Below are 56,940 nucleotides of genomic sequence, written 5' to 3'. Positions count from 1 at the left end.
GGCCGCGACTGCGCGAGATCGAAGGCGAATTTCAGGATACGATCGACGCCAACGCGCGTCATCACCGTCTGTTGCGTCACGAACTCGCGGTCGGTATCGGGGAACATGCGGCCGCCGACCGAGGAATATTCGCCCTCCGTATTCTCGCGCACCACCCAGAAATCGATATCGCCGGGCTTGCGGTTGGCGAGCGGCGACGGCACGCCGGGCATCAGCCGCACCGGGCGCAGATTGACGTATTGGTCGAACTCGCGGCGGAATTTTATGAGCGAGCCCCATAGAGAAATATGATCCGGGATCTTGGCGGGCCAGCCGACCGCGCCGAAATAGATCGCGTCGTGCTTGCCGATCTTCGCCTTCCAGTCCTCCGGCATCATCTCGCCATGCTTCTCGTAATAGTCGTAGGAGGCGAAGTCGAAATGGTCGAACTGCACGCTGACGCCGTGCTTCTTGGCCGCCGCCTCGATGACGCGCAGGCCCTCCGGCATCACTTCCTTGCCGATACCGTCGCCGGGAATGACCGCGATCCGATACTGCTTCTTTGCGCTGCTCATCGAGAACACCCTTGTGATTTTGCCCGGTTGGCGAAGCCGCCTATGCTGATCGTCCTGCAATGAACCAAACTTCGCGCGCGTGCAACGCTGCAGTGCAGTGTTGACCGCGACGCGACCCTGCCCCACCCAATTCGCGGGACTTCCCGCCTCCTTTGAACAGCGAGTACCCCCATGGATCTGCATCTGCGCGGCAAGCGCGTCCTGATCACCGGCGCCTCCAAGGGCATTGGCGCGGCCGCCGCCGAAGCCTTCGCCGAGGAAGGCGCCCATCTCCTGCTGGCCGCCCGCAATGGCGAGCAGTTGAAGGCGTTGGCCGAGCGGTTGCGCGCGGCGCATCAGATCGATGCGGCGATCAGCGTCGTCGATTTGCGCAAGCCGGAGGATCTGGCGCGGCTGGCGAAGGAGGCTGCCGACATCGACATCCTCGTCAACAATGCCGGCGACATTCCCGGCGGCTCGATCGACAAGATCGACGAAGCGACCTGGCGTCACGCCTGGGAGCTGAAGGTGTTCGGATACGTCAACCTGACGCGGGCGATCTACGCCCAGATGAAGGCGCGCGGCGGCGGCGTGATCGTCAACGACATCGGCGCGGCCGGCGAGAAGTTCGACGCCAACTATGTCTGCGGCAGCGCCGGCAATGCCGCGCTGATGGCCTTCACCCGCGCGCTCGGCGGCAAAAGTCTCGCCGACAACATCCGCGTGGTCGGCATCAATCCCGGCCCCGTCGGCACCGACCGCCACGTCACGCTGCTGAAAACCCGCGCCAAGCATCAGTTCGACGACGAAAACCGCTACAAGGAATTCCAGAAGGGCATGCCGCTCGGCCGCCCCGCCCATGCGCGCGAGATCGGTGACCTCATGGCGTTCCTGGCGTCGGATCGCGCAGGGTATACGTCGGGGGTGATTTATACGGTGGACGGTGGGCTCACGGCGGGCTGGGGTTAAGCGCGGCGTTGCGTCCTTCCGTGAAAATGCTCTACAGCTGCAAGACGAGATGCGGAGACAAGAAACGTGGCTGATCAGAGCTTGGTACGGGACACAGCGTGCGCAGTCGTCGATAAACTGAAAGCCGGCGACGTCACGCCGCTCGATTTGCTCGACGTGCTGGAGCAACGCATCGCCGAGGTCGACGGCAAGGTCAACGCGCTGCCGACACTGTGCTTCGATCGCGCCCGCAGCCACGCCAAAGCGCTGATGGCGAAGCCGGCCGCGGAGCGCGGCCTGCTCGCCGGCCTGCCGGTGCCGATCAAGGATCTCACCAATGTCGCCGGTGTGCTGACCACGCAGGGCTCGCCGATCTACAGGGATAACGTCCCCGCCAAATCGGACATCCTGGTCGAGACGCTCGAACGCAATGGCGGCGTGATCTACGCCAAGTCGAACACGCCGGAATTCGGCGCCGGCGCCAACACTTTCAACGAGGTGTTCGGCCCGACGCGCAATCCCTGGGACATTTCGCGCTCGGCGGCCGGCTCGTCCGGCGGCGCGGCCGCGGCACTGGCCAGCGGCACGGCCTGGCTCGCGCACGGCTCCGACATGGGCGGCAGCCTGCGCAATCCCGCGAGCTTCTGCGGCGTCGTGGGCTTGCGGCCGAGCATCGGCCGCGTCGCGCATACGCCGAAGTTCGGCGTCGATCGCACGCTCGGCGTTCAGGGCCCGATGGCGCGCAATGTCGAGGACCTCGCGCTGCTGCTCGACGCGATGAGCGGCGAGCATCCGGCCGACCCGCTGTCGTTGCCGGCGCTGCCGACATCCTTCCTGTCCGCCGCCCGTTCCGGCAGCAAGCCGAAGCGCATCGCCTATTCCCCCGATCTCGGCATCACGCCGGTCGATCCCGAAGTGAAGGCCGTCACGCGGAAGGCCGCCGAGCGCTTTGCCGCGGCTGGCGCGATCGTCGAGGAGGCGCATCCCGATTTGCGCGAGGCTCATGAATGCTTCCACGTGCTGCGCGCCTTCGATTTTGCGATCAGCAAGGCGGCGCTGCTGCGCTCCAAGCGCGACCTGCTCAAGCCGGAGGTGATCTGGAACATCGAGGAAGGCCTGAAGCTCTCCGTCGAGAACCTCGAGCGCGCCGAGGCGCAGCGCGTGGCGATGGCCGCGCGCACGCTCGAGTTCTTCGACACCTACGATCTGCTGCTGTGCCCCGCGACGATCGTGGCGCCGTTCCCGGTCGAGAACCGCTATGTCGCCGAATGCGACGGCAAAAAGTTCGACAATTACGTCGAATGGCTCGGCATCGTCTATGCGATCACGCTGGCCTGCTGCCCGGCGCTGTCGCTGCCCTGCGGCTTCACCGCATCGGGCCTGCCAGTCGGATTGCAGATGGTGGCGAAGCCCCGCGCGGAGGCGCAGCTGCTGGCGGGCGCGAAGGTGCTGGAGGACATTTTGGGCGTACGCGGCACGACGCCGATCGATCCGCGGGCACCGAGGTAAGATAAACCCTCATGGTGAGGAGCGCGGAACGCGCGTCTCTGGACGATGCTGGCATCGCCAGGCGAACCATGAGGCCCGCCCAGTGGCCTCGTCCTTCGAGACGCTTGCTTCGCAAGCTCCTCAGGATGAGGGGATAGATTCGAATGCGCCGCCGTCGACTGGCGCCTACGCCTTCTCTTCCGCCGCCTTCAGCGCCACGGTGAGCGCGAGCTTGGTCTGCTCGACGAACTCATCCATCAGCTGCTCGCGGCTGATTTGCGCGGATTCGCCGGTGAGCAGCCCCTGCTCGGCCAGCATCACGACGCCGTGCAACCCGGCCCAGATCATCAGCGCCTGGCGTTCGCGCAGGAGGCCGACGGCCGGTGCCTCGAATGCATCGACCAGCAACGCGAGCGTTTCCATCGCGGCCGTATGCAACTCGCTGCCCTTTGGTGCGCAGGCCATGGTGCGGGAGGCGAACATCAGGCGATAGATGCCATGGCGCTGCAGCCCGAACGCAAGTGCAGCTTGCGCGAAGCGCGACAGTTTCGAATGCTTCGACGGCTGCTCGACCGCCTCGCGCATGATGTCGTTGAACTGGCGGAACGCCTCCGCCGTCACAGCCTCCAGCAGCGCATCGCGATCGGCAAAATGCCGGTACGGCGCCGGCTGCGAAACGCCGAGCTTCTTCGCCAGCGCCTTGATGCTTACGGCTTCGGGCCCGCCGAGTTCGACCTCCTGCAGGGCAGCCTGAATCAGGGCGTCGCGGAGGTCGCCATGGTGGTAGGTCTTGAACGGCTTGCGAACGATTTGTCCCATCGCCGACGACATCACTGAATTTTCGCTTGACGCGCAAGCGCTTCGATAATGTAATATACTATAACTTGATGGCCCGGTTAAGAAGCCGTCGAACGACAAAAAACTGCAGAGAAACCAGAGGAAACCGCTGCACGCCGCGATTGCGCGCAAGCCGAGGGAGAGCGCCTGCATGGCCAAGCTCAGGATTCGCGTCGACCAGGACAAGTGCCAGGGTCACGCCCGCTGCAAATCACTCGCCCCGGAACTGTTCGAGCTCGACGAATACGGCAACGCCCACGAGGCCGGCGACGGTTCCGTGCCTGAAGGCCTCGAGGACAAGGCGTGGCTTGCCCAGACCAATTGCCCGGAAATCGCAATTGAAGTGACCGAGGAATAGCTCCTCGAACTTTCACCGATCCGCGTTTGAACGAACGAGCAGAAGGAATGACCTGATGTCCGATTCCGCTTCCGCACGCTTTTTGCCCGAACATCCTCCGGTCAAGGACTGGATCCACGATTTCGACCACACCGATCCGGTCTGGACCGAGGATCCGTTCCCGATCTGGGAGGAGCTGCGCGCGGCTTCGCCGGTGGTACACACCAACCGTTTCCTCGGCTGCTACATGCCGACCACCTATCAGGCGGTGAAGGAAATCGCCTACGACACCGAGCATTTCTCCTCGCGCCGCGTCATCGTGCGCGATGTCCGTCCGGAAATCACCGCGCGGGCGCCGCCGATCACATCAGATCCGCCGGAGCACAAGCCGGCCAAGCAGGTGCTGCTGCCGCCGTTCACGCCGGATGCGATGAAGAAGCTGGAGCCGCGGGTGCGCGCGATCTGCAACGAGCTGATCGACGAGTTCATCGATGACGGCGGCTGCGACGCCGCGGCGCGCTACACCAAGAACGTTCCGGTGCGCGCCATCGCGCACATGCTCGGCATTCCCGAGCAGGACGGCGACCTCTTCATCAAATGGATCCACGGCATCCTCGAGCTCGGCATCAAGAGCGAAGACGCGCTCATGAATGCGGTGCGCGAGATGACCGGCTATTTCATGGTGCATCTGGAGGAGCGCAAAAAGGCGCCGGGCGACGACCTGATCTCGAAGCTGATGCAGGCCAAGCTGCCGAACGGCGCGCCGCTGTCGGACGAGCACGTGCTCGGCTCGCTCCGCCTGCTCCTGATCGCGGGCATCGACACCACCTGGAGCGCGATCGGCTCCTCGCTCTGGCACCTCGCGCGGACGCCTGCCGACCGCGAGCGCCTGGTCGCCGAGCCGGAGCTGATGCCATCGGCGATCGAGGAATTCCTGCGCGCCTTTTCACCGGTGACGATGGCCCGCGAGGTGATGAAGGAGACGACGGTCAGCGGCTGCCCGGTGAAGTCGGGCAACATGGTGCTGCTGTCGTTCCCCGCTGCCAACCGCGACCCCGCGATGTTTCCGGATGCGGACAAGGTGGTGATCGACCGCAAGGAGAACCGCCACGCCGCCTTCGGCCTCGGCATTCATCGCTGCGTCGGCTCCAATCTGGCGCGGATGGAGATGACGGTCGCGATCGAGGAATGGCTGAAGCGGATTCCGGATTTCCGGCTTGATCCGGCCGGCAAGGTCACCTGGTCGGAAGGCACCGTGCGCGGGCCGCGTCAACTGCCGGTGCTGTTCGGCAAGAAGGCCTGAGGTCCTGCGCAACGGCAGTTACATCGCGCGACCGAAATGAGGTAGTCTGGCCGCTCAACAAACGGCCGAACCGATGAGCGACGACACCGAACCGCCCGGCAACAGCAAGCTGACGCAAAGCAAGCAACGCTGGGCGCGTGAAGGAAAATTCCTCACCGGCAAGGTCGTCCTCCCCGAGGACCAGCGGTTGCCCCCCGGCCAGCATCTGACGAAAGATTGGCCGACGCTCGACCTCGGGCTGACGCCAAAGGTCGACCGTGTGCGCTGGCGGCTCGACGTCCATGGCGCGGTGGAGCAGCCGATCTTCTGGACCTTTGCGGATTTCATGGCGCAGAAGCAGACGAAATTCGTCTCCGACATCCACTGCGTCACCACCTGGTCGCGCTACGACAATGCGTGGGAGGGCCTTGCCGTGCGCGATCTGCTTGCCGCCTGCCGGCCGCGCGCGGATGCACGCTTCGTGGTGCTGCAATCCTGTGACGGCTACACGACCAACCTCACGCTGGAGGATTTTGCCGCCGAGGACGCCCTGCTCGCGCACAGCTGGTCCGGCGAACCTTTGGAGCTCGAGCATGGCGGCCCGGTGCGGGTCGTGGTGCCGCATCTCTATTTCTGGAAGAGCGCGAAATGGCTGCAGCGCATCGAGTTCCGCGAGCACGACGCGCCCGGCTATTGGGAGGTCCGCGGCTATCACAACCGCGGCGATCCCTGGGCCGAAGAGCGTTATTCCTGATCAATCGTAGAGCCGCAGCGCCTCCAGCTCCGGCGGCAGCTTTGGCGGGCATGCGACCGGTGCCGGCCGTGCAACCGGTCGCGCGGTTTGCATCACCGGACCTGCTGCGCTCCGCGGCACATGTTCAGAAGCAGCGACAGCGACCATCGCCGCCAGAACCCAGGCCACCACGACCAGCGCGCGATTGAGCCAGACCAGCAGATTGTTGAATCGAACAAGCCAGATCGGAGCCATTCCCGATCGTCACGCGTTCGCAAAGCCGGCGCAATCTGGAATGCATGAACCGAGCCTTCGGTGACGACGAAGGCTCGGCTGGAATCTCTTAGTAGCCCGCCGCCAGGCCGGTGTTGCGACGCGGATCGTTCGCGCCATAGTAACGGTTGTTGCCGACCGGCTTGCCTCCGATCGACGGCGCGCCGACGATGATCACCGCGAGATGATTGGCCGGCTGCGGCGGACCGAAAATGTGGCCCTTGGCTTCCAGCAGCTTGCGGGTGTCGGGCGACAGCGCGTAATCCTCGACATTGGTCAGGTCCGGCAACCATTGCTGGTGAATGCGCGGCATGTCGACGGCTTCCTGCGCGTTCATGCCGTAGTCGATGGCGTTGATCATGGTCTGCAGCACCGCCGTGATGATGCGGCTGCCGCCGGGCGTGCCGACCACCATCACCGTCTTGCCGTCCTTGGTGACAACAGTCGGGCTCATCGAGGACAGCGGACGTTTTCCCGGCGCGATCGCGTTAGCCTCGCCCTGCACCAGGCCGTACAGATTCGGCACGCCGATCTTGGCGGTGAAATCGTCCATCTCGTCATTGAGCAGCACACCGGTCTTGGCCGCGGTCACCTTGGCGCCGAACCAATCGTTCAGCGTGTAGGTGACTGACACCGCGTTGCCGTCCTTGTCGGCAACCGAATAATGCGTGGTGTTGCTGCCTTCATGCGGCGCGACGCCCGGCTTGATGTCCTTGGAGACGCCGGCCTTGTTCGGGTCGATCACGGCACGGATTCTTGCGGCATAGGCCTTGTCGAGCAGCCGGTCGAGCGGGTTCTTCACGAAATCGGGATCGCCGAGATAGGAATTGCGGTCGACATAGGCATGCCGCATCGCCTCGATCTGGTAGTGCACGGCTTCCGCAGAGTGGTAGCCGAGCTCCTTCAGCTGGTAGCCCTCGAGGATATTGAGGATCTCGCAGATGACGACGCCGCCCGAGCTCGGCGGCGGCGCCGAGATCACGTGGTAACCGCGATAGTCGCATTCGACCGGCGCCAGCTCGCGGACCTTGTAGTTTTCGAGGTCCTCCTGCGTGATCAGGCCCTTGCCGGCCTGGCTCGAGGCCACGATGGCAGCACCAACCCAGCCCTTGTAGAAGCCATCGGTGCCGCGCTTGCTGATCTCGCGCAAGGTTTCGCCGAGCTCACGCTGCAGCAGCCTGTCGCCGACCTGGTACGGCTTGCCGTCCTTGAGAAAAATCGTCGCCGTGGCGGGATCATCCTTGAAATCGTCGGTGGCTGTCAGCAGCAGGTCGATGTCGCCCTGCTCGAGCGCAAAACCGTCGTCGGCGATCTGAATGGCCGGCGCGATCAAATCGGCGCGCTTCATGGTACCGTATTTCTCGCGCGCGTATTCCATGCCGGCGACGGAACCGGGCACGCCGACGGCGAGATGTCCCTTGGTAGACGCGCCCTTGATGACGGTGCCGTCCTTGTCGAGATACATGTTCGCGGTGGCGGCCTTCGGCGCCGTCTCGCGGAAATCGAGGAAAGTCTTGCGGCCATCGGCGAGCTGAATGGTCATGAAGCCGCCGCCACCGAGATTGCCGGCCGCAGGATAAGCCACGGCCAGCGCATAACCGACGGCGACAGCCGCATCGACCGCATTGCCGCCGCGCTTGAGAACTTCGACGCCGACTTTGGTGGCCAGATGCTGGGCGGAGACCACCATGCCGTTTTCGGCGGCGACCGGCGCAACGGACGCGGCGTAACAGGAACTGGAAGCCGTGATGCCGATCGATACGACCGCGGCGACCATCCACCGCAAACGTGGGTTCGCTGCATGCATGGAAATTCCTCCCAACCATCCGGCGCTGTAGCATAGACTGCTATCTCAACGCGTATCCTTATCAGAGCGTGCGAATGCGCGCCATGGGGTTGCGCTGACAACCGCGAGATCAGGTGGGCAAGAGGGAGAAGCGCCATGTCGCATGAACGTTTTCAGTTCACGAGTTCCGAAGGTCATCAGCTCGCCGCCGCGCTCGACACACCCGATGGTCCAATCCGCGCCTACGCGCTGTTCGCGCATTGCTTCACCTGCGGCAAGGATGTGCTCGCGGCCAGGCGCATCGCGGTCGCGCTCGCGGCTGAGGGCATCGCCGTGCTGCGCTTCGACTTCACCGGGCTCGGCTCCAGCGAAGGCGATTTCGCCAATGCGACATTTTCATCGAATGTCGCCGATCTCGTTCGCGCCGCCGACCACTTGCGCGAAACGCGTCAGGCGCCGGCGATCCTGATCGGCCACAGCCTCGGCGGCGCCGCCATTCTCGCCGCCGCCGGCGCGATTCCGGAAGCCAAAGCGGTGGTGACCATCGCAGCACCCTCCGATCCCAATCATGTGACACAGCTGTTCAAGGACAAGGTCGAGGACATCCGCCGGGAGGGCGAAGTCGAGGTCTCGCTCGCCGGGCGCCCCTTCCGCATCAGGCGCGAATTCCTCGACGACGTCGCCGAGCAAGGCCTGACCGAGAAGATCAGGACGATGCACAAGGCGCTGCTGGTGATGCATTCGCCGACCGACGACACGGTTGGCATCGACAATGCCACGCACATCTTCGTGGCGGCCAAACATCCGAAGAGCTTCGTCTCGCTCTCGGGCGCCGATCATCTGCTCAGCGGCAAGCAGGACGCCGCCTATGTCGCCGACATGATCGCCGCCTGGGCGACCCGCTATGTCGACATCGCCACGGCCCCGCAGCCCGCGCTCGAGGCTGCACCGCGCAATGTCGTGGTGCAGGAGACCCGCAACAGCAAATTCCAGCAGATCGTCACCACAGGCCCGCACCGCCTGCTGGCCGACGAACCAGCGAGCGCCGGCGGCACGGATACCGGTCCGGGTCCCTACGATTTCCTGCTCACCGGGCTCGGCGCCTGCACCTCGATGACGATGCGGATGTATGCCGACCGCAAGGCGCTGCCGCTCGACCGCATCACGGTGACGCTGGCCCACAAGAAGATCCACGCCGAGGATTGCGAGGAGTGCGAGACGCGCGAGGGCATGCTCGACCAGATCGACCGCGTCATCAGGATCGAGGGCGCGCTCGACACCGAGCAGCGCAAGCGGCTGATGGAAATCGCCGACAAGTGCCCGGTGCATCGCACGCTGACGTCGGAGATCAGGATCGTGACGAGGGCTGCGGACTAGGTGGCAGCGAGTGGCCTGACCCGCAGCGCGCCGCGCAGGCCGGCACCGGTGCCGAGCACGATGCCGGCGATTGCGATGAAGGACGACAGCGACAGCGTCGACAGTCCCGTCAGCCCCTGCCCGACCGAACAGCCGAACGCCATCACGCCGCCCGTGCCCATCAGCGCGGCGCCACCGGCCGAGCGCAGCATATGGGCCGGCGACTGGTAGCCTTCCAGATGGAAGCGGCCGGTGGCGAGCGCCGTGACGAGACTGCCGGCGAACACCGCGAACACGGTGACGATGCCGAAATTCAGCGTCGAGCCCGTCGAGAGCATGATGTATTGCAGCGCGTCCGCGATCGGCGCGATGAAGGTCAGCGACGTCACCGGCACCGGATTGAAATCATCGGCGCCGAGATAGCCGGTCGCGTACCAGCCGGCGGCAACCAGCAGGCCGACGATCAGGCCGGCGGCGATCTGGCCGGGCGATTTGCGGAACGGCCCATGCGCGAAAGCAAAGATGATCAGGACGGCGGCGAGCATTGACGCTGCCACCATCCGCGACGGCACCGCGCCGAGGCCTGCGAGCAGCCCCGGCAACGAGTTGGTGGCGACGGTCGCCTGCGAGGCCTGCACCATCGCGATCCGCGCCGGCGCGATCAGGCCCTTCAGCGTCATCTCGGCGAAGATGCCGAGTACGATCACGACCACGAAGGAGCGCAAATTGCCGCGCCCGAGCAGCACCAGCGCGCGCGAGCCGCAGCCGTTCGACAGCACCATGCCGTAGCCGAACAGGAGGCCGCCGAGGAACATCACGGGCGCCGAGAACGACGGCTGCAGATAGATCGACTTGCCGAGATCGACGAGGCCGGCCGCGGCGAGAATTTGCGAGGCCGCGATGCCGACGCCCATCGCCAGCGCGTAGGCGCGCACCAGCCGTCCGTCGCCCTCGGCCCACCAGCCGCGCAGGCTGCTCATCATGCAGAAGCCGCTGAGCAGCCCGACCGAGCCGTAGATCAGGCCGATGACCAGGGCGGCGAGGATGACTGTTGTGGTCGAGTCCATGCTGAGTCTCTCGGCTTATTCCGTCATTGCGAGGAGCGAAGCGACGAAGCAATCCATACCTCCGTTTGCGGCGCGATGGATTGCTTCGCTTCGCTCGCAATGACGGTTGATCATGGGCGCAGGATCACGCGATCGCGGGACGAGCCGGCGACAGCGACGAAGGCGGTCTTAGCCTGCTCGAGCGGGTACACCGCACTCGGCTTGATCGGAAACGGTTTTAGATGCCCGCTCGCAAAGCCGGGCGCAAGCTCGCGCAGCACCTCACCGGTTGCGACCGAGGATAGTGCCAGCGTATCGATCCCGACATAGGTGTGCTGCCCGCGGTAGAATTCGAGGATGTTGAACTGCACGATGCGATCGACCGCGGCGATCAGGATCTGCCGTCCCCGCAGCGCCAGCGATTTGTGCGCGGCCTGGAAATAGGGATCGCCGACGGTGTTGTAGACGAGGTCCGCGCCCTTGCCGCCGGTCAGCTCGCGCACGCGCGTCGCGACATCGTTTGCAGAAGCGTCGATCACCTCGACCGGTGAATTGGTGTGGCCCTCATAGGCCTCGCTCTTTCGCACCACGCCGATCGCGCGCGCACCGTGCCAGGTCGCGATCTGCACCGCGGCCTGACCGACCTTGCCGTTGACGCCCATGACAAGAACTGTCTCGCCGCTCTTCGGCAGCCCGGCGCGTCGCAGGCCCTCCATCGCGGTGACGAAGGGCACGCCGATCCCGGCCGCCTCCTCCCAGGAAATGCTGCCGGGCTTCTCGACCACCGCATCGGCCTCGACCACGAGATGGCTGGCATGGGTGCCGTCGCGGCGGATGCCGAGATCGCCGGAGGAGCCGAACACCTCGCGCCCGATCCAGCCCGCGGGACCGTCGATCACGACGCCGGCGTAGTCGCGGCCGGAGGTGCGCGGGAACACGGCATAGGGCATCAGCCCGGTACCGGCCTTCACATCGGACGGATTGACGGCGGCGGCCTTCACCTCGATCAGCAGGTCGTTGTCGCCGCGGGACAGCGTGTGCGTCTCGACCACCGGCGCCAACGCATCCGCATTCTCCGCCTTTGCCAGCAGACGGACGCAACGCGCTTCGACCGAGATGGGACGAGCGTCAGGCTTGGGGACGACGGGCATTCGGGCAGTCCTGCTTCTGTTGGAAGCAGGAGTTACCCTTTCGGCCGCTTGTCGTAAACACGTTTTGCCTTGCCGAGCGAGCGTTCTAGGGTCTCGGGGGCGACGGCTTTGACGATGGCGGAGATGCCGATCGTGTTCTTGATAAAGGCGACAACCTTGTCGGCGTGGACGACGAGACCGTTGCCGTCCCACGCTTCGGGGCGCGCCTCAGCCAGCACGGTCATCTCGTCCATGCGGCCTTCCCGCGTGAGCTCGATGATGAAATGGCCGCCGCACCAGTCGGTCGCGAGCAGCGCCTCCTCGATCTGGGTCGGGAACACGTTGACGCCGCGCAGGATGATCATGTCGTCGGAGCGGCCGGTCACCTTCTCCATGCGTCGCATGCCCGGCCGCGCAGTGCCCGGCAGCAGCCGCGTCAGGTCGCGGGTACGGTAACGGATGATCGGAAAGCCTTCCTTGGTCAGCGAGGTGAAGACCAGCTCGCCCTTCTCGCCGTCCGGCAGCACCTTGCCGGTTTCAGGATCGATCACCTCGGGGTAGAAATGATCCTCCCAGATGTGCAGGCCGTCCTTGGTCTCCACGCATTCCTGCGCGACGCCGGGGCCGATCACCTCCGACAGGCCATAGATGTCGGTGGCATCCATGTCGAAGGCCTGCTCGATCTCGACGCGCATCGCGTTGGTCCATGGCTCGGCGCCGAAGATGCCGAATTTCAGCGACGACTTTCGGGGATCGAGGCCCTGCTTCTTGAATTCGTCGAGGATCGCCAGCATGTAGCTCGGCGTCACCGTGATGATGTCGGGCTTGAAGTCGTTGATCAGCTGCACCTGCCGCTCGGTCATGCCGCCGGAGACCGGCACTACCGTGCAGCCGAGTTTTTCCGCGCCGTAGTGCGCTCCTAAGCCGCCGGTGAACAGGCCGTAGCCATAGGCATTGTGCATCAGCATGCCGGTGCGCCCGCCGGCGGCGCGGATCGAGCGCGCCATCACGTTCGCCCAGGTGTCGATATCGCCCCTGGTGTAGCCGACCACGATCGGCTTGCCCGTCGTGCCCGAAGACGCATGCACGCGCACCAGCTGTTCACGTGGCACCGCGAACATGTTGAAGGGATAATTGTCGCGCAGATCCGTCTTCACCGTGAACGGGAATTTCGCGAGATCAGACAGCTGCCTGAAATCGGACGGATGCACGCCGGCCTTGTCGAACGATGTCTTGTAGTGCGCGACATTGTCGTAGGCGTGCTTCAGCGACCACGCCAGACGTTTGGTCTGCAGCGCCATGATCTCGTCGCGCGAGGCGCGCTCGGCATCGTCGAGCTCTGCGCGATAGCCGCTCTCTTTCAACCTTGCCGTCGCCATCGCGTGATCCTCTCAGCTCTTGATGTCGGTGTCGGGCAGCCACGTGCCGCCGATAGCGCGCGAATGGCCGCGGAACTCGGCGATCACGGTGTCGTCCACCGCGACGCGCACGTCATAGATGCCGGAGCGGCCGCTGCGCGAGATCTCGCGCGCGGTCGCGACCAGCCGGTCGCCGAGCTTGCCCGGGCGAATGAAGGTGATGTTGCCCTGGGCTGCCACCACGCGCTCGTTGTGGCTGTTGCAGGCAAAGGCGAAGGCGGAATCGGCGAGCGTGAAGATGTAGCCGCCATGGCAGATGCGCTGGCCGTTGACCATGTGCGGCTGCACGGTCATCGCCATCACCGCCTGCCCCGGCTTGACCTCGACGATCTCCATGCCGAGGCCCTTGCTGGCGTCGTCCTCCGCCCACATCGCATCCGCGCAAGCGCGCGCCATATCCTCGGGCGAGAGCGTAGCCTTGACGTTCACATCGAACTCCCTGTCACCGGGCGCATTGCAACGCGCCTCTTGGCTTCGATAGTTTCAGCGCGACACGTTTGGTGTCAACGCGCCCAAAGTTCAGACGTGGTCGTAATCGACCACGACCTTGTCCGAGCACGGCTTGGCCTGGCAGGTCAGCACAAATCCCGCCTTCAGCTCCCACGGCTCCAGCGAATAGTTCAGCTCCATCGGCGCCTCGCCCTCGACCAGCTTGGCGCGGCAGGTCGAGCACATGCCGCCCTTGCAGGCGAACGGCAGGTCCATCCCGGCGCGCAAGGCGGCATCGAGGATCGACTCGCCGTCGGCGACCGGCACCTCGCGGCGCTTGCCGTCGATGATCAGCGCGGCCACAGCCTTCGGCGGCGCGCCGGCAGGCACGACCGTCTTCGGCCGCGGCTTGCCGCCAAATTCGGAAACGAAACGCTCGACATGGATGCGCTCGTCGGCGATGCCGATCTCGCGGCAGGTCGCCTCGATGGTCTCGCTCATCCCGGTCGGGCCGCAGATGAAGACGTGATCGACGCTGGCCGCCGGCACCAGCGAGCGCAGCAGCACGCGCACCTTCTCGCCGTCGAGCCTTCCGTGCAGGATCGGAATGTCCTGCTCCTCGCCGGAGATGACGTGGAAGAGCGAAAGCCGCTGCATGAAGCGGTCCTTCAATTCTTCCAGCTCTTCAAGGAACAGCATGCCCTCCGTGAAGCGGTTGCCATAGAACAGGAAGAAGCGGCTGTTGGGCTCGCGCGCCAGCACGCCCTTGACGATCGACAGGATCGGCGTGATGCCGCTGCCGGCGGCAAAGCCGACATAGAGCCGCGCCTGATCCGGCGCATGCGCGATGCCGAAGCGGCCGGTCGGCGTCATCACGTCGAGCTCGTCGCCGGCCTTCAGCTCGTCCGCCGCCCAGCTCGAGAACGCGCCGCCGTCGACCTTCTTCACGGCGATGCGGAGCTCGCCGTCATCGGGGCCGGAGCAGATCGAATAGGAGCGACGGACTTCCTCGCCGTCCATCGTGGTGCGCAAGGTCAGATACTGGCCCGGCGTAAAACTGTAATCGCAAGCGAGATCGCCGGGGATCGCAAAGGTCATGGAAACCGCATCCGGCGCCTCGCGGCGCAGATCGCTGACAGACAAACGGTGGAATCGAGGTGTCGACATGGTCAATGACACTTGAAGTAATCGAAGGGTTCACGGCAGCTCCTGCAACGCCACAGCGCCTTGCAGGAGGTCGAGCCGAATTCGGACAGCAGCTCGGTGTCGACGGAGCCGCACTGCGGGCACGCGACCTCTTGCTCGCCGAACAACGCGCGGCGCGCGGAGCCCGGCAGCGGCGGCGCGATGCCGTACTCTTTCAGCTTGCGGCGGCCGTCCTCGCTCATCCAGTCGGTGGTCCAGGCCGGCGACAGCACGGTGCGAACCTTCGGATCGCGAATGCCGGCGCGCTCCAGCGCCAGCTCGATCTCGAGCGCGATCATATTCATGGCGGGGCAGCCGGAATAGGTCGGCGTGATCGCGATCTCGACATGGCCATCGCTGACCACGACATCGCGCAGCACGCCGAGATCAGCGATCGTCAGCACGGGGATCTCGGGGTCGACCACCTCGGCGGCGGCGCTCCAGGCGCGCCGGCGCAGATCGGCGTCGCTGATATCAGCCGTTACCATGTCGCCCCCGGGAAGGTCCGCTGCAGCGACTGCAATTCGCTGAGGAGATGGCCGAGATGCTCGCTGTGCCGGCCGCTGCGGCCACCCTGCTGCATCCAGTCGCTCTTCGGCAGCGCCAGCGTCGCCTCGTTGACCACGCTTGTCATGGTCTTCTGCCATTGCGCTTTCAGCGTCCCCGGATCGATCGCAATGCCCGCGTCGATCAGGCCGCGCTCGCTGTCGTCGACGGCGAACATCTCGCCGGTATAGGCCCAGAGATCGTCGATCGCGAGCTGCGCGCGGCGATGGCTCTCTTCGGTGCCGTCGCCGAGGCGGACGATCCATTCCGACGAATGGCGGATATGATAGGCGCTTTCCTTCTCCGACTTCGCCGCGATTGCAGCGAGCGTCGGGTCCGATGACTTCATCATCGCGCGCCAGTAGAGATCGGCGAACGCCGCATAGAAGAACTGCCGCACCATGGTGCGGGCGAAATCGCCGTTCGGCTGCTCCAGCAGCAGGAGATTGCGATACTGGCGGACGTCGCGAAGATACGCGAACTTGTCCTCGTCATTGTCACGGCCTTCGACCTTGGCGGCATAGGCGTAGAGCTCGCGCGCCTGGCCGAGCAGATCGAGGCCCATATTGGCGAGCGCCATGTCCTCTTCCATCGCAGGCGCATGGCCGCACCATTCGGACAGGCGGTGGCCGAGGATCAGTGCATCGTCGGCACGGCGCAGTGCGTACAGCACCAGCGGGGTCTCGGAGACTTTGATGTTGGCAGCGGTCATTTTGCTAATTCACCTGCATCCACTTGCTCTGCCTTCATCCTGAGGAGCGCCGAAGGCGCGTCTCGAAGGATGGGCCGCGGAAACTGCGGGGGCCTCATGGTTCGCCTGGCGATGCACAGCATCGTCCAGACCTCACCATGAGGGTTTACATATGCCCAACTTCATCAGGCACGTCGTAAAACGTCGGATGCCGGTAGATCTTCGATTCCGCCGGCTCGAACATCATGCCCTTCTCGGACGGGTCGGACGCGGTGATCGCGTTCGACGGCACCACCCAGATCGAAAGGCCCTCGCCGCGGCGGGTGTAGATGTCGCGGGCGGCCTGCAGCGCCAGCGTCGCGTCGGATGCGTGCAGCGAGCCGACATGCTTGTGCGCGAGGCCGTTGCGGCTGCGGATGAAGACTTCCCAGAGCGGCGTATTCGGCGTGGGCATGATGCGCTCCTTACTCTGCGGCCTGCGCGAGCAGGCGCGCCTTGCGCTTCTCGGCATAGGCGGCCGCCGCCTCGCGCACCCAGGCGCCGTCGTCATGCGCCTTGCGGCGCGCGGCGAGACGTTCGCGGTTGCACGGGCCGTTGCCGGCCAGCACCTGATTGAACTCGGCCCAGTCGATCTCGCTGTAGACCCAATTGCCGCTTTCGTTCTGCGTCATGCCGGGATCGGGGATCGTCAGCCCCAGGAACTGCGCCTGCGGCACGGTCGCGTCGACGAATTTCTGGCGCAGCTCGTCATTGGAGAAGCGCTTGATCTTCCACTTGGTCGAGGTGTCCGAGTGCTGGCTGACCTTGTCCGGCGGGCCGAACATCATCAGCACCGGCCACCACCAGCGATTCAGCGCATCCTGCGCCATCGCCTTCTGCTCCTCGGTGCCGCGGCACAGCGTCACCATGATCTCAAAGCCCTGGCGCTGGTGGAACGACTCTTCCTTGCAGACGCGGATCATCGCGCGCGCATAGGGACCGTAGGAGCAGCGGCATAGCGGGATCTGGTTCATGATCGCAGCGCCGTCGACCAGCCAGCCGATGGTGCCGATGTCGGCCCAGGTCAGCGTCGGATAGTTGAAGATCGAGGAATATTTTGCCTTGCCTGAGAGCATGAGGTCGACGAGCTCTTCGCGCGAGGTGCCGAGCGTCTCGGCGGCGGCGTAGAGATAGAGCCCATGGCCGCACTCGTCCTGCACCTTGGCGAGCAGCGCGGCCTTGCGGCGCAGCGACGGCGCACGCGTGATCCAGTTGCCCTCGGGCAGCATGCCGACGATTTCGGAATGGGCATGCTGGGAAATCTGCCGCGTCAGCGTCTTGCGGTACGCCGCGGGCATCCAGTCGTTCGGCTCGATGCGCTCGTCGTCATCGATGCGTGCCTGAAATGCGGCCGCGCGTGCGGCATCCTCGATCCCGCGATCGTCGCCGTCGGAACTGTTGAGCGCCTGAGTGTACATGGCCGACCTCCCCGGTTGTTGTTGAGGCGAAATATATTACATAAATTCCACTTTGCAAGTTGTTTTTGTAACATATCAGACACCCTCGAAGCGCCGCGCCACGGCGCCGTTGGGCTTCGGCAGCGGCCCGTCCTCGTTGGTGGCGTGAGCATCAAGCCATTGTTCCGACGGCGAAAGCAGCCCGCGATAGATTTCGCCGCAGAGCTGCCGCGCCGCCCTTCCCGGCCAATCCTTCGGCAGCAGCTGCGCCGGCAGCAGCGGATCGCGCAGCACCACGCGGCGATAATAGTGGATCAGGAGAATGCGCGCGGTGAAGGCGTCGGCCTCGCTGAGATCCTGGCCGCGGCCGATCCAGCCGCGCAGCGGCTCGAACGTCTTCATGAATTTCAGATAGGCATCCGCGGTGCGATCGAGCGGCCAGCTCTCGCTGAGCAGGCGCCGGCCGCTGTCATCCTCCGCGGAGACTTCAAGCCTGATCGCGCCCGCAGCCTCATCGGGAATCGGCGCGCCCGACGGCGCGACGAACACGCCGGGCAGCGGACTGCCGAAGCCGGCATTCTTCAGGGCCTCGCGCGCGGCATCGCGATCGTCGGCATTGCCGATCAGCAAGAGCTCGAAGCGGCCGGTCCAGTCCGACGGCGGCGGATCGTAGATGTGCTTCGTCGCGGTATCGAAGGTGTGACGGCCCTTGGCGTTCAGCCGATAGAAGCTGTTGCGGCCGACCTTGCTGCGCTCGAGCCAGCCGTCGGCGGCAAGGCGCGACATCGCGGTGCGCACCACATTGCCGTCGATGTCGAGGGAGGCAAAGAATTCCAGCAGCGTGCCGAGCCACACCGAGCCGCCGCGCGGCACGATGGCGTCGCCGAACACGGTGATCACGATCGATCCCGTGCGCGACGGCTCGCGCTTCAATTGGTCGATGATCCGGTCAAGCGGCTGCGGCATGCGTCAAGGCATACCGCGATTTGTCGGATGGCGACAATGCGGGCGGTCTTACTTCACCTCTCCCCGTTCTTCACGGGGAGAGGTCGGATCGCCCTCGGGCGATCCGGGTGAGGGGCCATGCACGGCCACGCCATACGAGAGGCCGCTCCGACTCCGCGAGCGACCATTCGGCAAACTGCGAGCTTGAGGTCGTAGCCTGCCACGCCCCTCACCCGAAACTCGCTGCGCGAATTTCGACCTCTCCCCGCAGAAGGGCGGGGAGAGGTGAAGGAAGAGCGTCGCGCCTCAGCGATTCGGATCCGGATACACGATGCTGCGCCAGCCGCCGCGGTCGAAGGGGGACCACTCGCCTTCCTTCTGTGCGAGGCGATCGGCGACTGCGTAGACCGCGGCGGGGTGATGGCCCATGCCGCAATGGCTGCTCTCGACTTCGATGCTCTCGGACATCGAGGAGGTCTGCTCGCGACAGCCCTGCCAGGCGCAGATGCCGTCGGTGCGGCTGAAGATCGCGGTGGTCGGCACCGGCGGCGCGCCGGCGAGCGAGCCGCCGAACCGGGCATCCTCTTCGTCGGCGCGACGGCCGCTGGCCATCTCGTAGACGCGCCAGGCGTTGGTCGCCTTGGGACCGGCGGCAAACGGACTGCCGAGCGTGATCACCTGGCGCACGCGCTCCGGCATCATCTTGGCGAGCTGGCGCGCATAGAGGCCGCCGAGGCTCCAGCCGACGAGGGAGACCTTGCGGCCATGGGTGTCGTTCAATTCCTGCAGCAGATCGACCATGGCGTTCTGCACACCGTGACGCAGACCGAGATTGCGCCCCTGCCGCCAGCCGCTGACGACATAGCCCTTGCTTCTCAGGAAACTGCGCAGCGGGCGCGTCGACATGTCGGAGGCGACCAGACCCGGCAGCACCAGCACCGGGTGGCCATCGCCACGCGGGGCGAGGCTCAACAGCGGCAGTGCGCCAAGGAAGGCACCGAGTTCGTGGATCGCGCGACCTTCCAGAAACATCAGCGTCCTGGAGGGCGGGGCAAGGGTCTGCGCAGCTACGGACATTCCAGCTCCTGTTCTGACCGGCCCCTGACGTCGCGGCAGCCGGCCATATCCAACCCAAGATCGGGTCAACCAGATCGACGCCAGCGATGTGGAATCGTTCCGCAGCGCAACAATCTGTCGTAAAAAGCTAGGGAACCGTTTTGTTTATTGCAACCCGCAAAAGTCTTACTTGTCACAGGTAAGATCATAGTCGTGCTTTATCGGTCACAGCAGCCGCAGCGCATATTCCAGCGTGTAAAGTGCGAGCCCGGCAAGCCCACCGATCAGCGAGCCGTTGAAGCGGATGTATTGCAGGTCCTTGCCGACATTGATCTCGAGCAGCTGTAGCAACTGCTCCATGTCCCAGGCCTTCATCTGATCGGCGATGAACGTCGAGACGCCGCTCTTCTGCTCGGCGACCACGGTGCGCAGGATCGCGACCAGGCCGCGGTTGATCTCGCCGCGCAACTCGGCATCTCCCGCGATCGCCTCGCCCGCCTCGACGAACATCCGCGACAGCTGCTGCATCAACACCTGCGACTCGCCCGTGGCGCTGCGTTCGATGAAGTCCTTTGCGTTGGCCCAGATGGTGCGGCCGAGATTGGCGACCTCCGGCCGCGCGATCAGGTCGCGCTTCAGGCCGTCGATGCGTTCGGCAAACGCCTTGTCGCTGCCGAGCCGCTCGACGAACGACAGCAGCATGCGATCGAACTCGCCGCGGAACGGATGGTTGGGATCGCCCTGCACCTCCTCGAAGAATTTCGTGGCAGACGCGATGATGCGGTTCACCACAAAACGATCGGCGCGATAGAGCTTCAACAGCGTCGGCATCTCCGCGCGCACCTTGTCGCGGATTACGGCCATGGTCTCTTCCTGCGTCAGCGTGCGATGCATGACGCGCAGGATGTCGTCGAGCAGGCCCTCGTGCTTGCCCTCCTGGACGAAGCCGCGCAGCGCGCCGGCCGCAAGCGGCGCCAGGTCGATCGAGAGCAGCTGCGTGGTGACGCGGCGGGTGATGAACTGCATCAGTCCCGACGTCTCCGTTGCCGAGAAGGCCTCCGGCAACAGCCGCAGCACGAAGCGCGCGAGATCCTCCGCGCGTTTGCGGTCGCGCAGCCAGTCCGCGATGAAGGTGCCGAAATCGATCTGGCGCAGCTTGGCCTCGACCGGGCCGGATTCCAGAAAATTCTGCTCGATGAATTCGCCGAGCTTTTCGGCGATGCGCTGCTGGTTGCTCTGGATGATCGCCGTGTGCGGGATCGGCAGGCCCAGCGGCCGCTTGAACAGCGCGACGACGGCGTACCAGTCGGCGAGCCCGCCGATGGTCGCGGCTTCGGCAAAGGCTGCGATGAAGCCGAACACGGGATGCACCGGCAGCAGCGTCCTGGCCGCGATGAAGACCGCAAAGGTCGCGGCCAGCAGGCCGGTCGCCAGCCACTTCACCCGACGAAGCTCCGCCGCGCGTTCGACGTCGGCAGGCGTTGCGATGAAGGTGGCGGGAAGGGTCATGAAGGCTTTCGAGGACAAACCCTCATCCTCAAGGAGCGGCGCCTTCGCCGCGTCTCGAAGGATGAGGCCCGGATCGTGGCCTCGTGGTTCGAGATGGCGCTGAAGCGCCTCCTCACCATGAGGGGCAGGCACCCCTGATGTGGGGCAGCAGGCCACAAAAAGAAGGCCCGCCTAAGCGGGCCTTCGAATTGGGCAGTTGGTCGGATCAACGCGATCAGGCGGTCTTGCCGTAGACCTTGGCAAAGTTGTCCTGGGCGTTCTTGGCACCGTCGGCGACGAGCTTGCCGAGATACTCAGAGGTGGCCTTGGCGCGCGAGACGAGCACTTCGCCGCGTGCACGGACCAGCTCCGACTGGATCTGGGCGGCTTCGCTGAACGACTTGGCGGACGCGAGCTTGTCGATGCCCGAGAAGAACGCCTCGGCGTCCTGGTAGATCGCCTGCTGGATGTTGCGGCTGATCTTGGCGGTCTCGGTCACCGAACCGGCAACAGCGGACTCGATCGCGGCGGTCAGCTTCTCGGAGCCGGCATAGGCATCGGCAGCGCGGGTCTTGGCGGTCTCGGCCTGCTTCTTCACGAACTCACGGGCGGCTTCCGGAACTTCCATGTTCTGGAGCTTGGTGAACGCCTCGGTGACGGGGGCGAAGGCTTGCTTGACGCTGTCGAGCACGGGGTTGGTTTCGGTGGTCATTGGGGTCTCTCCATCCTCAGGGTTTGAGCTATGGGCTCACCCCGTCCGGATTGGCCCGGGGCAAAAGTGTTGTGCCACAATTGATTGTGCGCCGCAACATTCATGTTGCGTCGCAAAGTCACAAATCTGTGATGAGCGTAAATTTCCAGCAGATTGCCCACGGAACGGGCAAAAAGCAGTATTATATGACTATTGAACGGCGCCCGGCAGCCCGTAGGCCTCCATCTGTGCCGCAACCAGCGCCACATTGTGCCCGAGCACGACGATGTCGTGCTTCTTGCCGCCGACGTCCCGGACGTGGTCGCGCAGCAGGGCCTCGGCCTTGAAGCCGAGGCTCTCGAACAGCGCGATCGCCGCCTGCTGGTCGACCGTCATCTGCACCGACAGCTTCTCCAGCCCCGCCCCGAGGGCAATGGCGAAGGTCTCCTGCGACAGCGCCCGGCCGACGCCCTGCCCGCGCACGTCCTGCGACACCACCATCCGGATCTCGCCGACATGGGTGGACCAGGAGTGGGGATCGCGCACCAGCGTGCCGCAGCCGACCACCTTGCCACCCTTCACGGCCAGAAGGCTCGTGATGTCGCCGCGCTCGATCTCGTGGATCCAGGCCGACAGCACCTTGGGCTGGCTGATGTTGCGCGGCAGGAACAGCAGGTCGTGGGTCGGCAGCTTTTGCGCGAACTCCAGCACGGCCGCTTCGTCGGCGCGCGACATCAGGCGGAATTCGATGTCGCCGGCGTCCGTCTTGACGTGACGCGGATAGGAACGTTGTTCGGTCATGTCACTCTCTTGATCCCGATCGACTAGGTCGATCTCTTGCCCAACCAGGTATCCAGTTTCGGCCACAGCCGCTTGATCGCATTGGCGCCGGCGACGAGGGAGACGTGACCGCCCTTGAGCATCACCTCTTCCTTGTCTTCAGAGCCGATCTTGGTGATCAGGTGCTTGGCCGCATCATAGGGCACGATGTGATCGTGCTCGGCGACCGCGTGCAGCAACGGCACCTTGATGTTCTCGAGCTTCGCCTCGTGCCCGCCGACCGTCATGGTGTCGTTGTAGAGCTTGTTGTCCCACATCAGGTCCTTGGTGATGGTGCGGAAATATTCGCCCGCCAGCGGCAGGATGTCGGACGCCCAACGGTCGAACATCCGGTAGGATTTGACGAACTCGTCGTTCCAGATGTTGTCCCAGAGCTGGATCTGGCCGGCGGCGCGCGAGGCCGGCCGCAGCATGTCGAACGACTGCAGGATAAGCTCGGGCGGCATGTTGCCGGTACTGTCGATCAGGCGATCGACGTCGAAATAGCGGCGGTCGGAGAAGTTCGAGAACAGCTTCATCTCGCGGAAGTCGATCGGCGTGGTGAAGCAGATCAGGTTCTTCATCGGCCCGTCGTGGAAGATCGAGCCATACAGCAGCGACAGCACGCCGCCGAAGCAATAGCCGATGACCGAGACCTCCTTCTCGCCGGAATCCTGCTGCACGCGGCGGATCGAGTCCGGGATGAAGTCGAGGACATAGTCCTCCATGCGAAGCGACTTCTCCTCCGGCTTCGGCGCGGTCCAGTCCAGCATGTAGACGTCGTAGCCGCGCTTGAGCATGAACTCGATGAAGCTCATGCCGGGCACCATGTCGAGGATATAGCCGCGATTGGTGGTGGCCATCACGATCAGCACCGGCACGCGATAGACTTCGCTGGCCTGCGACCGGTAGTGATAGAGGTTCATGGTGCCGCGCGAATGCAGCACGTCCTTCGGCGTCGAGCCGAGCGTGGGTCCCGAGGTCGAGAAATACTCGACGCCCTTGATGCTGCGCTGGATCGCGCGCTGCACCTCGGTCTGCACCCGCTCCGAGATCGAGGCGAAATCGAATCCTGTGGGAGCGTTCATTTCTTCTCTCCCTCCGGCGGCGGCTGCCTGGTGCGCGGCGGACGCGGCGTCATGCCGTAACCGCCTTCCGGCGCCAGCGAATTGTGGTGCACCTGCTGCAGCAACGATTTGATCTCGTTGAGCTGGCCCTCGATCGCCTGAATGCGCTCGGCCATGCCGACGAGTTGCGCCCGGCTCGGCAGGTTCATGGAAAGGAGGTACTTCTCCATCATCTCGCCGAACTGCTTCTGTGCGCCAGCCGCGGCACCGCCGGCCTGGTTCATGATTTTGGAAAATTCCGGCGACGCCATCGCCTGGTTGGCAAAGGAGTTGAATCCCTTCTCCATCTCGCCAATCATTGTCTGCCAGATCACGGCAGGGTCGTTGCCCTTGTCGGCCATTGCGGCGCTCCTCCAAAATCAAAGTCGAGCGCTTGTCACGCTTCCTCAGTCTTTGCACCATACGACACCGTTGCCGTGGATCGGTCAACAGCGCGCAGTGGACGCAGGCATCCCATAGCGTTTTCAAGCGAAGTGGATTCCGGTTCGCGTGAAGAAAACGCGTCAAAACAAGAGCCTTTCCCTTCTGCACCGCGTCAAAGCGTGCCATACAGGCTGACCGCGATACCATCAGGGGATGTCCGTGACCTCGCTTGCCCATCAGCCGCCGCAGATCGCCAAAGCCAATGGCATCGAGATCTGCTACGAGATCTTTGGCGACGCCAATGCGGAACCGCTGCTCTTGATCATGGGCCTCGGCGCCCAGATGATCCATTGGGACGACGACTTCTGTCGACAGCTCGCCGCGCGCGGTTTTCGCGTGATCCGCTTCGACAACCGCGACATCGGCAAATCCCAACGCATGACCGGCGGCAAGCGCCTGACGCCGGTCGAGCTGCTGAAGCTGCGCTTCCTGAGGATTCCGGTCGCGGCTCCCTACAAGCTGATCGACATGGCCCGCGACACCGTCGGGCTGATGGACACGCTCGGCATCCGCTCGGCGCATCTGGTCGGCGCCTCCATGGGCGGCATGATCGCCCAGGAGGTCGCGATCAGCTTCCCCGAGCGCGTGCGCTCGCTGACCTCGATCATGTCGACCACGGGCAATCCCAAGGTGCCGCCGCCGACCCGCGAGGCCGCCGCGATGCTGATGGCGCCGCCGCCGGCAACCAAGGAAGAGTATTTCGAGCGTTTTGCAAAAACCTGGAAAATCCTGCGCGTCGGCTCGTTCCCCGAGGACGAGGCTGCCGATCGCGGCCGCGCCGAGCGGACCTATGAGCGCGGGCTCAATCCGGCCGGCGTCGGCCGCCAGCTCCGTGCCGTGCTCGCCTCCGGCAGCCGCAAGGAGCGCCTGCGCAACGTGAAGGTGCCGACGCTGGTGATCCACGGCACCGTCGATCCGCTGGTCCGCCCCGAAGGCGGCAAGGACACCGCGGCCTCGATCCCGGGAGCCAAGCTTCTGATGATCGACGGCATGGGCCACGCGTTGCCGATCCCGATGTGGCCGCAGATCATCGACGCCATCGACAAGCACGCGCATGGCGCGGCCGCGAAGGCGGCGTAAGCTTCGTAGCTTCGTAGCCCGGATGGAGCGCAGCGCAATCCGGGAAAGTCGATCCGCGGATGGTCCGGCCCCGGATTACGCTGCGCTCCATCCGGGCTACGATCTTGTTGCAATCCAGATCACATGCCGTGAGCCGCCGCCGCGGCCGGTGGCACGCACCGCGACTTCACTCGCATCGAAGCCGGCACTGCGCAGCCGCTTCGTAAAATTCGGATGCGGGCCCGACGACCAGACCGCCAGCACGCCGTGCGGTCGCAGCGCATCATGCGCCGCCCGCAATCCAGCCGGACCATAGAGCGCGTCATTGGCCTTGCGGGTCAGCCCTTCCGGCCCGTTGTCGACGTCGAGCAGGATCGCATCGAAGCCGGCCGGATGCCGATCGATCACAGCAGCGACATCGACCTCCTCGATGCGCACGCGGGGATCGCTCAGGCTGTCGCCATGGATCTCCGCCATGGGCCCTTTGGCCCAAGCGACCACTTCGGGCACCAGTTCGGAAACCGTGATCCTGGCCTTGGCTCCGAGCACGGCGAGCGCGGCGCGCAACGTGAAGCCCATGCCGAGGCCGCCGATCAGGACCTTGGGTGCTGCGACCTTCTCGATGCGTTTGGCCGCAAGCGTCGCGAGTGCGGCTTCCGAGCCCGACAGGCGGCTGTTCATCAGCTCGTTGGTGCCGAGCTTGATCGAGAACTCCTTGCCGCGGCGCATCAGGCGGAGTTCGTCCGTGGTGCCAGGGATGCGGGCGGTGTCGATCTTTTCCCAGGGAATCATGGGACGGCTTGTAGCATGGCCGCCTCGCAAGCGCGCGACGCCGGTGTCCGTTTGGTAACCTTGTCACCTCCCGGTACGTTCTTCCGGCCGTCAGGCGCGGCTTCTATACAGGCGACGACGCGAGAGACGCGATCGGTCACCACGGAGTTTCAGATGACGAACAAGTTCGCACTACGGGCAGGCCTGTCGGCGGCGATCCTGCTGGCGCTCGCTTCGACCGGCGCCATGGCCGCTGCCAACGAGGCCCAGCAGGAAGCCAACCGCAAGGCCGTGCTGGCGTTCTATGAAAAGGGCCTGAATCAGAAGGATGCCGACGCCGCGCTGGCCTATGTCGGCGACCGCTACGTGCAGCACAATCCGAATGCCGCCGACGGCCCCGAGGGCTTCAAGAAGTTCATCGGCTTCCTGCGCGAAAAGTTTCCGAACTCACACAGCGAGATCAAGCGCTCCTTCGTCGACGGCGACTACGTGATCCTGCACGTCCATGCCGTCCGCGAACCCGGCACGCGCGGCAACGCCATCGTCGACATCTTCAAGCTGGAGAACGGCAAGATCGTCGAGCACTGGGACGTCGTGCAGCCGGTCCCGGAGAACCCGGCGAACAACAATACGATGTTCTGAGCGACCCTTGCCTGTAGCCCGTCGTTCCGGGCCTCTCGGATGATCGCCGTGTGACTTATATCACGGCGCCCGACTGAATAAGTGACCATACGACGATGGCCTGCCAGGCTTGTGGTCGTTTTCGCAGGTCACTGTTCCAGATGAGAGGCGCGTCGGGAAATGTCGACACCTGGTGGGAAGATGCCGCTTGGTCGGCGTGTTCTGAGGTTCATGCTGGGGACTGACCAACCCCGTTTTGCTGTCGCGGCTACGGTGGTCTGCATCGTGCTCGGGAATATCCTTGTATTCAACATCATTACGATCAGCGACCGTGCGACGCCGCCGTTATGGCAGGCCTTGGCTGCGGGCCTGGCGCTATCACTCTTCCTGATGCCCTTCTTCTTCATCAGCGTGGAACGAATATTGGTGGTCATGTCTCCCTGGGAAGGCCTCGCGACCATGACGGCGGCGTTTCTCGCTCCCGTGATCATGCAGCGCCTGGCGGCCGAAGGGATCACGAATCCATTTCTTATGTCCGCACCGATCGGACTTATCCTGGTGACCTTCCTGGTCACGCGATGGATCGTGAAAGGGCGCGCGGATGATGCGGGAAAGTGAATAAGCAGGTTTAGCGCGTGGACCGGATGGAGCGAAGCGCAATCCGGGCCACAAAGATGTAGGGTGGGCAAAGGCGCGTTTGCGCCTTGCCCACCATCCACGGTGTGCTCGCGATGGTGGGCACGCTGCGCTTTGCCCACCCTACAACGCTAGGATTGGCGGCTACCCGCCCGCCCAGACGTCGAGCACGTAGCGGTTCTTGGCGCCCATCTCCTCGATCCAGCGTGACGCTGCGGCCTCATCGGTGCCCTTGCGCTCGCGATAGATCGCCATCAGTGCGGCCTTGACGTCGGGCTCCATCTTGCCGCCGTCGCCGCAGACATAGATCACGGCGCCCTGCTCGATCAGCTGCCAGACCCGATCCTTCTGCGCGGCGAGCACGTGCTGCACATAGGTCTTCGGCCCATCGGCGCGCGAGAAGGCGGTGTGGAGATCGCAGATGCCGTCCGCCGCAAAACCCTTCAGCTCGTCGGCATAGAGGAAATCCTGCTCGGGATGACGGCAACCGAACAGCAGCATCGCAGGTCCGAGGCTGGCACCCTTGGCCTTCCGCGCGGCGCGCTCCTGCAGGAAGCCGCGGAAGGGCGCAAGGCCCGTGCCGGGGCCGATCATGATGATCGGCACATTGTTGTCGTCGGGCAGGCGGAAGCCGGCTTTGGTTTCCTTCACCGTGGCGTGGATGGTGTCGCCGGCACGGCGGCGCGCCATGTAGTTCGAGCAGACGCCGCGATAGATGCCGCGGCCGGAGCTCGCCGGAGCTTCGACGACTCCGACCGTGACGCTGCAGCGCTGCGCCTCATCAGCCGGTGACGACGAGATCGAGTAATAGCGCGGCGCCAGCAACGAGAGCATTTCGAGATAGATGTGGAACGGCAGCTCGCAGGCCGGATACTCCTCCAGCAGGTCGAACACCGATTTGCGTTTTGCGAGGACCTCGGTGCGGTAGCGCTCCGCGGAGGCGTCGTCGTCGCCGACATAGGCCACGAGCTTCGGCTTGGTCATCGGGCAGCGCGTGTGCTCCGACATGATCTTGATCTGGTTGCGGGTCGCAACCTGCTGCAGCTCGACGAATTCGGTCAAGAGACGCCCGACCGACACGGCGTTACCGACCGGCAGTTGCGCGCGGCGGCCTTCGGAGACCTGCAGGCGGATCTGGTCGGCCGGCAGGAAGCCGAAGCGCCGCGCGACCGAATCCACCAGGGTCGGATCGTTGCGCGGCACCACGCTGAGGTGATCGCCGACGCGATAGTTCAGGCCCGCGGGCAGCTCGACCTCGATATGCCTCGTCGAGCGGTCGGACGGATGCGCGCCCTCCTTGTTCTGCAGCTCGGAGTTCGCCAGCACCTTCATCGGCACCGCGCCGCCTTGGGTGACGATGGTGTTGACCGCGCCCTGCGCCACCGGCTCGATCGCATAGAGCGGCTCGTCCTCGGCGGTGCGGGTGAAATTCCAGTCGATGCCGAATTCCTTGGTCGCAACTTTCGCAGCCTCGGGGAACCATTTCTGGAACTGGCCGTCGAGATCGCTGCGCGCATCGCCCTCGCCGCGCGGATAGACCGCGCGGCCACCATGCGCCGACAGCTGCTCGTCGATGTAGCGCGGCACCGATTGATAGGTCGCGGCCCAATCGCTGTTGCCGCAACCAAACACGGCGTAGCGCACTTTCGCAAACGCATCCTTCGGCAGGTCGCTGTCGAGCCATTTCACGAACTGCGTGGCGTTGTCGGGCGCGGCGCCATTGTAGGAGGCGCAGATGATCAGCACGCCGCCCTCTTCCGGCAGCTTGCCGACATAGTCGTCGAGCGCGCCGAGCCGCGTGGCGAAGCCGTTGATCTCGGCGAGGTCCGCCATGCGCGTCGCCAGTTCCTCGGACGAGCCGAGATTGGAGCCGTACAGCACCAGCATCGGCGTGTTGTGGCCGGGACGCGCGACCGGCGCGCGCGGCGCTTGCGGCGTGACGGCAGCTGTGCCGGTCGCGCCAGCGAACTCGCCGCGATCCCTGTCGTCGCGCGCGCGCACCTTGATCTTGAAGCCGTCGGGCTTGACCGTCAGGGTCTCCTTCAGGTGCATCTGGTAGCGATGGATGTCCATCAGCTTGAAGCGCTGGAGGATCATGCCGATCGCCAGCGCCGCCTCATGCATCGCAAAGCCCCGGCCGATGCAGGCGCGCTGGCCGTTGCCGAACGGCTTCCAGGCGTTGATCGGGCGTTTGGCCTCGGCCTCGCGACTGAAATTCTCGGGATCGAACTTGTCGGGGTGCGGGCCCCACACCGAGGGATCGCGATGCAGCGCCATCACCAGGACGGTGATGAAGGTGTTCTTCCGGAGCTTGTACTTGCCGCCGCCGATGCTCTCATCAGTGAGCGGCGCGATGCCATAGGCCGGCGCCGGCGGCCATAGCCGCAGCGCTTCCTTCAGGCATTGCGTGATGTAGGTGAGCTGGGTGACCTGCTGATAGGTCGGCCGCGCGTTGACGTCGGGCCCGAGAACGCGGTCGACCTCCTCATAGGCCTTCTTCAGCACGTCCGGATGCTTCAGCAGCGCGTAGATCGTGCACGACAACAGACCGGAGGTGGTCTCGTGGCCCGCGATCAGGAAAGTGTTGATCTGGTAGCGGATGTTGACGTCATCGAGCTGCTCGCCGGTCGAGCGGTCGACGCCGGTCATCATCGCCGCCAGCATGTCCTTCTTGCCGTCGGTATCACCGCCCCCGCCGCGCCGTTCGGCGATGATCTCGTCGACCATCTTGTTCATGAAGGCGACGTCCTCGCCGAGCGTCTTGCGCCGCTTCTGCATCCAGAGATTTTCCAGCGGCAGGCCGCGGGTCATCATGATGGTCTCGAGCGAACGCACCAGCGATTCCACGAAGGGGTGGTAATCCCTGCGGTAGAACGAGTTGAAACGGTAGTCGAAGCCGCACAGGCCGATCGTGTCCAGCGTCAGCGCCGTCATGTCGTGGACGACGTCGATCTCCTCGTCGGCGTTGAGCCGCTCCCACTTCTTCACCAGCTGCTCGGCGATATCGACCATGCTCGGGTGATACGACTGCATGGCGCGGTTGCCGAACGGCTGCATCAGGATGTTGTGCGCCTTGCTCCAGTTCGGCTCCTTGGTGTCGGCCGTGAACAGGCCGTCGCCGCCGACCGCGCGCACCCGGCGCAGCGAGCCGCGCACTGCCTTGTCGAAGCGCTTCTCGTCGGAGAGCTCGTCGACCAGATCGTGACCGGACACGATCACGATCGGCGCGCCCATCATGTCCAACCAGAAGATCGGCCCGAGCTCCTTGGAGAGCTTGACCAGATGCTGCACCGGCGCGGTCGAATCCAGCGACAACATGTTGCCGACCACCGGTTTTGTCGGCGGATGCGGAATCGGAGCCAATTTGTTGCCGGACGCCATTGTCGCAGTCTCTCCCCTAAGCCTGTCTGTTATTCCGCCGTCATTGCGAGCCACCCGGTCCCGCCCTCGGCGGGCCGGATGATAAACTCCGCTATGAAGCAATCCATCGTGCCGCAAGCGGAGATATGGATTGCTTCGTCGCTTACGCTCCTCGCAATGACGGCGTGAGAATTACCCAAACCGTTTTCTACGCCACTCGATCAGCTTGCCGCTGACTTCTTCGGGCTTTTCCTGCTGCGTCCAATGGCCGCTGTCCCGGACCAGGTATTTCTCGAGGTCCGCGATCAACTTCTCCATGCCGTCGGCGGCCGAGGGCGGCAGCACCGCGTCGTTCTCGGCCATGATCATCAGCGCGGGCACGTGGATGGTGTGGTCCAGCCCCTCGGCACGCCGCCAGTTGCGGGTGAAGTTGCGATACCAGTTGATGCCGCCGGTGAAGCCGGTTTTGGTGAAGGTGTCGACGAACACCTTCTTCTCCTCCGCCGACAGGATCGGCGTGCGCGGATCGTGCTTGGCATCGTAATTCGCGATCATCTGCGGAAACGCCAGATTGACCCGCGCCGAAGCGCCGACGCCGGCGATCGGCTTCTCCTCCGGCGTGCCCGGAGGACGCGCGACCGGCTTGCGCATGAAGGCATCGAAAGTCTGCTCGACCCGGCTGCCGAAGATCCTGTCCGGCTCGCGCGCGGGATCCTGGAACTGAACGATATACATCTTGTCGCCGAAGCGCTGACGGAACAGCGCGATCGGATCGGCCGGCGCGCGGTCCCAATGCGGGGTGTTGACGCCGACCACGCCGGCGACCCGCGACGGATGCCGCAGCGGCATCTGCCAGACGACGAAGCCGCCCCAGTCGTGGCCGACGAAGATCGCCTTGTCGATCTTGAGGTGATCGAGCAGCCCGACCAGATCGCCGGTCAGATGCTCCATGTCGTAGTCTTCGACCGGCTCGGGCCGGTCGGTCGCGCCGTAGCCGCGCTGGTCCGGCGCGATGACGCGGATGCCGGCCTCGCTCAGCGCCTTGATCTGGTGGCGCCAGGAAAACGCCAGCTCCGGCCAGCCATGGCACAGCACCACCGGCGGCGTGTCGGTCTTCGGGCCCGCATCGTAATAGCCCATGCGGATTCCGTTCGTCTCCGCGAACTGCAGCGGCGGCATGTCAATCATGGCTATGACCCTATTCCGCCGCGCCCTTGATGTCCGCAGGCGGCGGCGCGAACGCAGCCTCCAGTTCGTCGAACTCGAGCGGCAGCATGTCGCACATCACCTGCACATGGGGAATGATGTTGGCGCCCACGATGAAGCCGAAATCGAGCTGGTCACGATAGCTCTGCACGGTGATGTTGAGCGCGACACCGTGGGTCGAGATCGAGACCGGGAAGATGTGCAGGAGCTCGGCGCCGGCGGCATACAGCGTCTGCCGCGGCCCCGGCACGTTGGAGACGGTGATGTTGATGGCGGGCGGCAGCACATTGGACAGGTCCGACCGGCTGTAGAGCAGCGCCATGATCTGCACCAGGATCGGCGTACCCAGCATCGAGATGTTGGAGACCTGCGGCATCAGCGCGCGCAGCGGATGCGACATCTCCTTCGACTTGGTCGACTGCGCGATGATGGTCTCGAGCCGCTTCCGGGGATCCTCGATATCGGTCGCGATCGAGCAGATCATGCCGAACACCTGGTTGTTGGAGTCGGCATTGCCCTCCTCGCGGAGCGAGATCGGGACGCCCGCCGTCAGCGACTTGTTCGGCAGAGCGCCCTGGCTGATCAGATAGCGCCGCACCACACCGGAGGCGAGCGCCAGCACGACGTCGTTGAGCTTGCCGCCGGACGCTTTCGCCACCGCCTTGGCCCGCGACAGCGAGATCGAGGTTCCGGAAAAACTGCGCTCCGACGAGATCGCCTTGTTGAGGATGGTCGGCGGCGAGGACATCGATTGCAGGCTCTCGCGCGACTTGGGGTCGGCCACCTTCGCGACGACATCCGACAGGCTCTTCATCACGGTCGGCACGCTGCTGGCGAACTTCACCGCGTTCTCGATCTGGAACATGAAATTGTCGAACAGGATCGAGCCGAGGTCGCTCTTGCCCGAGCGCGGCAGCTCCAGCGTCTTCGGGGCAGTCGACGCATCGAACGGCTGGGTCCACAGCGCCTGATAGGAATCGATCAGATTGGCGGCGATGTCGCGCGGCTCCGGCGCCACCTTCTTCGCGGTCGGCGGATCGACCTCCCGCGGCACCGGGCTGATGTCGTAGATCATGCTGGTCAGCGCAGCGCCAGCGCCGCCGTCGATGCAGGCATGGTGCATCTTGGAATAGAGACCGATCTCGTTGTCCTTCATGCCCTCAAAGACGTAGAACTCCCAGAGCGGACGGGCGCGGTTCAACAGCTTGGCATGCATCCAGCCGACGATCCGCTCCAGCGTGGCGCGGTCGCGCGGCGCCGGGAGAGACGCGCGGAAGATGTGGCGGTCGATGTCGAACTGGTCGTCCTCGACCCAGGACGGATGATCGATGTCGAGCGGCGCCTTCTGCAGGCGCGCTTTCAGGATCGGCGCGATATGCAGCCGCGAGGCGATCATCGCCTTGAATTCTTCGAAGAAGTCGCCCTTGTAGCCGTCCGGCAGGCGGAAGATCGCCATGCTGCCGACATGCATCGGCATTTCCGGCGTCTCCAGATACAGAAACGATGCGTCCAGCGAGGACAGCTTTTTTGCTTCACTCATTGATTTCCTCCCGAGAATGACTCACGCGGGGCGCCTTGGCGGCGCTTCTCGTTACCTGGAGCATGATCCGAAAAAGCCATACCGGCTCTCGGCGAGGATCATGCCCGACACAACCTATAGCACGAGGATTGATCCTGATCCCGTTGATCCTGATCCCGGCGCGCTTCGGTCAGGATAGTGCATTTTCTGGCCGCCCATAAGCAATGGCAAAGGGGCCGGCCGGGTCGAACGGCCTGAACTCGCCCTCAGGCAGTGCCAGGCGGTCGGCGATCGCCCACAGCGCCGCTGGGTTGACGCCGAGGCCGACATGGCTCGCGAAATGCACCTCGATATTCTCCGCGGTCGCGGACGCCCGAACCAGGCTGGTGTGCCAGTTCACGATGCCATCGGTACGGGAATAGATCGAGGTGGTCGGCACCGGCATGTCGCCGGCGATCGCCTCGCGGATCTGCGGGATGTCATCGATCCCCTCGCCGGACAGCAGCTCATAGAGCCGCGTCGCGTTGGTGGCGCGGATGTCGTCGGCGAACGGACTGCCGAGCGTGATGATCGAGCGCACCATGTCAGGCAGTTGCACGGCGAGGTCGCGCGCATAGACGCCGCCGAGGCTCCAGCCGACGATCGAGACCTTGCGCCCGGTGGACTCGTGGATCCGCTTCACGAGATCGCGCAACGCGCCGCGCTTGCTGCCGACGCCGCCGAAATTGCGGCCCATGTTCCAGGCGTGGGTGTCGTAGCCGAGCGCCTTCAGATAGCGCCGCAATGGGGCCATCGAGAGGTCGCTGGCGAGGAAGCCCGGCAGTGCCAGCACCGGATGGCCATCGCCCTTCGGCGCCTGCATCAATAGCGGCGACAGCAGCAGGCTCGAATTGAGCTCGAGCAGGCTGCGCCCTTCGGCCAGCATCAGGAGCAGGCTCGGCGCACGCAATCGTCGTTCGGTCACGGCAGCGCTCCCGTTCATCGCGGCCCTATTTCTTGTCCTTCTTGGTCATCCCGCCAAGACCGGCCATGGCCACGAACATGTCCTGGAAGCGCTCGGCGATCTTGGGATCGAAGGTGAACCAGCTCTGCATCAGCGATTCCGGCGAGATCTTCTCGATGTTCGAGACCATCTGCTGCTGCAGCTTGTCCATCACGGCGGTCTGCATCGGCTGGACGTCAGGCAGGCCGAAGAACTGCCGTGCTTCGAGGGGCGTACAATCTATCTCGACGTTTACCTTCATCTCCGCCTCCTCAATTCGCCTGACCCGCTTCAGTATCACCGCGGCAGGGTGAGTCACGCAAGCGACCGGCCGGGCCTTCCGGACCCAGTCAGCCTCAATCATCCGTTATGGTCAACCAAACCGTCCTCTCTGCCAGGCCCCCCGGCAAGTAAGCAGGTTCACCATCCGTACACGTGTCGCGGTGGCCCACTTCGGTTGCTTCAGTTCCGGCTTTCGTCACGCCGAAAGTTGAATGTCTGAAGGTGACATCATCCGCTTATGCTGACGCCCGGTTGCTTGCGACACTGCACCGCAAACCGGTTCAAGTGCTTGGGGAAATCGCGCTTGCGCCGCCCGGCAAGTCTGGGCAACATGCAAAGTATACCAGCCGAAGAGACAACTTACGGCGGGATTCAACAGGGGACACGATCACTATGTCGGTACGCCGAAGTCTTTTTGCTGCGACCACCATCGCTATTCTTGCCTGCGCGTCGCTGCCGGCCTCCGCCCAGACACTGCGCTACGCCAACCAGGGCGACCTGAAGTCGCTCGATCCCTACTCGCTGAACGAGTCCACCACCCACGCCCATCTCGGCCACGTCTATCAAGGCCTGACCGCGCGCGACAAGGATCTGAAGATCATCCCGGCGCTGGCGGAAAGCTGGGAGACGCCGGAGCCGACCCGCTGGCGCTTCCACTTGCGCAAGGGCGTCAAATTCCATAACGGCGACCCCTTTACCGCCGACGACGTGCTGTTCTCCGCCGACCGTGTCCGCAACAAGAACTCCAACATGCAGACGCGCCTGGCGCCCGACGTCAAAGTCGTGAAGGTCGACGACTATACGGTCGATTTCATCCTGCCCTCGCCCAATCCCATCCTGCATAATGCGTGGGACGTCTGGTACATCATGGACAAGAAGTGGGCCGAGGCGAACAACGCCGTCGAGCCGACGCCGGTGTCCGCGACCTCGCCGAGCTACGCGGCGCTGCACGAGAACGGCACCGGCCCCTTCACCATCGAGAGCCATCAGCCCGGCGTGAAGACCGTGTTCAAGGCCAATCCCAATTACTGGGGCAAGGTGGATGGTAACCTGAAGGAGATCATCTTCACCCCGATCGCCTCCGACGCCACCCGCGTCGCCGCCCTGCTCTCGGGCGAGGTCGACGTCATCGAGCCGGTGCCGATCCAGGATATCGCCCGCGTCGATGCGAGCCCGAATGCCCAGGTGCTGAAGGGGCCGGAGCTGCGCACCATCTTCATCGGCTTCGACATGGTGCGCGACGAGCTGCTCTACTCCAACATCAAGGGCAAGAACCCGTTCAAGGACGTCCGCGTCCGCGAGGCCTTCTACAAGGCAATCGACGTCGAGCTGATCAAGACGCGCGTCATGCGCGGGCTGTCGACGCCGTCGGCGCTGATGATCGCGCCCGAACTGTTCGCGCTCTCGAAGGACTTCACGCGGCCGAAATTCGATCCTGATGGCGCCAAGAAGCTCTTGACCGAAGCCGGCTATCCCGACGGCTTCGAAGTCACCATGGATTGCCCGAACGATCGCTACGTCAACGACGCCGCGATCTGCCAGGCCGTGGTCGGCATGCTCGCCCGCATCGGCGTCAAGATCAATCTGCTGGCCCAGCCCAAGGCGCAGTATTTCGCCAAGGTGCTGAAGCAGGGCGGCTATCAGACCTCGTTCTTCATGCTGGGCTGGACACCGAGCACGATGGATTCCCACAACGTGATGAATGACATCATGGGCTGCCGCGACAATCCGAAATCCTCGCGCGGCGAGGCCAATCTCGGCGGCTACTGCAACAAGGAGTTCGACGCCCTCACCGACAAGGTGCTGGTCGAAACCGACACCGCCAAGCGCAATCAGATGATCAAGCAGGCCTACGAGATCGCCAACAAGGACTGGGCCTACATCCCGCTGCACCAGCAGGCGCTGGCCTGGGGCGTGTCGAAGAAGGTGAACCTGCCGCAGCGTGCCGACAACCTCGTCATGTTCCACTGGGCCACCAAAAAGGACTAGGCCGATCTGAACAGGGGTCCCGGCGGCATCAGGCTTCCGGGACCTTTCCTTTTCCGGCCGACAGCGACGTCGGCCGGTGCTCCTTCAAGGACGTGGAAGGAATGCTCGCTTTCACACTTCGCCGCGCCGTCCAGGCCATCGGCGTCATGTTCGCCGTCGGCATCATCGCGTTCTCGATGTTCCGTTTCGCCGGCGACCCCGTCAACCAGATCGTCTCGCTCGATACGCCGGCAGCCGAGCGCGAGGCCGTGCGCAAATCGCTCGGTCTCGACGATCCCGTGCCGGTGCAGTTCATCCGCTATTTCGGTGACGCGGCGCAGTTCAAGTTCGGTGTCTCCTACCAGTTCCGCCAGCCGGTCTCGGCGCTCTTGATGGAGCGCCTGCCTGCGACCCTGGAGCTTGCGATCTGCGCCACCGTGTTTGCGATGGTGTGCGGCATCCTGATGGGCGTCTACTCGGCGCTGCGGCGCGACACCCTGCTCGCCAAATTATTCCAGGCGGTCTCATTGATCGGCATTTCGCTGCCGACCTTCCTGATCGGCATCCTCCTGATCTACCTCTTCGCGGTGACCCTGGGCTGGCTGCCCTCGTTCGGACGCGGCGAGGTGGTCAAGCTCGGCTGGTGGACGACCGGCCTGCTCACAGTATCAGGCCTGAAGGCGCTGATCATGCCCGCGATCACGCTCGGCCTGTTCCAGATGACCCTGATCATGCGGCTGGTGCGCGCGGAAATGCTGGAAGTGCTGCGCACCGACTACATCCGCTTCGCCCGCGCCCGCGGGCTGACCACGCGCGCGATCCATTTCGGTCACGCGCTGAAGAACACGCTGGTTCCCGTGATCACGGTGGCCGGGCTGCAGTTTGGCTCGGTTATTGCATTTTCGATCATCACCGAAACCGTGTTCCAATGGCCGGGCATGGGACTTCTGTTCGTGCAGGCCGTGCAAAACGTCGATATCCCGATCATGGCCGCCTATTTGCTGATGGTCTCGCTGATCTTCGTCACCATCAACCTGGTGGTCGACATCCTCTACACCGTGGTCGATCCGCGCCTGCGCTCGACCGTCGGTCGCGCGACGTGAGGCACCATGTCTGACGCAGTCGCCTCCAACGCCGACAAGCAGAGCAAGCTGCCGACGCATGCCGCCCGCAGCTGGTTCAGCCGCGCGCTCGACAGCGACGTCTTTTATTCGTTCCGCCGCTCCAAGCTCACCATGGTCGCGGCCGCCATCACCCTGCTGTTCTTCCTGCTGGCGATCTTCGCGTCCTGGCTCGCCGTGCAGAATCCCTTCGATCCTGCACAGCTGCAGCTGATCAACTCCAGGATCTCGCCGCTGTGGACGGCCGACGGCCAGAGCCCGTTCCTGCTCGGCACCGACGAGCAGGGCCGCGACGTGTTCTCCGCCATCCTCTACGGCATGCGCATCTCGCTCGCCGTCGGCGTCGCCGGCGTGATCTTCGCCGGCGTGCTCGGCATCGGGCTGGGATTGATTGCCGGCTATTTCGGCGGCGCGGTCGACAGCGTGATCATGCGGATTGCCGACGTGCAGCTGACCTTCCCCGCGATCCTGATCGCGCTATTGGTCAACGGCGTCGCCAAATCCGTTCTCGGCAACCGGCTCGATGCCACCAGCATGCTGGTGGTGCTTGTGATCTCGATCGGCCTCAGCTTCTGGGTGGGTTATGCCCGCACCGTGCGCGGCTCGGTGATGGTCGAGAAGAACAAGGATTACGTCGCCGCCGCGCAGCTGATCGGCCTGCCCGCGCCGAAGATCATGCTGCGGCATGTGCTGCCGAACGCGATGGGGCCGATTCTCGTGATCGCCACCATCAACCTCGCGCTCGCCATCATCACCGAGGCAACGCTGTCGTTCCTCGGCGTCGGCCTGCCCGACACCATGCCCTCGCTCGGCACACTGATCCGGATCGGCAACAACTATCTGTTCGCCGGCGAATGGTGGATCGTCGCCTTCCCCGGCATCGCGCTGGCCGGCCTGATCCTGTCCATCAATTTGCTTGGCGACTGGCTGCGCGACGCGCTCAACCCAAAGCTCCGATGACCGCTCCTGTCCTCTCCGTGCGTAACCTCGAGGTGGAGTTCGCCACCCGCCGCGCCACCCTGCGCGCGATCGACGGCGTCTCCTTCGACATTGCCAAGGGCGAGGTGCTCGGCGTGGTCGGCGAATCCGGCGCCGGCAAGTCGGTGACCGGTCTTGCGGTCATCGGATTGATCGATCCGCCCGGCCGCATCACCGGCGGCGAGATCCTGCTGTCGGGCACGCGCATCGACCATCTGCCGCCGGAAGAGATTCGCCGCATTCGGGGAAAACGGATCGGCATGATCTTCCAGGATCCGCTGACCAGCCTCAATCCGCTCTACCGGGTCGGCGAGCAGATCATCGAGACCATCCGCACCCACACCAACCTCTCCGAGAGCGCCGCCCGCAAGCGCGCCATCGACCTGCTCGCGGAAGTCGGCATTCCCGCGCCGGAGAAGCGCATCGACGGCTATCCGCATGAATTCTCCGGTGGCATGCGCCAGCGCGTGGTGATCGCGCTCGCGCTCTGCGCCGAGCCGGAGCTGATCATCGCCGACGAGCCGACCACGGCGCTCGACGTCTCCGTGCAGGCGCAGATCATCGCGCTGATCAAGCGGCTCGGCCGCGATCACGGCACCGCGGTCATGCTGGTGACCCACGACATGGGCGTGATCGCCGAGACCTGCGACCGCGTCGCGGTGATGTATTCCGGCCGCATCGCCGAGATTGGCCCGGTGCAGGAGGTCGTGCAAAATCCGCTGCATCCCTACGCCAAGGGGCTGATGGGCGCGATCCCGACGCTGGCGGGCGAAGAGAAACGCTTGGTGCAGATTCCCGGATCGATGCCGCGGCTGTCGGCGATCCCGAAAGGCTGCGCGTTCAATCCACGCTGCGCGTTCGCCTTTGCACAGTGTCATGTCGAGCGCCCCGAACCGATCCCGCAAGGCACACAGGCGGTCGCCTGCCATCTGTTCGAAGCCGCAAAGGAACCCGCGGCATGAGCGATGCGCTGATCGACGTCACCAATCTGCGCCGCGCGTTCGACGTCTCGAAACCGTGGCTCAACCGCGTGCTCGAGGGCGGCCAACTCGAGTTCCTGAAGGCGGTGGACGGCGTCACTTTCGACATCAAGCGCGGCGAGACATTTGCCCTCGTCGGTGAATCCGGCTCGGGCAAGACCACGGTCGCACGCATGGTGGTCGGCCTGTTGCCGCCAAGCTCCGGCGAGGTCGTGATCGACGGCGTCTCGATGACCGATCCGAAGCAGGGACAGGCGCGGCGCAAGCTGCGTCGCCGCATCCAGATGATCTTCCAGGACCCCTATGCGAGCCTCAATCCGCGCTTCCGGGTCGATGCCATCGTCGCCGAGCCGATCCGCGCCTTCGACCTGATCCAGGGCGAGCGCGACATCCGTGCGCGTGTCGGTGAGTTGCTGACACTCGTCGGCCTGCATCCCGACGACGGATTGAAGTTTCCACATGAGTTCTCCGGCGGCCAGCGTCAGCGCATCGCGATTGCGCGCGCGCTCGCCTCCGACGCGCAATTCATCGTCTGCGACGAGCCGACCTCGGCGCTCGACGTGTCGGTTCAGGCGCAGATCCTCAATCTGATGCGCGACCTCCAGGACAAGTTCGGCCTGACCTATCTCTTCATCAGCCACAATCTGGCGGTCGTGCGCCACATGGCGACCCGGATCGGCGTGATGTATCTCGGCCGCATTGTCGAGATCGCGGAAGGCCGCCAATTATTCGCCAATCCGCAGATGCCCTACACAAAAATGCTGCTCGGCGCGGTTCCCGATCTCGCGATGTCCGGCCGCCAGCGCATTCCGGTCAAGGGCGAGATCCCGAACCCGATCAATCCGCCGCCCGGCTGTTCCTTCAATCCGCGCTGTCCGCTGGCGTTCGATCTGTGCCGGCAAAAGGCGCCGGAGCTGATCAATGGCGTCGCCTGCCACGCCGTGAACCAGCCGGCCGCCGTTCCGGCATGATCACGCGGATGCGCGGCGGACATGTCAACCAAACGGTTGGCAGCCGCGCCAGCCTGTGATCAAGTGCGCGCGAATTTATAAGAGCAACAAGTGGTGAAATCCCATGGGCAACATCAATCCCGATCCGTTCACGACACGCCCCGAGATCGAAGGCACGTTCGGCGTCGTCACCTCGACGCACTGGATCGCGACCGCCGTCGGCATGGGCATCCTCGAGAAAGGCGGCAACGCCTTCGACGCTGCTGTTGCCACCGCCTTCACGCTTCAAGTGGTCGAGCCGCATCTGAATGGTCCCGGCGGTGACGTGCCCATCATCGTGCACGATGTGAAGCGCGGCAAAACCGAGGTGATCTGCGGCCAGGGCCCGGCTCCGGCAAAGGCGACCATCGCGCATTATCGCAGCGAAGGGCTGGAGATGGTGCCCGGCACCGGGCTGCTCGCGGCCTGCGTGCCCGGCACCTTCGAATCCTGGATGCTGCTGCTGCGTGACTACGGCACAGTGAAACTGCGCGACGTGCTGGAGCCCGCGATCGCCTATGCCCGCGACGGCTATCCGCTGGTCGAGCGCGCCTCGGCCACCATCCAGATCGTCGAGCAGCTGTTCAGGAAGCATTGGACCACGTCGGCCGACGTCTATCTGCCCAACGGCGGGGTGCCGAAGCCCGGCACCATCTTCACCAACAAGAAGCTCGCCGAGACCTACACCCGCATCCTCAACGAGGCCGAGAGCGCCGGCAGTGATCGCGTGGCGCAGATCGAGCGTGCACGGCAATCTTGGTCCAAGGGTTTTGTCGCCGAAGCGATCGACAAATTCTGCCGCACGCAGGACGTCATGGACGTCTCCGGCTCGCCGCATCGCGGCGTCCTTTCCGCCGACGACATGGCACGCTGGCAGCCGACCATCGAGGCGCCCCTCACCTATGACTATGGCCGCTACACCGTGCAGAAGGCCGGCGTCTGGAGCCAGGGCCCGGTGACGCTGCAGCAGCTCGCGCTTCTCAAGGGATTTCAGCTCGACGGTCTCGATCCGACCGGCCCGGACTTCATCCATCTGCAGATCGAAGCCGCAAAGCTCGCGTTCGCCGATCGCGAGACGTTCTATGGCGATCCCAAATTCACGGACATTCCGATCACGACGCTGCTGTCGGATGCCTATAACGACGAACGCCGCAAGCTGATCTCAAAAGACAAGGCCTCGCTCGATTTTGTCCCCGGCTCGCTCGAAGGCTTTGGCGCAGTCGTAAAACTGCGCCGCGCCGAGGGGCATCGCGAGGCCGTCGGCGCCATGGGCGCGGGCGAGCCGACGGTCGGCCGGTTCGGCGAGGTCCGCGGCGACACCGTGCATTTCGACATCATCGACAAGGCCGGCAACATGGTCTCGGCGACGCCGTCCGGCGGCTGGCTGCAATCCTCGCCTGTCATTCCCGAGATCGGCTTCTGCCTCGGCAGCCGCGCGCAGATGTTCTGGCTGGAGGAAAACCATCCGGCGGCGCTGGCGCCGGGCAAGCGGCCGCGCACCACGCTGTCGCCCACCATGGCGCTGCGCGACGGCGAGCCGTATCTCGCGTGGGGCTCGCCGGGCGGCGACCAGCAGGACCAGTGGATCACGCAGTTCTTCCTGCGCCACGTCCACTGCAACATGAATCTGCAGGAGGCGATCGACGCGCCGGCCTGGCACTCCGAGCATTTCCCGATCTCGTTCTGGCCGCGCACCGCGCGCCCGGGCGTGCTGGTGCTGGAAAACCGCGTGCCGAAGTCGACCATCGACGAATTGAAGCGCCGCGGCCATGTGGTGGAGATTGGGCCGGATTGGTCGGAAGGCCGCCTCACCGCGGCCTCCAAGGTCGGCCCCCGCCGCCGCGCCGCCGCCAACCCGCGCGGCATGCAGGGCTACGCAGCCGGCCGCTGAAATCGAGCGATATGATGGACACGAGATGATGGCTTGGCATCGACTCGCGAAGCGAGCCTCGAAATCCACCTCGCCCCGCTTGCGGGGAGAGGTCGGAATTCAAGAGCAGCTTGAATTCCGGGTGAGGGGGAGCCTCCGCGAACGCGATGCAAACCGTCTTTGCAGAAAGAGCCCCTCACCCCAACCCTCTCCCCCTAAGAACGGGGAGAGGGGGAAAAAGGTCTTTCGATGACCTGGTCGATCATCGCCCGCGATCCCGCCACCGGCCAGTTCGGCATCGCGGTGGCGACCAAATTCTTCGCAGTCGGCGCGCGCGTGCCGCACATCGCCGGCGGCATCGGCGCGATCGCGACGCAGGCGCTGGTCAATCCCTATTACGGCATCGACGGCCTCACACTGCTGCGCGCGGGCAAGAGCCCGCAGGAGATCGTCGCAGCACTGCTCGCCGGCGACGACGGCCGCGAGTCGCGGCAGCTGCACGTCATGGACGCGAAAGGCCGCATCGCCGCGCATTCCGGCCAGGACTGCGTCGACTGGTACGGCCACGTCACCGGTGACGGCTTTTCGATCGCCGGCAACATGTTGGCCGGCGCAGCCGTGCTTGACGACACCGCGAAGGCCTATGTCACCAATGCGGGCCTGCCCTTTCCGCAGCGGCTGATCGCCGCAATGCTGGCCGGCGAAGCCGCCGGCGGCGACAAGCGCGGCAAGCAGTCGGCAGCGCTCTTGATCCATGGCGACGAGGAATGGTCGGCGCTCGACCTCCGCGTCGACGACCACGAGGATCCCCTGCGCGAGCTGGCGCGGCTGGAAGCGGTCAGCCGCGAACGCTGGGTGCACTTCCGCAAATTCCTGCCGACGCGCAGCAACCCGGCCGGCATCACCGATCGCGCGACCATCGACGCCGCCATCGCCGCAGCACTTGCCGGATCAGACCAGGCATGACCGCAGGCCCGCTGATCGAGATCGAGGGACTGCGCGTCATCTTCCAGGGCGACGACGGGCGCGCGACCCACGCGGTGGACAGCGTCGATCTCAGCGTCGCCAATGGCGCGACGCTCGGCCTGGTCGGCGAATCCGGTTGCGGCAAGAGCGTGACGTCGCTCGCCATCATGGGGCTGTTGCCGAAGCAATCGGCCCACGTGTCCGGCGCGATCCGCTTCGACGGCTTCGATCTGCTCGACGTCCCCGACGACACCTTGCGCGATCTCCGCGGCAACCGGCTTGCGATGATTTTTCAGGAGCCGATGACCTCGCTGAACCCGAGCTTCACCATCGGCGACCAGATCATCGAGACCATTTTGCGCCACCGCGGCGGCGCGCGAAAAGCCGCGCGGCAGCGTGCCGTCGAGCTGCTGCGCCGGGTGCATATCCCCTCGCCCGAGCAGCGCATCGACGAATATCCGCACAAGCTGTCCGGCGGCATGCGCCAGCGCGTGATGATCGCGATGGCGCTGGCTTGCGACCCGCAACTGCTGATCGCGGACGAGCCGACCACCGCGCTCGACGTCACCCTGCAGGCGCAGATCCTCGACCTGATGCGCGAGCTGAAGGCCGCGAGCGGGGCTGCGATCATCCTGATCACCCACGACCTCGGCGTCGTCGCCGAAGTCTGCGACGAGGTCGCGGTGATGTATGCCGGCGAGATCGTCGAGCGTGCGCCGGTCGACGAGCTGTTCGCCAGCCCCCAGCATCCCTACACCGTCGGCCTGCTCGGCTCGATCCCGCGGCTCGACCGCCGCGCCGAGCATCTGGCGACCATCGAGGGCATGGTGCCGAACATGATGAACCCGCCCGCCGGTTGCCGCTTCGCCGCGCGCTGCCCGTTCGTCAGCGAGGTCTGCGCGAAGGCGCCGCCGCCGCTCGCGATGCTGAGCCCGACACACGTCTCCCGCTGCATCAAGGCCCCGCTGGAGCTATTGGTGTCATGACCGCGCTGCTCTCCACACGCGTGCCCCGGGCGCAGCGCAGCACGCAGTGGTGCGCTGCTGAACCGGGGCCTACCGCCAGCACCGTGAGGCATCGGTCCCGGTTCAGCAGTGCAACACTTCGCGTTGCACTGCGCCCGGGACACGAGAGCCAAAGGCAATGCCAATGACCGCGCTGCTCGAGGTCGACGGCTTGGTCAAGCATTTCGTCGCCGCGCGCTCGGTGTTCGGGCGGCCGACGGCGCATGTGAAGGCGGTCGACGGCGTCAGCTTCACGGTCGAGGCCGGCAAGACGCTGGCCTTGGTCGGTGAGTCCGGCTGTGGCAAGTCGACCGTCAGCCGGCTGGTGCTGCGGCTGATCGAGCCCGATGCCGGCAGTGTGCGTTTCGAAGGCCGCGAGCTCGGCGCGCTGAATGCCGAGCAGCTTCGCGCGTTCCGGCGCGACGCCCAGATCATCTTCCAGGATCCCTACGCCTCGCTCAACCCGCGCATGACGGTGAGCCAGATCCTGACCGAGCCGCTGGCGCTTCATGATGTCGTGCCATCCGCCCAGCGCCGCGCCCGTGTCGAGGAGCTGCTGCGCCTGGTCGGCCTCGAGCCGCGCTTCGCGCGCCGCTATCCGCATGAGTTCTCTGGCGGCCAGCGCCAGCGCATCGCGATTGCCCGCGCACTCGCGGTCGAGCCGAAACTGATCATCTGCGACGAGCCGGTCTCGGCGCTCGACGTGTCGATCCGCTCGCAGATCCTCAATCTGCTGCGCGACCTGCAGGAGCGATTGAAACTCGCCTACATCTTCGTCTCGCACGACCTCGCCGTCGTGAAGCACATCGCCGACCGCGTCGCCGTGATGAATCTCGGCACCATCGTCGAGACCGCAGAGGCGCAGGCACTGTTCGCCGCGCCGCGCCACCCCTATAGCCGCGCGCTCTTGTCGGCGATCCCGGTGCCGAAGCCGCAAGGCAAACGCAGCCGCGTCGTGCTGGAGGGCGAGATGCCGAGCGCGCTCAATCCGCCCTCAGGCTGCCGCTTCCACACCCGCTGCCCCTTCGTGATCGCGCGCTGCCGCACCGAGGTGCCGCAGCTTCTGGCCGACGCAAACGGGCACGCCACCGCCTGCCATCGCACCGCGGAGCTGCCGTCGCCGGAGGGCATCGTGCCCTCCGACGGCGCGTTCTCGCCGGTGCTGGAAAAGCTGGTCGCGGCATTCGGGGCCACGGAAGGAGCCGGCCGCGCCGGGGTTGGTCAAGTGAGACAAGCAGGCAAATGAAGAGGAGCGAATTGATGAGGATGTTTCTGAAGGCAGCGACCGCCGCCGCCCTGCTGCTTTCGCTCGGCGCTGCCGCACAAGCCCAGACCACGCTGCGGATCGGGCTTGCCGAGGACCCCGACGTGCTCGACCCGACCATGGCCCGCACCTATGTCGGCCGCATCGTGTTCGCCGCAATCTGCGACAAGCTGTTCGACATCGACGACAAGCTCAACATCGTGCCGCAGCTTGCGCTGTCGCACGAGACTTCCGCCGACGGCAAGGAGGTCACCATCAAGCTGCGTCCCGGCGTCAAGTTCCAGGACGGCGAGCCGCTGGATGCCGAGGCCGCAAAGTTCTCGCTGGAGCGCCACCTCACTTTCCCGGGCTCGTTCCGCAAGCCGGAGCTTGCCAGCGTCGATCATATCGACGTCGTCGATCCCCTGACCATCAGGCTGGCGCTGAAGGCGCCGTTCTCGCCGCTGATCGCCCAGCTCACCGACCGCGCCGGCATGATGGTGTCACCGAAGGCGGCGAAGGCCGCCGGCGACAAGTTCGGCCTGCATCCGGTCTGCGCCGGCCCCTACAAATTCGTCGAGCGCATCCAGCAGGACCGCATCGTGCTGGAGAAGTTCGCCGACTACTGGAACAAGGACAACGTCTTCATCGACCGCATCGTCTATCTGCCGATCGTCGATTCCACCGTGCGGCTTGCCAATCTGAAATCCGGCGGGCTCGATCTGATCGAGCGCGTGCTCGCCACCGACCTCAAGGACGTCCGCGCGGATTCGCGCCTGAAAGTGTCGAGCGCCATCGAGCTCGGCTATCAGGGCATCACACTCAACATCGGCAAGGACAAGGCCAAGGGACCGCTGAGCCAGTCCGCCAAGGTGCGGCAGGCGCTCGATCTTGCAATCGACCGCGAGGCGTTGAACCAGGTCGTGTTCAACGGCGAGTTCAAGCCGGCGAACCAGTGGGTCAATCCGGATCACCCCTATTACCAGAAGGATTTCCCGATCCGGCCGCGCGACGTCGAAAAAGCCAAGGCGCTGCTGAAGGAAGCCGGCGTCACGCCGCCGGTCAGCGTCGACTTCATGGTGCCGAAGGGCCCGGAGACCGAGGGCACCGCGCAGGTCGTGCAATCGATGGCCGCCGAGGCCGGCATCGACATGAAGATCCGCGTCACCGAGTTCGCGACGTCGCTGAAGCAGGCCGAGGCCGGCGAATACCAGGCCTTCCTGCTGGCCTGGAGCGGCCGCATCGATCCCGACGGCAATGCCTACGTGTTCCTGCACAGCAACGCGCCGCAGAACTACACCGCGTGGGCCAACCCCGAAGCCGACAAGGCGCTCAACGATGCCCGCCTCACCACCGACATGGCCCAGCGCAAGGCGATCTACGCCAAACTGGAAAAACTCGCGCAGGAGGATGAGCCGATCCTCTATATCTACCACCGCCGCATCATCATTGCCCACACCACCAAGCTCGATGGCTACAAGCAGATGCCCGATGGCCTCGTGCGCGTGGTCGGGCTGAAGCTGAAATGATCGCTCGAACGAAGCTCTCGCGTCCCGGACGCGGTGCAGCGCACTTGCGCTGCTCCGCAGAGCCGGGACCCACGACCGGTTCCTACGCGACATGGGTCCCGGCTCTGCAGCGCATCGCTTCGCGCCGCGCTGCGCCCGGGACACGAGGGCGGTCATGCTGAACTTCCTCGGCAAGCGACTGGTCCAAATCGTTCCGACGCTGTTCTTCGTCTCGATCCTGATCTTCTCGCTTCAACAACTATTGCCCGGCGATCCCGCGCTCGTCATGGCCGGCGAGGAGCGCGATCCGGCCGTGATCGCGCAGATCCGCGCGCAATATCGGCTCGATCAGCCGGTCCCGGTGCAATACGTCTACTGGATCAAGGGCGTGCTCTCCGGCGACTTCGGCGAGTCCCTGCGCAACAAGATGCCGGTGCGCGAGCTGATCGCGCAGAAGCTTCCGGTGACGATGCAGCTCGCCGGCATGGCGATCGTGATCGCCTTCCTGATCGGGATTCCCGCCGGCATCCTGTCCGCGGTGAAGAAGAACACGGTGTGGGACTACGGCGCCAATCTGTTCGCGCTGTGGGGCATCTCGACGCCGAATTTCTGGCTCGGCATCATGCTGATCTTCCTGTTCTCGATCGAGCTCGGCTGGCTGCCCGCCTCGGGCTACGTCTCGCTCGCGGAGAACTGGCGCGCCAGCCTCGCCGCCACGATCATGCCGGCCTTCGTGCTCGGCAATGCCATCGCCGCGATCCTGATGCGCCACACCCGCAGCGCCATGCTGCAGGTGCTGGAGAGCGATTACGTCCGCACCGCGCGCGCCAAGGGCCTCGCCGAACGCTCGGTGATCCTCAAGCACGCGATGCGCAACGCGCTGACGCCGGTCATCACGCTCGGCGCGCTCGAGCTCGGCACGCTGCTGTCGGGAGCGGTGCTGACCGAGCAGATTTTTTCGATCCCCGGCTTCGGCAAGCTGATCGTCGATGCCGTGTTCAACCGCGACTACGCCGTCGTGCAAGGCGTCGTGCTGGTGACCGCGACGATCTACATCACGCTGAATCTCATTGCCGATATCGCCTACATCCTCGTCAACCCCAGGCTCCGGGGTTGACGCGATGGCAGACACCACGCTCAGCACTCTCCCCCTTGCCGCCTCCGAAACGCTGGAGAGCCCGGCGCGGCGCGCCTGGCGCCGGTTGATCAAGCGCCGCGGTGCCGTCATCGGCATGGTCGTGATCGCACTCTTCACGCTGCTGGCGATCTTCGCGCCGCTGATCGTGCCCTATGATCCCATTGCGACCAGCTGGTCGCTGGTGCGCAAGGCCCCGACCACGCTGCACTGGTTCGGCACCGACGAGCTCGGCCGCGACGTGCTGGCCCGCGTGGTCTACGGCGCGCGGGCTTCGCTGCTCGCCGGCGTCATCTCGGTCAGCATCGCGCTCGCGATCGGCGTGCCGCTCGGCCTGCTCGCCGGCTACCGCGGCGGCTTCATCGACGCGCTGATCAGCCGCATCACCGATGCGATGCTGGCCTGCCCGTTCCTGATCCTGGCCATCGCGCTCGCGGCCTTCCTCGGCCCCAGCCTGCGCAACGCCATGATCGCGATCGGCATCTCCGCAACCCCGATCTTCATCCGCCTGACCCGCGGCCAGGTGCTGAGCGTCAAGGTCGAGGATTACGTCGAGGCCGCGCGCGCCATGGGCAACCCGCCCTGGCGCATCGCGCTGGTCCACATCCTGCCGAACATCCTGCCGGCGCTGCTGGTGCAGGCCACGCTGTCGATTGCGGCCGCGATCATCGCCGAAGCCGCGCTGTCCTTCCTCGGCCTCGGCCAGCAGCCGCCCGCGCCCTCCTGGGGCAGCATGCTGAATGCCGCCCAGCGCTTCCTCACCAGCGCGCCCTGGATGGCGATCTGGCCGGGGCTGGCGATCTTCCTCGTCGTGCTGAGCTTCAATCTGGTCGGCGACGGCCTGCGCGACGCGCTGGACCCGAAGGCAAGGTAGAATGAGTGTCCCTCATGGTGAGGAGCGCGCTCTTGCGCGCGTCTCGAACCATGAGGCGGCACTGGGGCCTCGTCCTTCGAGACGGCGCTACGCGCCTCCTCAGGATGAGGGGCAGCTTGATTGCTTAGACTAAATCACCACCTCCCGCAGCACCCGCCTACAATCCATCTCGTATTCGAGATCGATCACCGGCGGACGTGCGTAGTGCCAGGTTAGCCCGGCGCGGGCGGCGCCGCGGCGGACCACGGCATCGGCGAAGACGTGGTGGATGCCGTGCACCGTGTAGGTCTGCGTCGCGGTGGCGTCCTTCCAGCCGTGGCCGAATTCGCCCATGCGCTTCTCCATCACGCCGACGACGTAACGGACCTTTTCGGCGATGCCGTCGGGGCTGATGTCGCGGTAGCGCACGGTGCGCTCGGCGTAGCTGGCGTTGCCTTCCTGCGATTCGCCACTGCCCGCGATCACGAAGGTCGGCGAGCCCTGCGTGCTCGGCCTTGTGAAGGAAAACGCATAGAATGACGGCTCGGCGGGCGGATCGATCTCGGGACAGACATTGCTGCGCGCCACCGGGTTGGTGGTGCCGTCATAGATGCCCCATTCGGCCAGCGTCTTGACGTAGTGCAGGTTGAAGTTGCGAAAGCCCTCGTCGGTGAAGGCGGCCGGCGAGCGCAACTCGCAGGCGCAGAAGGCGGTCAGCGGCCGGCCCGCCGCCTTGATGTGATCGGCGATCTTCGCAAAACCTTCGGCGAGCGACAGCCATTTGTCGAAGCGGACGCGCTCGATCTCATAGCCGGAGCTGGCGGCAACACCGCCGGAATACTGGAATACGGCCGGGATGAACCTGTAATTCCCCGCAGCGAACTCGCTCACCATGTCTGTTCCTCCAGATCTTCTCGGCACTCTCAGCGAGGCCGCCGTCATCCGGATATTACGAGACAGAGAAAAGGCGGCAATGGCTTTCGCCAGTGCCGCCTTTCCTTCGAGCTGAGCTTGGAGGGGCTCAGGTTGGTTTCAGCGCCGGCGTGCCGACATCGAAATCGGCGATGTCCTTGGCGCGCTGCGAGGTCAGCTCGGCGCGGTGGTCGGTCGCGATCAGCGTATAGACCGCCGGCAGCACGAACAGCGTGAACAGCGTGCCGATCGACATGCCCGCGACGACGACGAGGCCGATCGAGAAGCGGCTGGCGGCGCCGGCGCCGGTCGCGGTCAGCAGCGGAAGCAGGCCGGTCACCATCGCCGCCGTCGTCATCAGGATCGGACGCAGGCGAATGCGGGCGGCCATCTCGATCGCCGAGCGCCGGTCGAGGCCCTCGTTGAGCTGCAGCTCGTTGGCGAACTCCACCATCAGGATGCCGTGCTTGGTGATCAGGCCCACCAGGGTCAGCAGGCCGACCTGGGTGTAGATGTTCATGGTCGCCGCACCGAAGAACAGCGGGATCAGCGCGCCGACGATCGCCATCGGCACCGACACCATGATCACCAGCGGATCGCGCAAGCTCTCGAACTGCGCCGCCAGCACCAGGAAGATGATGATGATGGCGAAGCCCAGCGTGATCACGAGCTGGTTGCCCTCCTGCACATACTGGCGGGAGTCGGCGAGCCAGTCGTGGCTGAAGCCGGCCGGCAGCTTCTTGGCCTCGCCTTCCAGGAAGGCGACCGCCTGGCCGACCGTGACGCCCGGCATCGGCACCGCGGAGAAGGTCGCGGAGTTGAGCTGGTTGTAGTGCGTCAGCGAGTTCGGGTCGGTCGCCGTCTCGATCGAGACGATGGTCGACAGCGGCACCAGATTGCCGGTGTTGGTCGGCACATAATAGCCGCCGAGCGATTCCGGCGACAAGCGCAGGCCGCGCGGCACCTGCGGGATCACCTGGTAGGAGCGACCCTCGAGGTTGAAGCGGTTGACGTAGTTGCCGCCGAGCAGCGTCGCCAGCGTGTTGCCGACCTGCTGCATGTTGATGCCGAGGTCGCTGGCCTTGGAGCGGTCGATCTTCACCCGCACCGTCGGCTGGTTGTAGGCGAGGTCGCTGTCGGAGACGATGAACATGCCGCTCTTGCGCGCGGACGCCTTCAGCTTCTCCATTTCCTCATAGACCTGCCGGAAATCCGCGGTCGAGTTGATCACCATCTGCACCGGCAGGCCGCCCGGCCCGCCCGGCAGCGGCGGCAGGTTGAACGCGAACGCCTGGACGCCCTCGATCTTGGACAGTTCCGCCTGCACCAGCGGCTTCAGCTTGATCGACGAGCGCGTGCGCTCATCCCACGGCTTGAGCAGCATGCCGGCGATGCCGCCCTGCGGACCGTTGATGCCGTTCAGCACAAAGCGCAGGTCGGTTTCCGGAAACTTCTGGAACTCCTTGTCGAGCTTCTCGCCGTAGAAATCGACATAGTCGATGTTGGCGTATTTCGGCGCCTTGGTCACCGCGAACACGATGCCCTGGTCTTCCTCGGGCGCGAGCTCGGCCGGAGTGTGCATCCAGAGGAAGCCGACGAGGCCGAGGATGGTCAGCGCGAACAGCACCGTGATCGGGCGATAGTCGAGCGAGCGGTCGAGCTGGCGGCCGTACCAGCGCGTCATCGCGCCGAACACGCGGTTGACGAGGCGCGCGAAGCGGCCCTCGTCGGCGCTCTTGAGGAACACCGAGCACATCATCGGCGACAGCGTCAGCGCGATCACGCCCGACACGATCACGGAGCCGGCGAGCGTGAAGGCGAATTCGCGGAACAGCGAGCCGGTGAGACCACCGAGGAAGCCGATCGGCGCGTACACGGCGGCGAGCGTGATCGTCATCGAGATGACCGGACCGACGATTTCGCGCGCGCCTTGTAACGAGGCCTGGACCGGTGTCTTCCCCTCCTCCAGATGTCGATGGATGTTCTCCACCACCACGATCGCGTCGTCGACCACGAGGCCGATCGCGAGCACCATGGCGAGCAGCGTCAGCAGATTGAAGCTGAAGCCCATGATCAGCATCAGCGAGCAGACGCCGATCAGCGACAGCGGAATGGTCACGACGGGAATGATGACCGAGCGGAACGAGGCCAGGAACAGGAAGATCACGACCACGACGATCAGCACGGCTTCGCCGAGCGTCTTCTCCACCTCGTCGATCGAGGATTGGATGAACTTCGTGGAGTCGTAGGCCACCTTCATCTTCATCGACGGCGGCAAATTGCGCTCGAGCTCGGGGAACAGCGCGCGGACGCCCTTCACCAGCGTCAGCGGGTTGCCCTGCGGTGTCGCCTGCACGCCGATGAAGATCGCGTGCTCGCCGTTGAACGCCACGCTCGCATCCGAGCTTTGCGCGGCAAGTTCGACGGTCGCGATGTCCTCCATGCGCACGAAGCCGCCGTCCTTCGACTTCACGATCATGCGCTTGAACTGGTCGATGTTGCGCAAATCGGTGTTGGTCGAGACGTTGGAGACAATGAAATAGCCCTTGGACTGGCCGGCCGCGGCCTGGAAGTTGTTGGCGGCGATCGCGGCGGAGACGTCGTTCGGTGACACGCCGCGGCCCGCCATCTTCACGGGATCGAGCCACAGCCGCATTGCAAAGGTCTGGCCACCGAGGATGTCGGCCGAGGCGACGCCGTCCACCGTCGACAACACGGGTTGGACGACACGCGTGAGATAGTCCGAGATCGCCGAGCCGGAGAGCTCTTCCGAGGAGAAGCCGAGATACATCACGGCCGTGGTCTGGCCGGTGGTCTTGGTGACGATCGGGTCGTTGGATTCCTTCGGGATCAGATATTTGACCGAATTGACCTTGGCCAGCACCTCGGTCAGCGCCTGGTTCGGGTCGAAGTTCAGCTTGATGTAGACCTGGATCGTCGAGGTGCCGAGCACCGACGAAGAGGTGATGTAGTCAACGCCCTCGGCGGAGGCCACCGCCTGCTCGATCGGCGTGGTGATGAAGCCCTGGATCAGGTCGGCGGACGCGCCGGGATAGACGGTCGTGACGTTGACGACCGTGTTCGACAGCTTCGGATACTGCCGGATCGGCAGCACGAACGCCGCGCGCAGGCCGATCAGCAGGATCAGCAGGCTGACGACGACCGACAGCACCGGGCGCTTGATGAAGAGGTCAGTGAATCGCATCGCAAATATCCAAGTGAGCTAGAACATCACGTTTAGTCTGGGCGAGCGCTTCGCCTTCCCCCTCTCCCCGTCCTTACGGGGAGAGGGTTGGGGTGAGGGGGCTCTATCAACAAGCACGGTCAGAGATGGACTCGCGGAGGCTCCCCCTCACCCGAAATTCAAGCTGCGCTTGAATTTCGACCTCTCCCCGCAAGCGGGGCGAGGTGAAGTCGAGGTCGCCGGCGCGTATCGCCATCCGTCTCCTTTAGTAACGCGGCGGCTTGGCCGGGATCGGCGGGGCCGGATCGGTGGAGATCGCGACGGCCGAGCCGGACTGCAGCTTGAGCTGTCCGACCGCCACCACGCGGTCACCCGCCTTCAGGCCCTTGATGATCTCGGCGCGGCCATCCACCCGGTTGCCGGTCTGCACGAAGGTGCGCACCGCAGTCAGGCTGGTCTTGCCGTCCTCTTCCTTCTTCTCGGTGAGGAGATAGACGGAGTCGCCGTACAGCGTGTAGTCGACCGCGGTCTCCGGCACGGTGATGACCGGCGGCTTGTCCGGCAGCACCACGGTGGTGGTCGCGAACATGCCGGGCTTCAGGATCTTCTCCGGATTGGCGATCGTCGCCTGCACGCGGATGTTGCGCGTGTCGGTCGCGATCTGCGGCTCGATCGTGGTGATCTTGCCCTCGAAGTCGCGGCCCGGATAGGCGTCGACGCGGATGCGGACGGTCTGGCCGACCTTGAGCGCGCCGGAGTCCTTTTCCGTCACGGTGAAGTTGGCATAGAGCATCGACAGATCGGTCAGCGAGACGATCTGCGTGCCCGCAGTCAGGTACTGGCCGACCTCGACCCGGCGGGTGCCGAGTTCACCGTCGAACGGCGCGCGCACCAGCTTCTGCGAGATCAGCGCTTCCGTCTTGGCGATGCCGGCGAGCGCCTGGTCGTACGCCGCCTGCGCGGTATCCACCGTCGCCTGCGGGCCGAACTGGCGCGATGCCAGTTGCTTGGCACGGTCGAGCGAGATCTGCGCAACGGTGGCCTGCGCCTTGAAGTTGGCGAGATCGCCCTGGTCGGGGCCGTCGAACAGCTGCAGCAGCGGCGCGCCTGCTTTCACGGTGGCGCCCGGCGTGAACATGATCTCGGTGATGCGGCCCGACACGTCGGAGGTGACGTTGACCTGGTGCACGGCGGCGAGATCGCCGACGGCGGTCAGCAGGTTCGGCACCACCTCGCTGGTCGCAGTCGCCACCGTCACGCTCGCCGGCGGCGGCTTGTTGTTGGCAAAGAACTGCGCGATCATCTTGCCGCGGAAGGAGTTGAACCAGACCAGCCCGCCGACCAGCAGCGCCAGCAGCGTGCCGACGATGATGAACCAGCGCACCATCTTCACGGGGCGCTTGGCCGGTTTTTCCTTGATCGGTTGGCCAGTGATGTGGCTCTCGGTCTGGATGTTCATTTCATGCACTTTCTGCAGTTACCGATTGTCCCTGACACGGTGACGGCTGGCGGTTCAAATGGTCGACGATTGCGGCTTCGGTGAGTCCGATGCCGCGGAGGATGAATTCGCAAAGCTGCCGTTCGACGTCGGCGGCATTGCCGTAGGAGAGGCACGGCGTTGCGGGCATCTGCGCCAGCGCAGCCATCAGCACGGTGTGGTGTGCGAACCAGAACAGATTGAGCGGCTCGCCGGCGATCCGCGTCGCCTCGCCGGCGGCGATCGCGCTGTCAATCGAGGCGGCAAAGGTCGGACCGAGCAGCTTGCCGACCTTGTCGTAGAGCAGGCGGGCGAATTCGCCATCGTCGAGATGGCTGGTCGCCATCAGCCGCAAGCGCTGCGTCTCTTCTTCATCAGGCGCATCGCGCAGCTGCATGAAATGGCCGACCATGCCGCGGACCAGTTCGACCAGCGTCGCGGTCGACGGCTCCTGTCCGAGCAGATGGGCGAGATCCGGATCGGCCTCGCATTCCTCGGCCAGGATCTCGGCATAGAGCGCCGCCTTGGACGGGAAATGCTTGAACAGCAGCCCCTCCGAAATGGCAGCCGCGGCCGCCACGCTCTTGGTCGTGGTGCCGGCGAAGCCATTGCGGGCGAAACACCGTTTGGCGGCGCTCAGGATCAACTGACGCCGCAGATCACTCGTCATGCGTAAGGTAGACATTTGGGAGCGTGAGTAATCACTCACCTTACGCAATGTCAAGGTTTTATTGCAGCGCGAAAACGATTTTAGATGCAGGTGTGGCCCAGGAGACCCGGATTCCGGGCGAAATCGGGACAATTCGCGCCCCTCGTTCGAAACGAACTCGAAGCCCAGCCTGATGTCGGCCAAGCACAGAGCGCGCATATTGGGTTGCAAGGCCGACGGCTGGGCCTTACCATATTGGTTGCAAGTGAAACTAATTAAGAAATCTAGGGATGGACATGACTGCGCCTGCGCGGGATCTCGCCGAGCATTTCGACCTCGAACATCTGACACCGGAGTTCTACGCCAACCCCTACCCGACTTATCGGGCGCTGCGCGAGGCCGCGCCGATCAAGCTGATGCCGAACGGCTGCTATTTCCTGACCCGCTACGACGACCTCGTCACTGCCTACAAGAACACCAAGGCATTCTCGTCCGACAAGAAGAAGGAGTTTCTGCCGAAATACGGCAACTCCCTGCTCTACGAGCACCACACCACCAGCCTCGTCTTCAACGATCCACCCGCGCACACCCGCGTGCGGCGGCTGATCATGGGCGCGCTGTCGCCGCGCGCGATCGCCGGCATGGAACCGGATCTGATCAAGCTGGTCGACCAACTGCTCGACCGCATCGCGGCCAAGGACAAGTTTGAGCTGATCGGCGATTTCGCATCAGCCATTCCCGTCGAGGTGATCGGAAATCTGCTCGACGTGCCGCATGACGAGCGCGAGCCATTGCGCGACTGGTCGCTGGCGATCCTGGGCGCGCTGGAGCCTGTCATCAGCAAGGAGGTCTTCGGCCGCGGCAATACAGCTGTGAAGGATTTTCTCAGCTATCTCGAAACTCTCGTTGAACGCCGCCGCGCAAAGCCCGGCAACCCTGATCGTGACGTGCTGACGCGACTGATCCAAGGTGAGGACAATGGCGAGCGGCTGACCGCAAAGGAGCTGCTGCACAACTGCATCTTCCTGCTCAACGCCGGGCACGAGACCACGACCAATCTGATCGGCAACGGCCTCGTCGCGCTGTCGGAGCATCCCGACCAGAAGCAGCGGCTGATCGACGATCCCACGCTGATCAAGACCGCAGTCGAGGAGATGCTGCGCTTTGAGAGCTCCAACCAGCTCGGCAACCGCATGATCGTCGAGGAGATGGAACTCGGTGGCATCACCATGCCTGCGGGCACGCTGGTGACGCTGTGCATCGGCGCCGCCAACCGCGACCCCGCGCAATTCCCCGACCCGGAAACCTTCGACATCGCGCGCACGCCGAACCGCCACCTCGCCTTCGGCACCGGCGCGCATCAATGCGCGGGCATGGCGCTGGCGCGGCTCGAAGGCGCGATCGCGATCTCGCGCTTCCTGGCGCGGCTTCCCAACTATGCGCTGGCGGGCGAGCCGGTACGCGGCGGCCGCGTCCGCTTCCGCGGCTTCCTCAGCGTGCCCTGCAGCATCAACTCGTAGGGTGGGCAAAGGAGCGTAGCGAGGTGCCCACCATCCACGGCGTGCTCGTGATGGTGGGCACGCTACGCTTTGCCCACCCTCATATGGGGATTTGTGAGTCAAGGCCCTTCGATTGGCTTGAGTGAGGTTGGTACGGTGCGAGGG

General features: G+C 64.7%; 52 protein-coding genes (1 of these 52 only partly in view). 22 read left to right on the top strand and 30 right to left on the bottom strand.

Features of this window, described 5'->3' with window-relative positions:
• Window positions 1–554: the 5' portion of a tartrate dehydrogenase gene (locus JQ604_RS36545; protein WP_212365586.1), read on the bottom strand. Its footprint begins 526 nt before the window's first position; the window shows 554 of its 1,080 coding nt (coding positions 1–554); its start codon is at window positions 552–554; its stop codon lies off the left edge, out of view.
• A gap of 171 nt (window positions 555–725) precedes the next feature.
• On the opposite strand from JQ604_RS36545, the gene JQ604_RS36540 reads away from it, so the two are divergent.
• Window positions 726–1,502 carry an SDR family oxidoreductase gene (locus tag JQ604_RS36540; protein WP_212365585.1) on the top strand — a complete coding sequence of 259 codons (777 nt, stop codon included), beginning with the start codon at window positions 726–728 and terminating at the stop codon, window positions 1,500–1,502.
• A gap of 66 nt (window positions 1,503–1,568) precedes the next feature.
• Complete coding sequence (locus JQ604_RS36535) at window positions 1,569–2,990, top strand: amidase (RefSeq protein ID WP_212365584.1); 1,422 nt, start codon at window positions 1,569–1,571, stop codon at window positions 2,988–2,990.
• Between the two features lie 165 nt (window positions 2,991–3,155).
• Here the strand turns inward: JQ604_RS36535 and JQ604_RS36530 are convergent, their stop codons facing one another.
• Window positions 3,156–3,788: a TetR/AcrR family transcriptional regulator gene (locus JQ604_RS36530; RefSeq protein ID WP_212365583.1), complete on the bottom strand. Its 633-nt coding sequence runs from the start codon at window positions 3,786–3,788 to the stop codon at window positions 3,156–3,158.
• 169 nt (window positions 3,789–3,957) lie between these two features.
• Here JQ604_RS36530 and JQ604_RS36525 point away from each other — a divergent pair, with 169 nt between their 5' ends.
• The 3 genes from JQ604_RS36525 to JQ604_RS36515 all read left to right on the top strand — a co-directional run bounded on the left by JQ604_RS36525 (window position 3,958) and on the right by JQ604_RS36515 (window position 6,179).
• Window positions 3,958–4,164, top strand: a complete 207-nt coding sequence (locus JQ604_RS36525; protein WP_212365582.1) for a ferredoxin — start codon at window positions 3,958–3,960, stop codon at window positions 4,162–4,164.
• Between the two features lie 55 nt (window positions 4,165–4,219).
• A complete protein-coding gene (locus JQ604_RS36520) occupies window positions 4,220–5,446 on the top strand; it encodes a cytochrome P450 (protein ID WP_212365581.1) in 1,227 nt (408 codons plus the stop codon).
• A 73-nt stretch (window positions 5,447–5,519) separates the two neighbouring features.
• On the top strand, window positions 5,520–6,179 hold the full coding sequence (locus tag JQ604_RS36515) for a sulfite oxidase-like oxidoreductase (protein WP_212365580.1): 660 nt from the start codon (window positions 5,520–5,522) through the stop codon (window positions 6,177–6,179).
• Here the strand turns inward: JQ604_RS36515 and JQ604_RS36510 are convergent, their stop codons facing one another.
• Together JQ604_RS36510 and ggt are read right to left on the bottom strand one after the other, a co-directional pair.
• Window positions 6,180–6,413, bottom strand: a complete 234-nt coding sequence (locus JQ604_RS36510; protein ID WP_212365579.1) for a hypothetical protein — start codon at window positions 6,411–6,413, stop codon at window positions 6,180–6,182.
• Between the two features lie 88 nt (window positions 6,414–6,501).
• Window positions 6,502–8,238, bottom strand: coding sequence for a gamma-glutamyltransferase (gene ggt, locus JQ604_RS36505; protein ID WP_249159167.1), 1,737 nt, complete (start codon window positions 8,236–8,238; stop codon window positions 6,502–6,504).
• Window positions 8,239–8,373: 135 nt separating this feature from the next.
• Here ggt and JQ604_RS36500 point away from each other — a divergent pair, with 135 nt between their 5' ends.
• A complete protein-coding gene (locus JQ604_RS36500) occupies window positions 8,374–9,594 on the top strand; it encodes a bifunctional alpha/beta hydrolase/OsmC family protein (RefSeq protein ID WP_212365578.1) in 1,221 nt (406 codons plus the stop codon).
• Here JQ604_RS36500 and JQ604_RS36495 read toward each other — a convergent pair.
• The 16 genes from JQ604_RS36495 to JQ604_RS36420 form a co-directional block, all read right to left on the bottom strand.
• Window positions 9,591–10,640 carry a YeeE/YedE family protein gene (locus tag JQ604_RS36495; RefSeq protein WP_212365577.1) on the bottom strand — a complete coding sequence of 350 codons (1,050 nt, stop codon included), beginning with the start codon at window positions 10,638–10,640 and terminating at the stop codon, window positions 9,591–9,593. The genes JQ604_RS36500 and JQ604_RS36495 overlap by 4 nt on opposite strands.
• Before the next feature lie 110 nt (window positions 10,641–10,750).
• The gene (locus JQ604_RS36490; protein WP_212365576.1) at window positions 10,751–11,770 is read right to left on the bottom strand and encodes a quinone oxidoreductase family protein; all 1,020 of its coding nucleotides are present in this window, start codon (window positions 11,768–11,770) and stop codon (window positions 10,751–10,753) included.
• Between the two features lie 32 nt (window positions 11,771–11,802).
• On the bottom strand, window positions 11,803–13,128 hold the full coding sequence (gene paaK / locus JQ604_RS36485; RefSeq protein WP_212365575.1) for a phenylacetate--CoA ligase PaaK: 1,326 nt from the start codon (window positions 13,126–13,128) through the stop codon (window positions 11,803–11,805).
• Between the two features lie 12 nt (window positions 13,129–13,140).
• Complete coding sequence (gene paaI, locus JQ604_RS36480; RefSeq protein ID WP_212365574.1) at window positions 13,141–13,596, bottom strand: hydroxyphenylacetyl-CoA thioesterase PaaI; 456 nt, start codon at window positions 13,594–13,596, stop codon at window positions 13,141–13,143.
• Between the two features lie 90 nt (window positions 13,597–13,686).
• Window positions 13,687–14,763, bottom strand: coding sequence for a 1,2-phenylacetyl-CoA epoxidase subunit PaaE (paaE, locus tag JQ604_RS36475; protein ID WP_212365573.1), 1,077 nt, complete (start codon window positions 14,761–14,763; stop codon window positions 13,687–13,689).
• A gap of 2 nt (window positions 14,764–14,765) precedes the next feature.
• A complete protein-coding gene (paaD, locus tag JQ604_RS36470) occupies window positions 14,766–15,269 on the bottom strand; it encodes a 1,2-phenylacetyl-CoA epoxidase subunit PaaD (RefSeq protein WP_212365572.1) in 504 nt (167 codons plus the stop codon).
• Complete coding sequence (gene paaC / locus JQ604_RS36465; protein ID WP_212365571.1) at window positions 15,263–16,039, bottom strand: 1,2-phenylacetyl-CoA epoxidase subunit PaaC; 777 nt, start codon at window positions 16,037–16,039, stop codon at window positions 15,263–15,265. Before paaC ends, paaD begins: the two co-directional genes overlap by 7 nt.
• A gap of 145 nt (window positions 16,040–16,184) precedes the next feature.
• Window positions 16,185–16,472 (bottom strand): 1,2-phenylacetyl-CoA epoxidase subunit PaaB, encoded by a 288-nt coding sequence (gene paaB, locus JQ604_RS36460; RefSeq protein ID WP_212365570.1) that lies wholly within the window; start codon window positions 16,470–16,472, stop codon window positions 16,185–16,187.
• Between the two features lie 10 nt (window positions 16,473–16,482).
• Entirely contained in the window at window positions 16,483–17,475 is a 993-nt protein-coding gene (gene paaA / locus JQ604_RS36455; RefSeq protein WP_212365569.1) for a 1,2-phenylacetyl-CoA epoxidase subunit PaaA, read from the bottom strand.
• Window positions 17,476–17,550: 75 nt separating this feature from the next.
• Window positions 17,551–18,420, bottom strand: a complete 870-nt coding sequence (gene paaX / locus JQ604_RS36450; RefSeq protein ID WP_212365568.1) for a phenylacetic acid degradation operon negative regulatory protein PaaX — start codon at window positions 18,418–18,420, stop codon at window positions 17,551–17,553.
• 285 nt (window positions 18,421–18,705) lie between these two features.
• Entirely contained in the window at window positions 18,706–19,476 is a 771-nt protein-coding gene (locus tag JQ604_RS36445; RefSeq protein ID WP_212365567.1) for an esterase/lipase family protein, read from the bottom strand.
• Window positions 19,477–19,680: 204 nt separating this feature from the next.
• Entirely contained in the window at window positions 19,681–20,964 is a 1,284-nt protein-coding gene (locus JQ604_RS36440) for a DUF445 domain-containing protein (RefSeq protein ID WP_212365566.1), read from the bottom strand.
• Between the two features lie 214 nt (window positions 20,965–21,178).
• Window positions 21,179–21,655 (bottom strand): phasin, encoded by a 477-nt coding sequence (locus JQ604_RS36435; protein ID WP_212365565.1) that lies wholly within the window; start codon window positions 21,653–21,655, stop codon window positions 21,179–21,181.
• Window positions 21,656–21,844: 189 nt separating this feature from the next.
• Window positions 21,845–22,435 carry a GNAT family N-acetyltransferase gene (locus JQ604_RS36430; protein ID WP_212365564.1) on the bottom strand — a complete coding sequence of 197 codons (591 nt, stop codon included), beginning with the start codon at window positions 22,433–22,435 and terminating at the stop codon, window positions 21,845–21,847.
• 23 nt (window positions 22,436–22,458) lie between these two features.
• Window positions 22,459–23,541, bottom strand: coding sequence for an alpha/beta fold hydrolase (locus JQ604_RS36425; RefSeq protein WP_212365563.1), 1,083 nt, complete (start codon window positions 23,539–23,541; stop codon window positions 22,459–22,461).
• Complete coding sequence (locus tag JQ604_RS36420; protein WP_212365562.1) at window positions 23,538–23,921, bottom strand: hypothetical protein; 384 nt, start codon at window positions 23,919–23,921, stop codon at window positions 23,538–23,540. Before JQ604_RS36420 ends, JQ604_RS36425 begins: the two co-directional genes overlap by 4 nt.
• A gap of 241 nt (window positions 23,922–24,162) precedes the next feature.
• Here JQ604_RS36420 and JQ604_RS36415 point away from each other — a divergent pair, with 241 nt between their 5' ends.
• Window positions 24,163–25,083, top strand: coding sequence for an alpha/beta fold hydrolase (locus JQ604_RS36415; protein ID WP_349631183.1), 921 nt, complete (start codon window positions 24,163–24,165; stop codon window positions 25,081–25,083).
• Between the two features lie 96 nt (window positions 25,084–25,179).
• Here the strand turns inward: JQ604_RS36415 and JQ604_RS36410 are convergent, their stop codons facing one another.
• Window positions 25,180–25,854, bottom strand: coding sequence for a spermidine synthase (locus JQ604_RS36410; protein WP_212365560.1), 675 nt, complete (start codon window positions 25,852–25,854; stop codon window positions 25,180–25,182).
• A gap of 225 nt (window positions 25,855–26,079) precedes the next feature.
• Between JQ604_RS36410 and JQ604_RS36405 the strand changes: the two genes are divergently transcribed.
• The gene (locus JQ604_RS36405) at window positions 26,080–26,475 is read left to right on the top strand and encodes a nuclear transport factor 2 family protein (RefSeq protein ID WP_212365605.1); all 396 of its coding nucleotides are present in this window, start codon (window positions 26,080–26,082) and stop codon (window positions 26,473–26,475) included.
• 210 nt (window positions 26,476–26,685) lie between these two features.
• Entirely contained in the window at window positions 26,686–27,072 is a 387-nt protein-coding gene (locus JQ604_RS36400; protein ID WP_212365559.1) for a hypothetical protein, read from the top strand.
• Window positions 27,073–27,234: 162 nt separating this feature from the next.
• Here the strand turns inward: JQ604_RS36400 and JQ604_RS36395 are convergent, their stop codons facing one another.
• From JQ604_RS36395 to JQ604_RS36375, 5 genes are all read right to left on the bottom strand, one after another.
• Window positions 27,235–30,471, bottom strand: a complete 3,237-nt coding sequence (locus JQ604_RS36395; RefSeq protein ID WP_212365558.1) for a bifunctional cytochrome P450/NADPH--P450 reductase — start codon at window positions 30,469–30,471, stop codon at window positions 27,235–27,237.
• Window positions 30,472–30,642: 171 nt separating this feature from the next.
• The gene (locus JQ604_RS36390) at window positions 30,643–31,638 is read right to left on the bottom strand and encodes an alpha/beta fold hydrolase (protein ID WP_212365557.1); all 996 of its coding nucleotides are present in this window, start codon (window positions 31,636–31,638) and stop codon (window positions 30,643–30,645) included.
• 10 nt (window positions 31,639–31,648) lie between these two features.
• Window positions 31,649–33,196 carry a WS/DGAT/MGAT family O-acyltransferase gene (locus JQ604_RS36385; protein WP_212365556.1) on the bottom strand — a complete coding sequence of 516 codons (1,548 nt, stop codon included), beginning with the start codon at window positions 33,194–33,196 and terminating at the stop codon, window positions 31,649–31,651.
• A 169-nt stretch (window positions 33,197–33,365) separates the two neighbouring features.
• Entirely contained in the window at window positions 33,366–34,157 is a 792-nt protein-coding gene (locus JQ604_RS36380) for an alpha/beta hydrolase (RefSeq protein WP_212365555.1), read from the bottom strand.
• Between the two features lie 7 nt (window positions 34,158–34,164).
• Window positions 34,165–34,419, bottom strand: coding sequence for a DUF6489 family protein (locus tag JQ604_RS36375; RefSeq protein WP_212365554.1), 255 nt, complete (start codon window positions 34,417–34,419; stop codon window positions 34,165–34,167).
• 413 nt (window positions 34,420–34,832) lie between these two features.
• On the opposite strand from JQ604_RS36375, the gene JQ604_RS36370 reads away from it, so the two are divergent.
• The 12 genes from JQ604_RS36370 (at window position 34,833) to JQ604_RS36315 (ending at window position 49,075) form a co-directional block, all read left to right on the top strand.
• The gene (locus tag JQ604_RS36370) at window positions 34,833–36,428 is read left to right on the top strand and encodes an ABC transporter substrate-binding protein (protein ID WP_212365553.1); all 1,596 of its coding nucleotides are present in this window, start codon (window positions 34,833–34,835) and stop codon (window positions 36,426–36,428) included.
• 101 nt (window positions 36,429–36,529) lie between these two features.
• The gene (locus JQ604_RS36365) at window positions 36,530–37,510 is read left to right on the top strand and encodes an ABC transporter permease (protein ID WP_212365552.1); all 981 of its coding nucleotides are present in this window, start codon (window positions 36,530–36,532) and stop codon (window positions 37,508–37,510) included.
• A gap of 6 nt (window positions 37,511–37,516) precedes the next feature.
• Window positions 37,517–38,488 carry an ABC transporter permease gene (locus tag JQ604_RS36360; protein ID WP_212365551.1) on the top strand — a complete coding sequence of 324 codons (972 nt, stop codon included), beginning with the start codon at window positions 37,517–37,519 and terminating at the stop codon, window positions 38,486–38,488.
• A complete protein-coding gene (locus tag JQ604_RS36355; protein ID WP_212365550.1) occupies window positions 38,485–39,468 on the top strand; it encodes an ABC transporter ATP-binding protein in 984 nt (327 codons plus the stop codon). Before JQ604_RS36360 ends, JQ604_RS36355 begins: the two co-directional genes overlap by 4 nt.
• Window positions 39,465–40,457, top strand: coding sequence for an ABC transporter ATP-binding protein (locus JQ604_RS36350; protein WP_212365549.1), 993 nt, complete (start codon window positions 39,465–39,467; stop codon window positions 40,455–40,457). The genes JQ604_RS36355 and JQ604_RS36350 overlap by 4 nt, the downstream gene beginning before the upstream one ends.
• Window positions 40,458–40,560: 103 nt before the next feature.
• Window positions 40,561–42,366 (top strand): gamma-glutamyltransferase family protein, encoded by a 1,806-nt coding sequence (locus JQ604_RS36345; RefSeq protein ID WP_212365548.1) that lies wholly within the window; start codon window positions 40,561–40,563, stop codon window positions 42,364–42,366.
• Between the two features lie 228 nt (window positions 42,367–42,594).
• Window positions 42,595–43,311 (top strand): DUF1028 domain-containing protein, encoded by a 717-nt coding sequence (locus JQ604_RS36340; RefSeq protein ID WP_212365547.1) that lies wholly within the window; start codon window positions 42,595–42,597, stop codon window positions 43,309–43,311.
• The gene (locus tag JQ604_RS36335; protein WP_212365546.1) at window positions 43,308–44,297 is read left to right on the top strand and encodes an ABC transporter ATP-binding protein; all 990 of its coding nucleotides are present in this window, start codon (window positions 43,308–43,310) and stop codon (window positions 44,295–44,297) included. The genes JQ604_RS36340 and JQ604_RS36335 overlap by 4 nt, the downstream gene beginning before the upstream one ends.
• A 163-nt stretch (window positions 44,298–44,460) precedes the next feature.
• On the top strand, window positions 44,461–45,561 hold the full coding sequence (locus tag JQ604_RS36330) for an ABC transporter ATP-binding protein (protein WP_212365545.1): 1,101 nt from the start codon (window positions 44,461–44,463) through the stop codon (window positions 45,559–45,561).
• A gap of 14 nt (window positions 45,562–45,575) precedes the next feature.
• Window positions 45,576–47,087 (top strand): ABC transporter substrate-binding protein, encoded by a 1,512-nt coding sequence (locus JQ604_RS36325; protein WP_212365544.1) that lies wholly within the window; start codon window positions 45,576–45,578, stop codon window positions 47,085–47,087.
• 154 nt (window positions 47,088–47,241) lie between these two features.
• On the top strand, window positions 47,242–48,183 hold the full coding sequence (locus JQ604_RS36320) for an ABC transporter permease (RefSeq protein ID WP_212365543.1): 942 nt from the start codon (window positions 47,242–47,244) through the stop codon (window positions 48,181–48,183).
• A 4-nt stretch (window positions 48,184–48,187) separates the two neighbouring features.
• Window positions 48,188–49,075: an ABC transporter permease gene (locus JQ604_RS36315; RefSeq protein WP_212365542.1), complete on the top strand. Its 888-nt coding sequence runs from the start codon at window positions 48,188–48,190 to the stop codon at window positions 49,073–49,075.
• A gap of 129 nt (window positions 49,076–49,204) precedes the next feature.
• On the opposite strand, the gene cnbZ is transcribed toward JQ604_RS36315, so the two are convergent.
• From cnbZ to JQ604_RS36295, 4 genes are all read right to left on the bottom strand, one after another.
• A complete protein-coding gene (gene cnbZ, locus JQ604_RS36310; protein ID WP_212365541.1) occupies window positions 49,205–49,948 on the bottom strand; it encodes a 2-amino-5-chloromuconate deaminase CnbZ in 744 nt (247 codons plus the stop codon).
• A gap of 127 nt (window positions 49,949–50,075) precedes the next feature.
• Window positions 50,076–53,171 (bottom strand): MexW/MexI family multidrug efflux RND transporter permease subunit, encoded by a 3,096-nt coding sequence (locus JQ604_RS36305; RefSeq protein ID WP_212365540.1) that lies wholly within the window; start codon window positions 53,169–53,171, stop codon window positions 50,076–50,078.
• Between the two features lie 244 nt (window positions 53,172–53,415).
• A complete protein-coding gene (locus JQ604_RS36300) occupies window positions 53,416–54,609 on the bottom strand; it encodes an efflux RND transporter periplasmic adaptor subunit (RefSeq protein ID WP_212365539.1) in 1,194 nt (397 codons plus the stop codon).
• A 1-nt stretch (window position 54,610) separates the two neighbouring features.
• Entirely contained in the window at window positions 54,611–55,312 is a 702-nt protein-coding gene (locus tag JQ604_RS36295; RefSeq protein WP_212365538.1) for a TetR/AcrR family transcriptional regulator, read from the bottom strand.
• A gap of 260 nt (window positions 55,313–55,572) precedes the next feature.
• Between JQ604_RS36295 and JQ604_RS36290 the strand changes: the two genes are divergently transcribed.
• Window positions 55,573–56,796, top strand: coding sequence for a cytochrome P450 (locus tag JQ604_RS36290; RefSeq protein WP_212365537.1), 1,224 nt, complete (start codon window positions 55,573–55,575; stop codon window positions 56,794–56,796).
• Window positions 56,797–56,940 lie beyond the last annotated feature (144 nt).

This window comes from Bradyrhizobium jicamae (assembly GCF_018130695.1).
Classification (GTDB): Bacteria; Pseudomonadota; Alphaproteobacteria; order Rhizobiales; family Xanthobacteraceae; genus Bradyrhizobium; species Bradyrhizobium jicamae_B.
Note: the sequence above shows the minus strand (reverse complement) of the source record. Positions and strands in the feature narration are given on the sequence as shown.

Bases quoted from the DNA above. Each gene is read 5' to 3' on its own strand.
- JQ604_RS36435 (WP_212365565.1), bottom strand. From the start codon at position 21,655: ATGACCACCGAAACCAACCCCGTGCTCGACAGCGTCAAGCAAGCCTTC.
- JQ604_RS36510 (WP_212365579.1), bottom strand. From the start codon at position 6,413: ATGGCTCCGATCTGGCTTGTTCGATTCAACAATCTGCTGGTCTGGCTC.
- JQ604_RS36430 (WP_212365564.1), bottom strand. From the start codon at position 22,435: ATGACCGAACAACGTTCCTATCCGCGTCACGTCAAGACGGACGCCGGC.
- JQ604_RS36400 (WP_212365559.1), top strand. From the start codon at position 26,686: ATGCTGGGGACTGACCAACCCCGTTTTGCTGTCGCGGCTACGGTGGTC.
- JQ604_RS36390 (WP_212365557.1), bottom strand. From the start codon at position 31,638: ATGATTGACATGCCGCCGCTGCAGTTCGCGGAGACGAACGGAATCCGC.
- paaA (WP_212365569.1), bottom strand. From the start codon at position 17,475: ATGTACACTCAGGCGCTCAACAGTTCCGACGGCGACGATCGCGGGATC.
- JQ604_RS36385 (WP_212365556.1), bottom strand. From the start codon at position 33,196: ATGAGTGAAGCAAAAAAGCTGTCCTCGCTGGACGCATCGTTTCTGTAT.
- JQ604_RS36410 (WP_212365560.1), bottom strand. From the start codon at position 25,854: ATGATTCCCTGGGAAAAGATCGACACCGCCCGCATCCCTGGCACCACG.
- paaB (WP_212365570.1), bottom strand. From the start codon at position 16,472: ATGCCCACGCCGAATACGCCGCTCTGGGAAGTCTTCATCCGCAGCCGC.
- JQ604_RS36420 (WP_212365562.1), bottom strand. From the start codon at position 23,921: ATGGCCGACAAGGGCAACGACCCTGCCGTGATCTGGCAGACAATGATT.
- JQ604_RS36515 (WP_212365580.1), top strand. From the start codon at position 5,520: ATGAGCGACGACACCGAACCGCCCGGCAACAGCAAGCTGACGCAAAGC.
- JQ604_RS36405 (WP_212365605.1), top strand. From the start codon at position 26,080: ATGGCCGCTGCCAACGAGGCCCAGCAGGAAGCCAACCGCAAGGCCGTG.
- paaX (WP_212365568.1), bottom strand. From the start codon at position 18,420: ATGCCGCAGCCGCTTGACCGGATCATCGACCAATTGAAGCGCGAGCCG.
- JQ604_RS36365 (WP_212365552.1), top strand. From the start codon at position 36,530: ATGCTCGCTTTCACACTTCGCCGCGCCGTCCAGGCCATCGGCGTCATG.
- JQ604_RS36520 (WP_212365581.1), top strand. From the start codon at position 4,220: ATGTCCGATTCCGCTTCCGCACGCTTTTTGCCCGAACATCCTCCGGTC.
- JQ604_RS36340 (WP_212365547.1), top strand. From the start codon at position 42,595: ATGACCTGGTCGATCATCGCCCGCGATCCCGCCACCGGCCAGTTCGGC.
- JQ604_RS36380 (WP_212365555.1), bottom strand. From the start codon at position 34,157: ATGAACGGGAGCGCTGCCGTGACCGAACGACGATTGCGTGCGCCGAGC.
- paaC (WP_212365571.1), bottom strand. From the start codon at position 16,039: ATGACCGCTGCCAACATCAAAGTCTCCGAGACCCCGCTGGTGCTGTAC.
- JQ604_RS36295 (WP_212365538.1), bottom strand. From the start codon at position 55,312: ATGTCTACCTTACGCATGACGAGTGATCTGCGGCGTCAGTTGATCCTG.
- paaE (WP_212365573.1), bottom strand. From the start codon at position 14,763: ATGTCGACACCTCGATTCCACCGTTTGTCTGTCAGCGATCTGCGCCGC.
- paaD (WP_212365572.1), bottom strand. From the start codon at position 15,269: ATGGTAACGGCTGATATCAGCGACGCCGATCTGCGCCGGCGCGCCTGG.
- JQ604_RS36335 (WP_212365546.1), top strand. From the start codon at position 43,308: ATGACCGCAGGCCCGCTGATCGAGATCGAGGGACTGCGCGTCATCTTC.
- JQ604_RS36350 (WP_212365549.1), top strand. From the start codon at position 39,465: ATGAGCGATGCGCTGATCGACGTCACCAATCTGCGCCGCGCGTTCGAC.
- JQ604_RS36320 (WP_212365543.1), top strand. From the start codon at position 47,242: ATGCTGAACTTCCTCGGCAAGCGACTGGTCCAAATCGTTCCGACGCTG.
- JQ604_RS36290 (WP_212365537.1), top strand. From the start codon at position 55,573: ATGACTGCGCCTGCGCGGGATCTCGCCGAGCATTTCGACCTCGAACAT.
- cnbZ (WP_212365541.1), bottom strand. From the start codon at position 49,948: ATGGTGAGCGAGTTCGCTGCGGGGAATTACAGGTTCATCCCGGCCGTA.
- JQ604_RS36440 (WP_212365566.1), bottom strand. From the start codon at position 20,964: ATGACCCTTCCCGCCACCTTCATCGCAACGCCTGCCGACGTCGAACGC.
- JQ604_RS36425 (WP_212365563.1), bottom strand. From the start codon at position 23,541: ATGAACGCTCCCACAGGATTCGATTTCGCCTCGATCTCGGAGCGGGTG.
- JQ604_RS36490 (WP_212365576.1), bottom strand. From the start codon at position 11,770: ATGCCCGTCGTCCCCAAGCCTGACGCTCGTCCCATCTCGGTCGAAGCG.
- JQ604_RS36325 (WP_212365544.1), top strand. From the start codon at position 45,576: ATGAGGATGTTTCTGAAGGCAGCGACCGCCGCCGCCCTGCTGCTTTCG.
- JQ604_RS36525 (WP_212365582.1), top strand. From the start codon at position 3,958: ATGGCCAAGCTCAGGATTCGCGTCGACCAGGACAAGTGCCAGGGTCAC.
- JQ604_RS36360 (WP_212365551.1), top strand. From the start codon at position 37,517: ATGTCTGACGCAGTCGCCTCCAACGCCGACAAGCAGAGCAAGCTGCCG.
- JQ604_RS36395 (WP_212365558.1), bottom strand. From the start codon at position 30,471: ATGGCGTCCGGCAACAAATTGGCTCCGATTCCGCATCCGCCGACAAAA.
- JQ604_RS36530 (WP_212365583.1), bottom strand. From the start codon at position 3,788: ATGGGACAAATCGTTCGCAAGCCGTTCAAGACCTACCACCATGGCGAC.
- JQ604_RS36370 (WP_212365553.1), top strand. From the start codon at position 34,833: ATGTCGGTACGCCGAAGTCTTTTTGCTGCGACCACCATCGCTATTCTT.
- JQ604_RS36500 (WP_212365578.1), top strand. From the start codon at position 8,374: ATGTCGCATGAACGTTTTCAGTTCACGAGTTCCGAAGGTCATCAGCTC.
- JQ604_RS36495 (WP_212365577.1), bottom strand. From the start codon at position 10,640: ATGGACTCGACCACAACAGTCATCCTCGCCGCCCTGGTCATCGGCCTG.
- JQ604_RS36345 (WP_212365548.1), top strand. From the start codon at position 40,561: ATGGGCAACATCAATCCCGATCCGTTCACGACACGCCCCGAGATCGAA.
- JQ604_RS36355 (WP_212365550.1), top strand. From the start codon at position 38,485: ATGACCGCTCCTGTCCTCTCCGTGCGTAACCTCGAGGTGGAGTTCGCC.
- ggt (WP_249159167.1), bottom strand. From the start codon at position 8,238: ATGCATGCAGCGAACCCACGTTTGCGGTGGATGGTCGCCGCGGTCGTA.
- JQ604_RS36445 (WP_212365567.1), bottom strand. From the start codon at position 19,476: ATGTCCGTAGCTGCGCAGACCCTTGCCCCGCCCTCCAGGACGCTGATG.
- JQ604_RS36330 (WP_212365545.1), top strand. From the start codon at position 44,461: ATGACCGCGCTGCTCGAGGTCGACGGCTTGGTCAAGCATTTCGTCGCC.
- JQ604_RS36375 (WP_212365554.1), bottom strand. From the start codon at position 34,419: ATGAAGGTAAACGTCGAGATAGATTGTACGCCCCTCGAAGCACGGCAG.
- JQ604_RS36315 (WP_212365542.1), top strand. From the start codon at position 48,188: ATGGCAGACACCACGCTCAGCACTCTCCCCCTTGCCGCCTCCGAAACG.
- JQ604_RS36305 (WP_212365540.1), bottom strand. From the start codon at position 53,171: ATGCGATTCACTGACCTCTTCATCAAGCGCCCGGTGCTGTCGGTCGTC.
- JQ604_RS36540 (WP_212365585.1), top strand. From the start codon at position 726: ATGGATCTGCATCTGCGCGGCAAGCGCGTCCTGATCACCGGCGCCTCC.
- paaK (WP_212365575.1), bottom strand. From the start codon at position 13,128: ATGGCGACGGCAAGGTTGAAAGAGAGCGGCTATCGCGCAGAGCTCGAC.
- JQ604_RS36300 (WP_212365539.1), bottom strand. From the start codon at position 54,609: ATGAACATCCAGACCGAGAGCCACATCACTGGCCAACCGATCAAGGAA.